This window comes from Colwellia sp. 75C3 (genome assembly GCF_002836255.1).
In the GTDB taxonomy this organism is placed as follows: domain Bacteria; phylum Pseudomonadota; class Gammaproteobacteria; order Enterobacterales; family Alteromonadaceae; genus Colwellia.
Genome location: NZ_PJAU01000032.1, coordinates 403,701 through 461,371, shown reverse-complemented (window position 1 = coordinate 461,371; position 57,671 = coordinate 403,701). Strand labels below are relative to the sequence as shown.

At 38.1% G+C, this 57,671-nt stretch carries 48 protein-coding genes and 1 other RNA gene (2 of these 49 cut by a window edge); 29 read left to right on the top strand and 20 right to left on the bottom strand.

What is annotated here, in order from left to right:
• The 4 genes from CXF85_RS03890 to ffs all read left to right on the top strand — a co-directional run.
• Nucleotides 1-712, top strand: the 3' portion of a protein-coding gene (locus tag CXF85_RS03890) for a fumarylacetoacetate hydrolase family protein (protein ID WP_101227192.1). The gene continues 278 nt to the left of window position 1, outside the view; only the last 712 of its 990 coding nucleotides appear in the window; its start codon lies off the left edge, out of view; it ends in the stop codon at nt 710-712.
• Between the two features lie 144 nt (nt 713-856).
• Nucleotides 857-1,495: a maleylacetoacetate isomerase gene (gene maiA / locus CXF85_RS03885; RefSeq protein WP_101227191.1), complete on the top strand. Its 639-nt coding sequence runs from the start codon at nt 857-859 to the stop codon at nt 1,493-1,495.
• Nucleotides 1,496-1,707: 212 nt separating this feature from the next.
• A complete protein-coding gene (locus CXF85_RS03880) occupies nt 1,708-2,640 on the top strand; it encodes a DUF3014 domain-containing protein (RefSeq protein WP_101227190.1) in 933 nt (310 codons plus the stop codon).
• A gap of 132 nt (nt 2,641-2,772) precedes the next feature.
• Nucleotides 2,773-2,869: signal recognition particle sRNA small type (gene ffs, locus CXF85_RS03875), an RNA gene on the top strand.
• Nucleotides 2,870-2,903: 34 nt separating this feature from the next.
• Here ffs and CXF85_RS03870 read toward each other — a convergent pair.
• Nucleotides 2,904-3,173 (bottom strand): late competence development ComFB family protein, encoded by a 270-nt coding sequence (locus CXF85_RS03870; RefSeq protein ID WP_101227189.1) that lies wholly within the window; start codon nt 3,171-3,173, stop codon nt 2,904-2,906.
• A gap of 106 nt (nt 3,174-3,279) precedes the next feature.
• Nucleotides 3,280-3,963: a primosomal replication protein PriC gene (priC, locus tag CXF85_RS03865; protein ID WP_101227188.1), complete on the bottom strand. Its 684-nt coding sequence runs from the start codon at nt 3,961-3,963 to the stop codon at nt 3,280-3,282.
• A gap of 656 nt (nt 3,964-4,619) precedes the next feature.
• Here priC and CXF85_RS03860 point away from each other — a divergent pair.
• The gene (locus CXF85_RS03860; RefSeq protein ID WP_101227187.1) at nt 4,620-7,472 is read left to right on the top strand and encodes a TonB-dependent receptor domain-containing protein; all 2,853 of its coding nucleotides are present in this window, start codon (nt 4,620-4,622) and stop codon (nt 7,470-7,472) included.
• A gap of 230 nt (nt 7,473-7,702) precedes the next feature.
• On the opposite strand, the gene CXF85_RS03855 is transcribed toward CXF85_RS03860, so the two are convergent.
• Both CXF85_RS03855 and CXF85_RS03850 read right to left on the bottom strand, forming a co-directional pair.
• On the bottom strand, nt 7,703-8,656 hold the full coding sequence (locus tag CXF85_RS03855) for an IS1595 family transposase (RefSeq protein WP_101227186.1): 954 nt from the start codon (nt 8,654-8,656) through the stop codon (nt 7,703-7,705).
• Between the two features lie 388 nt (nt 8,657-9,044).
• Nucleotides 9,045-10,100: a hypothetical protein gene (locus CXF85_RS03850; RefSeq protein ID WP_101227185.1), complete on the bottom strand. Its 1,056-nt coding sequence runs from the start codon at nt 10,098-10,100 to the stop codon at nt 9,045-9,047.
• Between the two features lie 535 nt (nt 10,101-10,635).
• Between CXF85_RS03850 and CXF85_RS03845 the strand changes: the two genes are divergently transcribed.
• The 13 genes from CXF85_RS03845 to CXF85_RS03785 all read left to right on the top strand — a co-directional run bounded on the left by CXF85_RS03845 (nt 10,636) and on the right by CXF85_RS03785 (nt 21,660).
• Nucleotides 10,636-11,415, top strand: a complete 780-nt coding sequence (locus CXF85_RS03845) for a DUF3450 domain-containing protein (protein WP_101227184.1) — start codon at nt 10,636-10,638, stop codon at nt 11,413-11,415.
• Nucleotides 11,415-12,764, top strand: a complete 1,350-nt coding sequence (locus CXF85_RS03840) for a MotA/TolQ/ExbB proton channel family protein (RefSeq protein ID WP_101227183.1) — start codon at nt 11,415-11,417, stop codon at nt 12,762-12,764. The genes CXF85_RS03845 and CXF85_RS03840 overlap by 1 nt, the downstream gene beginning before the upstream one ends.
• Nucleotides 12,764-13,288, top strand: a complete 525-nt coding sequence (locus CXF85_RS03835; protein ID WP_101227182.1) for a MotA/TolQ/ExbB proton channel family protein — start codon at nt 12,764-12,766, stop codon at nt 13,286-13,288. The genes CXF85_RS03840 and CXF85_RS03835 overlap by 1 nt, the downstream gene beginning before the upstream one ends.
• 12 nt (nt 13,289-13,300) lie before the next feature.
• Complete coding sequence (locus CXF85_RS03830; RefSeq protein ID WP_101227181.1) at nt 13,301-13,702, top strand: ExbD/TolR family protein; 402 nt, start codon at nt 13,301-13,303, stop codon at nt 13,700-13,702.
• 3 nt (nt 13,703-13,705) lie between these two features.
• On the top strand, nt 13,706-14,320 hold the full coding sequence (locus tag CXF85_RS03825) for an energy transducer TonB (protein ID WP_101227180.1): 615 nt from the start codon (nt 13,706-13,708) through the stop codon (nt 14,318-14,320).
• A 2-nt stretch (nt 14,321-14,322) separates the two neighbouring features.
• Entirely contained in the window at nt 14,323-15,630 is a 1,308-nt protein-coding gene (locus CXF85_RS03820; RefSeq protein ID WP_101227179.1) for a hypothetical protein, read from the top strand.
• A gap of 337 nt (nt 15,631-15,967) precedes the next feature.
• Complete coding sequence (locus tag CXF85_RS03815) at nt 15,968-16,432, top strand: HvfA family oxazolone/thioamide-modified RiPP metallophore (protein WP_101227178.1); 465 nt, start codon at nt 15,968-15,970, stop codon at nt 16,430-16,432.
• A gap of 152 nt (nt 16,433-16,584) precedes the next feature.
• Complete coding sequence (locus CXF85_RS03810; RefSeq protein WP_101227177.1) at nt 16,585-17,064, top strand: aminoacyl-tRNA deacylase; 480 nt, start codon at nt 16,585-16,587, stop codon at nt 17,062-17,064.
• A gap of 67 nt (nt 17,065-17,131) precedes the next feature.
• Nucleotides 17,132-17,812, top strand: coding sequence for a DUF1456 family protein (locus CXF85_RS23370; protein WP_101227176.1), 681 nt, complete (start codon nt 17,132-17,134; stop codon nt 17,810-17,812).
• A gap of 150 nt (nt 17,813-17,962) precedes the next feature.
• Nucleotides 17,963-18,358 carry a response regulator gene (locus CXF85_RS03800; protein WP_101227175.1) on the top strand — a complete coding sequence of 132 codons (396 nt, stop codon included), beginning with the start codon at nt 17,963-17,965 and terminating at the stop codon, nt 18,356-18,358.
• A gap of 114 nt (nt 18,359-18,472) precedes the next feature.
• Nucleotides 18,473-19,018 (top strand): adenine phosphoribosyltransferase, encoded by a 546-nt coding sequence (gene apt, locus CXF85_RS03795; RefSeq protein ID WP_101227174.1) that lies wholly within the window; start codon nt 18,473-18,475, stop codon nt 19,016-19,018.
• 28 nt (nt 19,019-19,046) lie between these two features.
• Nucleotides 19,047-21,200, top strand: a complete 2,154-nt coding sequence (gene dnaX, locus CXF85_RS03790; protein ID WP_101227173.1) for a DNA polymerase III subunit gamma/tau — start codon at nt 19,047-19,049, stop codon at nt 21,198-21,200.
• A gap of 130 nt (nt 21,201-21,330) precedes the next feature.
• Nucleotides 21,331-21,660 carry a YbaB/EbfC family nucleoid-associated protein gene (locus CXF85_RS03785; RefSeq protein ID WP_198555490.1) on the top strand — a complete coding sequence of 110 codons (330 nt, stop codon included), beginning with the start codon at nt 21,331-21,333 and terminating at the stop codon, nt 21,658-21,660.
• Nucleotides 21,661-21,745: 85 nt separating this feature from the next.
• Here the strand turns inward: CXF85_RS03785 and CXF85_RS03780 are convergent, their stop codons facing one another.
• The 4 genes from CXF85_RS03780 to CXF85_RS03765 form a co-directional block, all read right to left on the bottom strand.
• Complete coding sequence (locus CXF85_RS03780; RefSeq protein ID WP_101227171.1) at nt 21,746-22,735, bottom strand: glucokinase; 990 nt, start codon at nt 22,733-22,735, stop codon at nt 21,746-21,748.
• Nucleotides 22,736-22,793: 58 nt separating this feature from the next.
• The gene (locus CXF85_RS03775; protein WP_101227170.1) at nt 22,794-23,795 is read right to left on the bottom strand and encodes a LacI family DNA-binding transcriptional regulator; all 1,002 of its coding nucleotides are present in this window, start codon (nt 23,793-23,795) and stop codon (nt 22,794-22,796) included.
• Nucleotides 23,796-23,959: 164 nt separating this feature from the next.
• Nucleotides 23,960-25,495: an MFS transporter gene (locus CXF85_RS03770; RefSeq protein ID WP_101227169.1), complete on the bottom strand. Its 1,536-nt coding sequence runs from the start codon at nt 25,493-25,495 to the stop codon at nt 23,960-23,962.
• 33 nt (nt 25,496-25,528) lie between these two features.
• Nucleotides 25,529-26,860: a GH1 family beta-glucosidase gene (locus CXF85_RS03765; protein ID WP_101227168.1), complete on the bottom strand. Its 1,332-nt coding sequence runs from the start codon at nt 26,858-26,860 to the stop codon at nt 25,529-25,531.
• A gap of 321 nt (nt 26,861-27,181) precedes the next feature.
• Between CXF85_RS03765 and CXF85_RS03760 the strand changes: the two genes are divergently transcribed.
• The 3 genes from CXF85_RS03760 to CXF85_RS03750 all read left to right on the top strand — a co-directional run bounded on the left by CXF85_RS03760 (nt 27,182) and on the right by CXF85_RS03750 (nt 32,153).
• Nucleotides 27,182-28,453 carry a sugar MFS transporter gene (locus CXF85_RS03760; protein WP_101227167.1) on the top strand — a complete coding sequence of 424 codons (1,272 nt, stop codon included), beginning with the start codon at nt 27,182-27,184 and terminating at the stop codon, nt 28,451-28,453.
• 154 nt (nt 28,454-28,607) lie between these two features.
• The gene (locus CXF85_RS03755; protein ID WP_442871860.1) at nt 28,608-31,154 is read left to right on the top strand and encodes a glycoside hydrolase family 3 protein; all 2,547 of its coding nucleotides are present in this window, start codon (nt 28,608-28,610) and stop codon (nt 31,152-31,154) included.
• Between the two features lie 120 nt (nt 31,155-31,274).
• Nucleotides 31,275-32,153 (top strand): transporter substrate-binding domain-containing protein, encoded by an 879-nt coding sequence (locus CXF85_RS03750; RefSeq protein ID WP_101227165.1) that lies wholly within the window; start codon nt 31,275-31,277, stop codon nt 32,151-32,153.
• A 39-nt stretch (nt 32,154-32,192) separates the two neighbouring features.
• On the opposite strand, the gene CXF85_RS03745 is transcribed toward CXF85_RS03750, so the two are convergent.
• The 7 genes from CXF85_RS03745 to CXF85_RS03715 all read right to left on the bottom strand — a co-directional run bounded on the left by CXF85_RS03745 (nt 32,193) and on the right by CXF85_RS03715 (nt 41,819).
• A complete protein-coding gene (locus CXF85_RS03745; RefSeq protein ID WP_101227164.1) occupies nt 32,193-32,744 on the bottom strand; it encodes a hypothetical protein in 552 nt (183 codons plus the stop codon).
• Nucleotides 32,745-32,792: 48 nt separating this feature from the next.
• The gene (locus CXF85_RS03740) at nt 32,793-33,602 is read right to left on the bottom strand and encodes a polysaccharide deacetylase family protein (protein ID WP_232771063.1); all 810 of its coding nucleotides are present in this window, start codon (nt 33,600-33,602) and stop codon (nt 32,793-32,795) included.
• A complete protein-coding gene (locus CXF85_RS03735; RefSeq protein WP_101227163.1) occupies nt 33,602-35,083 on the bottom strand; it encodes a tryptophan halogenase family protein in 1,482 nt (493 codons plus the stop codon). Before CXF85_RS03735 ends, CXF85_RS03740 begins: the two co-directional genes overlap by 1 nt.
• A gap of 55 nt (nt 35,084-35,138) precedes the next feature.
• A complete protein-coding gene (locus tag CXF85_RS03730; RefSeq protein WP_101227162.1) occupies nt 35,139-36,143 on the bottom strand; it encodes a cupin-like domain-containing protein in 1,005 nt (334 codons plus the stop codon).
• Between the two features lie 55 nt (nt 36,144-36,198).
• Nucleotides 36,199-36,927: a SapC family protein gene (locus CXF85_RS03725; protein WP_101227161.1), complete on the bottom strand. Its 729-nt coding sequence runs from the start codon at nt 36,925-36,927 to the stop codon at nt 36,199-36,201.
• 54 nt (nt 36,928-36,981) lie between these two features.
• A complete protein-coding gene (locus CXF85_RS03720) occupies nt 36,982-38,550 on the bottom strand; it encodes a tryptophan halogenase family protein (RefSeq protein WP_101227160.1) in 1,569 nt (522 codons plus the stop codon).
• A gap of 257 nt (nt 38,551-38,807) precedes the next feature.
• Nucleotides 38,808-41,819, bottom strand: coding sequence for a TonB-dependent receptor (locus CXF85_RS03715; protein WP_101227159.1), 3,012 nt, complete (start codon nt 41,817-41,819; stop codon nt 38,808-38,810).
• A gap of 435 nt (nt 41,820-42,254) precedes the next feature.
• On the opposite strand from CXF85_RS03715, the gene CXF85_RS03710 reads away from it, so the two are divergent.
• The 7 genes from CXF85_RS03710 to recR all read left to right on the top strand — a co-directional run bounded on the left by CXF85_RS03710 (nt 42,255) and on the right by recR (nt 51,569).
• Complete coding sequence (locus CXF85_RS03710) at nt 42,255-43,754, top strand: MFS transporter (RefSeq protein WP_232771062.1); 1,500 nt, start codon at nt 42,255-42,257, stop codon at nt 43,752-43,754.
• A complete protein-coding gene (locus tag CXF85_RS03705) occupies nt 43,747-46,230 on the top strand; it encodes a GH36-type glycosyl hydrolase domain-containing protein (RefSeq protein ID WP_101227158.1) in 2,484 nt (827 codons plus the stop codon). Before CXF85_RS03710 ends, CXF85_RS03705 begins: the two co-directional genes overlap by 8 nt.
• Nucleotides 46,223-46,762: a gluconokinase gene (locus CXF85_RS03700; protein WP_232771061.1), complete on the top strand. Its 540-nt coding sequence runs from the start codon at nt 46,223-46,225 to the stop codon at nt 46,760-46,762. The genes CXF85_RS03705 and CXF85_RS03700 overlap by 8 nt, the downstream gene beginning before the upstream one ends.
• Nucleotides 46,763-46,804: 42 nt before the next feature.
• A complete protein-coding gene (locus CXF85_RS03695) occupies nt 46,805-47,578 on the top strand; it encodes a sugar-binding protein (RefSeq protein WP_101227157.1) in 774 nt (257 codons plus the stop codon).
• 113 nt (nt 47,579-47,691) lie between these two features.
• Entirely contained in the window at nt 47,692-47,856 is a 165-nt protein-coding gene (locus CXF85_RS23390) for a tryptophan 7-halogenase (RefSeq protein WP_157829019.1), read from the top strand.
• A 245-nt stretch (nt 47,857-48,101) separates the two neighbouring features.
• Complete coding sequence (locus tag CXF85_RS03690) at nt 48,102-50,702, top strand: glycoside hydrolase family 3 C-terminal domain-containing protein (protein ID WP_198555477.1); 2,601 nt, start codon at nt 48,102-48,104, stop codon at nt 50,700-50,702.
• Nucleotides 50,703-50,963: 261 nt separating this feature from the next.
• Nucleotides 50,964-51,569 (top strand): recombination mediator RecR, encoded by a 606-nt coding sequence (gene recR, locus CXF85_RS03685; protein ID WP_101227155.1) that lies wholly within the window; start codon nt 50,964-50,966, stop codon nt 51,567-51,569.
• A 70-nt stretch (nt 51,570-51,639) separates the two neighbouring features.
• Here recR and CXF85_RS03680 read toward each other — a convergent pair whose 3' ends face one another.
• From CXF85_RS03680 to CXF85_RS03670, 3 genes are all read right to left on the bottom strand, one after another.
• The gene (locus tag CXF85_RS03680) at nt 51,640-52,038 is read right to left on the bottom strand and encodes a stress response translation initiation inhibitor YciH (RefSeq protein WP_101227154.1); all 399 of its coding nucleotides are present in this window, start codon (nt 52,036-52,038) and stop codon (nt 51,640-51,642) included.
• A gap of 171 nt (nt 52,039-52,209) precedes the next feature.
• On the bottom strand, nt 52,210-53,136 hold the full coding sequence (locus CXF85_RS03675; RefSeq protein WP_101227153.1) for an electron transfer flavoprotein subunit alpha/FixB family protein: 927 nt from the start codon (nt 53,134-53,136) through the stop codon (nt 52,210-52,212).
• Nucleotides 53,133-53,885, bottom strand: coding sequence for an electron transfer flavoprotein subunit beta/FixA family protein (locus CXF85_RS03670; RefSeq protein WP_101227152.1), 753 nt, complete (start codon nt 53,883-53,885; stop codon nt 53,133-53,135). Before CXF85_RS03670 ends, CXF85_RS03675 begins: the two co-directional genes overlap by 4 nt.
• A 258-nt stretch (nt 53,886-54,143) precedes the next feature.
• Between CXF85_RS03670 and CXF85_RS03665 the strand changes: the two genes are divergently transcribed.
• Nucleotides 54,144-55,805 carry an electron transfer flavoprotein-ubiquinone oxidoreductase gene (locus tag CXF85_RS03665; RefSeq protein WP_101227151.1) on the top strand — a complete coding sequence of 554 codons (1,662 nt, stop codon included), beginning with the start codon at nt 54,144-54,146 and terminating at the stop codon, nt 55,803-55,805.
• A 143-nt stretch (nt 55,806-55,948) separates the two neighbouring features.
• Here CXF85_RS03665 and CXF85_RS03660 read toward each other — a convergent pair whose 3' ends face one another.
• Nucleotides 55,949-56,755: a YggN family protein gene (locus CXF85_RS03660; protein WP_101227150.1), complete on the bottom strand. Its 807-nt coding sequence runs from the start codon at nt 56,753-56,755 to the stop codon at nt 55,949-55,951.
• Nucleotides 56,756-56,760: 5 nt separating this feature from the next.
• A protein-coding gene (locus tag CXF85_RS03655) for a DUF342 domain-containing protein (protein ID WP_101227149.1) crosses the window boundary here: on the bottom strand, nt 56,761-57,671 show its 3' portion. It continues 778 nt past the right edge of the window; the window shows 911 of its 1,689 coding nt (coding positions 779-1,689); the start codon falls outside the window, past its right edge; it ends in the stop codon at nt 56,761-56,763.

Genomic DNA, 57,671 nt, shown 5'->3' with positions numbered 1-57,671 from the left:
ATTAGTGCGTAAAGCAAGAAATGCTGAAATGCCGGCAACATTCTGGACTGATCCATTAATGTATCAAGGTGGATCAGACGCATTTATTGGCCCACGTGATGATATTTCAATTGCGAGTGAAGAATACGGTATCGATTTTGAGTCTGAAGTCGCCGTGATCACCGATGATGTTCCTATGGGCGCATCGGCTGAACAAGCCGCAAGTCACATCAAATTATTAATGCTAGTAAATGATGTTTCACTACGTAATCTTATTCCGGGTGAATTAGCGAAAGGTTTTGGTTTTTTTGCCTCTAAACCTTCAAGCGCATTTTCTCCGGTAGCAGTAACGCCAGATGAACTAGGTGATGCTTGGGATGGTAAAAAATTACATTTACCATTAACCACTCATTTAAATGAAGCACTGTTTGGCCAACCAAACTGTGGTGTAGACATGACTTTTGATTTTCCAACAATTGTTGCACATGCGGCAAAAACACGCCCACTATCAGCGGGTTGTGTTATTGGCTCTGGTACCATTTCAAACTACGATCGCTCTGCAGGCTCAAGCTGTTTAGCTGAAATTCGTATGTTAGAGATTATTGCCGATGGTAAGCCAAGTACACCATTTATGAGTTTTGGTGATACCGTGCGCATTGAAATGTTTGATAGCGAAGGTTCAAGTATTTTTGGCTCTATTGACCAAAAAGTGGTTGAGTATAAAGCACTGTAATTTTTAAGCAGTGATGATTTTTTAAATCTGCTTTAAAGTAAATATAAACAAATGCTAATTATCAGCACCAGAGCTAACTATAATCGTTAACTTGGTCAGGTAATTAGCATTTTTTTTAGATCATAATTATATTAAGGAAATACGATGAAACTATATGGTTATTGGCGCTCTACAGCGGCATATCGCGTAAGAATTGCACTGCATTTAAAGGACATTGCCTTTGAGTCAATCTCAGTGCACCTTGTTAAAAATGGTGGAGAGCAACATAGTGATGAATATAGTGAACTCAATCCTAATAACTTGGTACCTACGCTAGTTGATGGTGACTTCTCATTAAACCAATCGTTAGCTATTATTGATTATTTAGAACTACGTAATCCTGAAAAAGCTTTATATCCACAAGATATAAAAAGTAGGGCTAAAGTACAGGCGTTAGCATTAGATGTAGCCTGTGAAATTCACCCACTCAATAACTTACGGGTTCAACAATACTTAGCTAGTTCATTATCTGTTACTAATGAAGCTAAACAAGGGTGGGTAGAGCATTGGATGAATGTTGGTTTCATGGCCATAGAAAGACAGTTAACTACCTGTGCCGGGCAATATTGTTTTGCAGACACCATAACATTAGCTGATATTTGTTTAGTGGCCCAAGTTTATAATGCTCATCGATTTAACGTTGATATGAGTGCTTATCCATTAATCAACAAAGTAGTCAACAATTGTAATCAGTTACCTGCCTTTATTAAAGCCTTACCGGAAAATCAACCGGACGCACAGTAAGCGAATTTAAGCTGTTAGGTTGCTTTAAAAATAAAGTTATTAAATAGCCTTCCTCAGAATAGTAGGCTATTTTTAAGTTACACCCCTTAAAATAAAAAATCACATAAAAAATGGCTACGAGAACAAGAAAAAACGTTTTGGTACTTGCATCCCAAGGAAAAAAGCGTTGCAATAATACCTAATCAGCATTTAACAAAAATAATTTGGATAGCATGGATAATTCAGAACCTACACAGCAAATAGAGCAGGGCAATAGTAAAAATAATTCAGGCCCGCTTATTATTTTTATCGTTACTTTCATATTAGTTGCAGTGGCTTTATGGCAATTTTCAGGAGGCAAAACTGAAAAACGTACTATGGACTCAAGTGAGTTATTAAAAGATAAGCCTGTGGTGCCAGTATCTCTCTCCACGAAAAATCAGGAAGAAGATAAAGACCTTAATGAATTACCGCAGATAGACCCTATTATCGAAGTTGTTACGCCAGTAGTCGAAGACATAGTCATAGAGCAGGAAATTGCTATTGTCTTACCTGCATTAGATGAAAGTGATGACTGGATACAAGAAAAACTTCCTGAGTTGACTTGGCGAAATGAATTATTGTCTTTACTCATAACTGAAGATATTATTCGACGTTTTGTGGTCTTTACCGATAACTTTGCTCAGGGTTTATTAGCTTATGAACATAGTGTTTTCATTCAACCTAAAGTGAAGTTCTCTGTTGATGAGCAGTCAATTAATGTTGATGGTGAGCAGAATGTATGGCAATGGGATAGTGAAACAAGTAAACGTTTCGACTTATATGTCGACTTGTTGCGTTCTGTTGACAGTACGACATTGGTTAATTGGTATGTTGATATCAAACCACTAATTGATGAAGCTTATCTTGAGTTGGGTTACGAAGAAGATTTTACTTATACATTGCAAGATGCAATAACTAGAGTACTTGATATGGAGCTACCTAAATCTGCAATGGATGTAACCCGAAGCAGTGTTATGTATAAATATCAGGATGCTCAATTGGAAGCACTAGACGATAGTGACAAACTTATGTTGCGTATAGGCAAAGAAAATCTATTAATTATTAAATCGGTATTATTAGAAATTAACGAAAAACTCACGATACGTGTAAAGGATAATGGTTAATACCTCTAATAAGATTAAAAAAACAACAAGTAGTCATTTTTTACTAACTTGTGCTTGCATCTACTAATATGATTAGCGATAATTCGCGGCGCTTTAAGAGCTAACTCGTTTTTAAAGCTTCTATGGTGACCCTTTCGGTCCCCTCGCAATGATACTCTGTGAACTCGGCCAGATCCGGAAGGAAGCAACCGCAGCAGACGACTCATGTGCCGAGGTGTGGCTGTTTGGGTTGCCACCCAATACTTCCTCCTATACGTCCTAATTTAGTTATCTATTCGAATTACATCCATAAATTCTAGTGCCTTTGCAATCGCTTTCTTTACCTTGTTTTCCATGTCAAAACGTTCTGATGGCGGTAAATAAAATGCCATATCGACCTCATGTCGAATATAACGTGTTGGCAATTGGTTTAAAACCACACAAGTTAAATCAGCAATAAAATCAGCATCATACTTATCGTCAAACTTTCCCATAACAAAGTGTTGCATAACTAATTTTTCATAATAGTTATGAATATCATCTGAAATTTTCATAAAACCTCTTTTTAAAATAATTGAATGTTAAGTGCTCAAGTTAGCGTATACAAAGAGTAACCTGAGTTAAAACAAAATGCGAATTTATAAGCTGATGATTTTGTTGCTATCTGAGGTTACCTTTCTCTGCTTGCTCTATATTCCGCTCAATTGAAGATATAGCTTTTCGACACCTACCTAAGCGTTGATGTAAAGCAAGTACTTCCAGTGAAAGTTTATCTGTATTAGCACTCTTAGACCGAGTACGTTGCTGCTCACGCTCAGTGATCATCTCTATAAGCCTTCTTTCAAACTCGTGGTGTTCACTTAACTGTTGATAGAGTTGGTGGCTTGACAATAAAACTGATTTTGCCATTTTATTATAGGTATCATTTTGCTTTAATTGAGCTGCTTGGGCTGATTTAATTCTTACTTTTTTTCTAGCGTCAAAGCTTGCTTGGGCTGCTTGATGCATAGCAGGATTAGCTTGGATAGCATTCATTAAAGCAGTAATTTGCTGCTCTATGTGCAGAAGGGATGACTTGGCAAATTCAGCTTTATTAGCGTTGCTGCCACTTAGTCGATATAAACGAGAAAATTCGCTCAGCCGCTTTTTTACTTCGTCAACATATAAGGAAATTTTATCACTTTCAGTCGTAAATAAATGTCGTGAGAAAAGATCGTTATTTTCAATAAGGCGATGAGATTTATGTTTGCTGTTTAATTGGTCAGTTTTTTTTGCTTGTACACTTAAATGATCAATAAGGGTTGATAAACGGCTAATAGCAATTTCGTGTGGATTTTTTAGCATATATGAAGTGATGAAATGATGATGTTATAGGAATTGTAATCATACCGTAGTTCGTATCAAAGCAAAAATAGTATCAATATCGTAAGTAAATAGGCAAATATTGAAAGGTTTTAAATTTGTCATATATGGAAAAGTGTCCTTTTGTAATTAAAGATTTACAAATTGTGTCGTTGGTGTTGTATGTCTTTGTTTTTAATTGTGTTTATGTGTCCCGTTGTCTTTGGTTGTTTATTGTACAGTGTTGGTTGGTAAATTACCTGCGTGCTATATCTCATTGTATTTGTTTGATTTGTTTGTTTTGTTGCGTAAGTGTAAATGTGTCTATGATGTTTTTTTACAAAAAAAACTCAAAAAAATATAAAATTAAAATTCAAAGTTGTTTTTTGTTTTTTAAGTCTTTGTTATCAGGGTGTTATGGTTATTTATGTGTGTTGTTTTATCAAACCCAAAGTGTGTCTAAGTGTGTCAAAATGTTAAAGATATTACTATTTCGTTGCATTTGGTGTTGACGATTCCTGTTATTCCCGTTTACTATCTTAACCGACAGATCAGGTATAAGACTTGATAAAAGATTAACGAGGCAACATAGCCTTGGTCTTTTAAAATAAAAACAAACAAATAAACAACCAATCACCTATGTGATCCAGGGAGTAAACATGTATAACAATAGTAAAGTAGCTAAAGCCATTCGTGTAGCAATGATGTTCGGCGCAGGCGCTGCTGCAGCAATTTCAGCTCCAACTTTTGCCGCTGAAGAAGGCGTAGAAGAAGTTGAGCGCATCCAGGTAACTGGTTCTCGTTTAAAACGTACTGATATGGAATCGGCTAGCCCCATTACAGTTGTAACTGCCGAGCAATTGAAAGTGCAAGGTATTCAAGATGTAGGTCAATTCTTACAAAGCAGTGCTGTTATGTCTGGTTCGCCAGCTATGACGACAACTAACAATGGCGGTAATGGAGGTACTTTTGTTGAGCTTCGTGGGTTAGGTTCATCTCGTACCTTAGTACTTGTAAACGGTCGTCGTCAGGTAAGCTCTGATTTTCAAAGTATCCCTGCTTCAATGATACAACGTATTGAAATACTTAAAGATGGTGCTTCTGCAACTTATGGTGCAGATGCTGTTGCTGGTGTTGTTAACATCATAACTCGTCGTGATTTTGAAGGTGTCGAGTTTAACTTTCAACAATCAGGTTCTTTCAACGTAGGTGAGAACAATCAAACCAGTACAAGTTTAGTTATGGGTAAAGCATTTGACGGTGGTCATCTCGTATTTGGTGTTGATTATGTTAAGCAAGATGCCGTTTATCAAGGTGATGTTACTGATGTAGATTTCTTTAACCATCCATGGCAGGTATGGGGTCAAGAAGAAGAAGAAAACTTTGCAAAATATGGCATGGTTCCTCCAGGTAGCCCAAATGCTAGTGTTGAAAACTTTGGTAGTGGCTCGGTTCCTTGTGGCCAGTTCTACATGGAAAGTCGCCCTAATCAAATAAATAACACTTGTGATGGCGGAATCGCATCATTAGCAGATATGCGTGACTTTGTTAACCCTGATGATACTTATAATTATGCCCCTGTTAACTATTTACAAACACCGTATGAAAAATTAAACTTTTTCGTAGAAGGTAGTTTTGAGCTTAACGATAACGTAGCTTTCTACACAGAAACACGTCTGAATCACCGTACTTCTCGACAAGAATTAGCTGCGGTTCCATATGATACTCGATATGATCCAGCTTACAAAGGTACTTTACCTGATGGTAGTGCCTTTAATGGTGTTTCAAAAGATAACTTTTATAACCCGTTTGGTGAAGATGTTACACGTTCACGTCGCCGTATGTTAGAAGGCGGTCGTAGTTTTGAGCAAGATATTACACGTATCCAACAAGTTATTGGTATGGAAGGTCAGATTGGTGACAATTGGTCATACGACTTAAACTATAACTATGGTTATAGTCAAACAGCTAGTACTGATTTTGGCCAGCTTTTTGGTCCCAACTTAGCTAAAGCTATGGGGCCATCGTTCAAAAATGATGATGGTGATATTGTTTGTGGTACTGCTGAAGCACCAATTGCTGGTTGTGTTTCTATGAACGTATTTGGTGGTCCAGGTTCAGTTAGTAAAGAGATGCTTGAGTATGTTACTGCACCATTAGTTGATGCAAGTAACTATACATTACAAACGTTGACTGGTTTTATTGGCGGTGACGTATTTGAATTACCAGCGGGTGCTATTGCTGGCGGTATTGGTTTTGAATATCGTAAAGAAGAACTTGAGCAGCAAGTTGACTCAGGTAAATTCATGGGTGAGGTTACGGGTAATAAGTCAAAAGGTGTTAGTGGTGACTTCGATGTAATTAGTCTATTTACGGAAATTCGTATTCCGGTACTATCTGATTTACCAGGTGTGGAAAGTTTAGAAATCCCAATTGGTGTTCGTTACGATGATTTTAGCAACTTTGGTAGCTCCACTACTTATCAATTAGGTCTTGAATGGAACGTAATGGATGGTCTTCTTGTACGAGGTACTTACGGTACTGTATTTAGAGCGCCAAGCATCAATTCACTATTTAGCCCTATGAGTGATTCATTCCCATCAGCTGTCGATCCATGTAACTCAACTGCTTGGGGAAATCTAACAAGTACACAACAGGGTAACTGTATGGCCGACGGTGTGCCAAGCGGCGGTTCAGCTAACTTAGATGGACAGCAACTTGCACAAGTAGGTGGTAACCCAGATCTTCAACCTGAAGAAGGTGATACATTTACCGTTGGTCTTGCATATTCTCCTGAGTTTATTGACGGTCTAGGTATGACTCTAGATTACTGGTCAATTGAACTTGAGAAAGTACATGATAGTATTGGTGCATCTGATTCACTTCAAGGTTGTTACTTAGGTGGTGTTGCGGGACTTTGTGAAAACATTGAACGTACTAATGGTGAACTTAGTCTTATCAGTGCACAAACTCAAAACTTAAGTGCTATGACTGCTAAAGGTATCGATTTTGAAGCAAGTTATAACTTTGAAGCACTAGGTGGTGATTTCCACTCTATTTTATCTTGGACTCACTTCTTAGAGCGTGAAAATCAAGTATATAACGGTAATGATTTCGTATTCGAAATGCAAGATCTTACCGGTGAATTCGAAAATGATACTAGCTATGCAGCGGATAAAATTAACTTTACTCTAGCTTATAGCATTGATGACTTGACGATTTCATATGTTATGAATTATATCGGTGATATGACATACGATGAGTTAACTTACGATGTATACTGGAGAGAAGCTGATGCTCCAGATTATGTTTATGACATTGAAGCTATGTTTTACCATGATATTTCTGCTTCTTATACTTTAGATACTGGTACAACGTTTGCTGCTGGTGTAACTAACTTAACAGATGAGAAACCACCGTATATTGAGACTGGTGCAAATGGTAATACTGATGAAAGTAACTACCGCTTATTCGGTCGTAGTTGGTTTTTACGCTTCACTCAAAAATTCTAAGCCGAATTGTTGAGGTAAGCTAAACTACCGTTTAACTTTATTGAACGTATTAAAAGGTAATTGTCTCGGCAATTACCTTTTTTATTGCAAGCTAGTTAAAACCTTTTAAGTTAACAATAGCTATTAGCCCTTTTTTATTAATGGTATATTTAATACGTATTTAAGCTGTTTAGGGCCTTAAAATATTTTTAATTATTCTACTATTTACAGGTAAATAGCCTTAAATAAGGCTATGTCTGAATTAGCTGTTGCGGTTTTCGTCTAACAGCTTCAAAGAATAAAATATCAGGTCTTATCGCTTGGTAGCGCTCTAATACTCTTCTCCACCCTAAGTAATTAGCCAAATACTTAGTTGCTACTCCATGAAACCTTCTCATCCACTCTTTTAGTCTGCTATCAAAAGCATTGACGTTTTGAATATGAAATGCACCGCGTGCTCTGGGTCCTTTGCTCGGAATAACTTCATGTTTTATCCCTGTCGCTTTACAAAAAGAGCTGTATACCGCAGCTCCGTCTGTGCAAAGAACTGAGTCTTTATCGACGAGAGGTGCCAAAACCGCTTTGACATGCGCGGCATCAACTTTTTCTAAAATCACTGTAACGGTAGATTTATGACGATCTCTTACGACTAATACAGGAATTTGATCATCACTGGTTCCTCTTGTTTTCCCTACACCACCACGTTTTCTTGCTGGACGTGATAAATGACGTTGCCCTTTAAAGGATTCTAAAAAGAAAGTTTCATCGGCTTCAACTATTCCTTCTTCATGTAAAGCTTGGTGTGACTTTATCATGGTCAAAAACCGATGACGCCAAAGGAAAGCGGTATTCTTATCAATATTACATAATACCGCAGCCTTCCTAATACTCAGACCATCAATGAGAGCTTGAGCGTAAACCAACCATTTGTCGGGTTGACGAAGTCTAGCAAGGGGCGTTTTAGTTAACGGGTTAGATGTTTTAAGACAAGCTGCACATCGATAACGCGGCAACCCGTGACTTGAGCCCCAAGGTTTTAATTGCGTACCGAGGCAGTGAGGACACTTCTGTAATGTGAACTGTGTTGTTAATACTTCCTCAGTTGATGTCTCGCTTTTTGCGAGAGCCTGATGAAGTCGCTGTCGTTGGCTAGGGGATAATAAAATAAGAGTCTGTAAAATAGGCGTAAATTGTTGTTCATTCATGAGTGACACCTTGGAAGTTGTTCACACATAAATTAAGTATGGCACTTTCACAACAACTTACTCAGACATAGCCTTAAATAAGGTAAGCTGTTAGTTAATAGTAGTAGCTGTTTCTTATCTGATTTATCTAGATTGTAGCTCTGCTCTAGCGTTTAATTGGTATCGACCTTAAACAGCAAGGGCGGTACATTGAAACTCATACATAGAAAGATCTGCATATAATGGGTAATAGCCATAACAGCTTATTTAAATAACAGATTGCTTTTAAATTAGTCCTACAGTAATAAAGAAAGGACAACAAATATTGATGAGCAGGAGATTGCTCAGACGATACTTGCTGTAGCTTGCCAGAGTGAAGTGTATGAATGTTTACTAGCTCTATTGCATATTAAAATACGCGAGGAACTTTTGCTAGATAATCTTCAATTTGGCTAACATCAAAGTACATTTTACTCCATTGTAATGCTTCATTAATCTCATGTTTATTTTTTCTTGCAAGCTCTTGATCTTCTTGTTTTTTTTCTTTTGCAGTGTAAGAGCTACTACTCTTGGAATGCTTGCCCATAATTGAATCCAACCTGTTCCTTTGGTCACTGGGCAAATCACCATAGTTGAAGAATTTACATAAATTACTAATAGCATCTTGAGGGCGAGCTAAGAATTCTTCTGCATTAATAAAAAGGCATCGTTGTAAATACTGCTTACTCCATTGTTGCTCAATTAACTTAAACTGGCTGTACCAAATAACAATGCAGGCTTGTAGTAATGGCAGTTTTTCGATCTCTTCTAAAGTTAAATTTGGGTGTCCACCAGTATCTCGAGTAAATATTTTTGCCAACAAGGGCATCTTACTCTGCGTCTCAGATGTTTTCTTTATATTTGATATAAGAAAGTCATTTAGGGAGCTGTAAATCATTACCGCACGAGAGTTAATGGATTGAGACATGAGCTCATCGACAATATTGTTTGCCAGATTCGTCGGTTTAATGACAATTCTTTGCTCACCGTAAGATTTTCTTAGTAGATGATAAATTGTATAACTCAATATTTTCCAGTCTTTGTCATTAAGCTCATTGGTCATATTATTTCGTCGTTTTAGATCGGCTAATCGACGTAATATCCACGGTTCTTTGGCGACAAAAACATCAGGTAAAAAATCAAAGCAGCGGGCGAGTAACGTAGAGCAACAGAAGCTAGTATGAAATATAAAGCAGGGAGACGCACGTGGTACATCATTTTTTTGTAGCGCATTGAATAGGGGCATTATTTCTGAAATATAATTGTTTCCCGAGGCATGAATGATTCTTTCATCCAAAAAAGTGCTATCAGAGTAGGTTAATTCTGTTACCTCCTTAAATAAAAGTTTCATTGATGGTGTTTCTAAATCGTAAACCAAAAAGTCAGGAGATGAGATTAATTTATCTATTGTTATTTTGCTGTCCATCAATAGCTCCAAGTAGCCTAAATAAAGAGGATAATGTTATCACGAATAATAAGTTAGGTTAAATAATCAACACTATAAAATAGATCTATTTAGTTTTAATCTGTCTTGGCTGTATCTTAGGAAATACTAAATAGAGGTACTTTAATTCGTTTTATTGAGGATTTAGTACTAAAAAATTTGACTTACTACGAAGATGTTAGTAAAACATACTTCTACAAAATTTTTGTCCCTTAAATTAGGATTTTTAATTCATCTAGATTTAAGTAATTTTGTAAATATGAAAATATATTTTTTTATTAGTCTATTGCTTGTTGTAATTCAATAACTCTTACGTTGTCGAAATTACATCTTAAGATAGCTTAATAAAAAAACACATAACATCGTCTTTTAAAGTCTCACCTTGACAGGGAAGCTGTCATTTGGGATTATTGATAAGTTGTATTCATAAAAAGTTACATTTAAAAAACGACAGACTTTTATATTTGCGGTAACAAATATTTTGTTATCAAAATTAAAATAGCAATGGTTGGGAACTATGTCCAAAGTAAGTAAGAAAAGCCTCATCGCCACCGCGATAGTTGGCGTACTAGCACTAGCAGGTAGTAATATCGCTGCTGCTGATGCATTAACAGACCTTCAAAACACTGAAGCGAAAATCTTCAAGCAATCAAAAAAATCACAAGTTAAAATCAATAGCATTTACGAACAAACTCAAGATCTTCTTGGTGAGTATCGTAATACTGTTGATGAAGCTGACGTATTACGTGGTTATAACGATCATGTTCAACGTATGGTTGATGATCAAAAAGCTAATGTTGTTTCATTACAAAAGCAAATTGATAGCATTGATGAAATCAAACAAGGCCTTGTACCATTAATGTACAAGATGATAGATACCCTTGAAACATTCGTTAAGTTAGATGTTCCGATGAACATTGAGCGCCGTCAAGAACGTGTTGCTAACCTACGTGACGTAATGAACGATTCAAATGTAACAACATCTGAACAATTTCGTTTAATACTTGAAGCGTATGAGATTGAATCAAGTTACGGTACCATTTTTGATGCTTACCAAGGCGAGATTGATTTAGGCGGTCGTACACTTACTGCTGATTTCGTACACATGGGGCGTATTGCTTTGGTTGCACAATCACTTGATGCTAAGCATTCTTGGTTATGGAACAACGATACACGCGCATGGGAAGAGTTAGGTGATGAGTATTTAAAACCTATTACAGATGCTATTCGTATGGCACGTAAGCAACTTCCAGCAGACCTAACTAAATTACCAGTATTTGCAGCAGGAGCAAAATAATGAAAAAACTTATTAATTTTGTATTGCTAGCAGCGTCTATGACGACTGGTTTTGTAGCAACGACTCAAGCGAATCAATTAGATGATTTACTTAAGCAAGTAAAAGCTGACCGTGTATCAGAAGCTAAACTTGACAAAAAACGTGAAGCTGAATTTTTATCTGCTCGCGCTGATAAAAGTGCTTTACTAACTAAAGCGACAAAAGAATTAGCAAACCAAAACGCTCGTAACAAACGTTTAACTAAAGAATATGCTGCTAATGAAATTACTTTAGCACAGAAATCTGTTGAATTAGATAATGCGACGGGTACTTTAGGTGAAATGTTCGGTGTTTCTCGTGCAGCAGCAGCTAGTGCCTTTGGTCAAATTAGTACTTCACTAGTAAGTGCTGAGTTTCCTAATCGTGGTGAAACGCTTAACCGCATCGCTAACGCAAAAGAAATCCCAAGTATTTCTGATTTAGAAGAGTTATGGTTTGCTTTACAAACTGAAATGACTGAATCAGGTAAAATCTCACAGTTTAGTGTTGATGTTACTAACCTAGATGGTACTAAATCTACTGAAACGATTACTCGTATTGGTACATTTAACCTAGTATCTGCTAACGGTTACTTAACTTACAACGATGAAGTGGGTCAAGTTCAACCTTTACCTAAGCAACCAGATGGTTATATCAGTGGAACTGCATCTGATTTCTTTGGTCTTAACTCAGGTTATAGCGCTGTTTACCTAGATCCTTCTCAGGGTGGTATTCTATCTTTAGAAACACGTAAGAAGACTGTTGAACAATTCTTCCACGAAGGTAAAGAAGTTGGTTATGCCATTACGGTATTATTCATTATTGGTTGTATCATTGCACTTGAACGTTTAATCGTTTTAGGCGGCATGAGCTCTAAAATTAAAGCTCAAGAGAAAAATCTTGATAAGCCAAATGAAAACAACCCTCTAGGTCGTTTACTTAAAGTATTCTACGATAACCAATCAGTAGATGCTGAAACGTTAGAACTAAAACTTGATGAAGCTATTCTTCGTGAAACGCCAAAAGTTGACCGTGGTGTTAACCTAATCAAAATGTTTGCTGCTATTGCCCCACTAATGGGTCTATTAGGTACAGTAATCGGTATGATTATGACTTTCCAAACAATCATGTTGTTTGGTACCGGTGACCCGAAAATTATGGCGGGTAACATCTCTCTTGCACTTGTAACTACTGCATTAGGTTTGATCTGTGCATTACCACTTATCTTAATCCACTCAATTGTTGCTGGTAAAAGTAAGTCTGTATTACAAAAATTAGACGAGCAAAGCGCTGGTTTAATTGCTGCTATCGCAGAGAAGGGGTCTAAATAATGTTATTCCTGATAGAGCTTTGGGAATCTGTCAGGGGTTTTATTGCGACAGGTGGTAACGTACTTTATGTTGTTGCCTTCGCACTCTTATTGATGTGGGTTCTAATGATAAATCGCTATTGGTTTTTATCAACAACCTACCCAACTATGAGAGATGATATCATCGCTCGTTGGGATGCACGCCAAGATACTACATCTTGGTATGCACATCGAATTAGAGAGACTTGGATCTCCGAAGCAGACGAGTTACTTGAAAAGCATATGATAACCATTAGAACATTAGTGGCAATGTGTCCTCTTATCGGCTTACTGGGAACAGTAACAGGTATGATCGGCGTATTTGAAGTTATGGCTGAACAAGGTACTGGTAATCCGCGTCTAATGGCCTCTGGTATATCGCAAGCAACTATTCCGACTATGGCCGGTATGGTAGCTGCATTATCCGGTGTGTTTTTTAGTTCAAGATTAGACGCTAAAGTTAAACTAGCAAAGGCTAAACTGGTTGACAGTTTACCTCACCACTAGAGAGATATTTTCATGGCACGTAAACGTATTCGTGAAGACGAAGAAGCAGTGATTGATATGACACCGATGCTTGACATCGTCTTTATCATGCTGATCTTCTTCATCGTAACCACTTCATTTGTAAAAGAAGCTGGTATTGAAGTAAATAAACCTAAAGCGGCTAATCAATCTAAGCAAAAAAATGCCAATATCTTTGTTGCAATAAAAGATAATGGTGAAATTTGGTTAGATAAAGGTCGAGTTGATATTGAACGTGTTGGCGCAAGAATTGAAAAATTACTTGCTGAACAACCTACCGATGTTGTAATCATTCAAGCTGACAAAGATGCCAAACACGGTATCGTTGTTAAAGTAATGGATGCAATTAAAGAGGCTGGTATAGATCGTATTTCTATCGCGGCTGCGAAGGGGTAATATATGGTTCGCTTTTTAGTATCAATACTACTAGGCGCTGTAGTAACCTTTGGCTTATTTGCTTTTATGGCTTTTCTTGTTTCTAGCGGTGATAGAAATAAAGAAGAGCAACTAGAGAATATTATCGTAGAAGTAAATACTACGCCGCCAAAGTCTGCAGCAGAACAGCGTCGACGAGTACCGCCGCCGCCGCCTCCGCCACCCAAAGCGCCGCCTAAGCAGCAAGCGCCAGAGCCTGAATCTAGCAACAATACTGGAGGATTAAACTTCAATATGCCGGGTGTTCAAATGTCTGGTGCATCAACGGGCTTGAGTGCTCCTGGTGCTGGTATGGGACGTGACGGCGATGCGACACCAATAGTTCGTATCGAGCCTAAGTACCCAATACAGGCAGCTCGAGATGGTAAAGAAGGTTATGTTATTCTTTCTTTCTCTATCAACAAAATTGGTGGTGTTGAGGATGTTAAAGTTATAGAAGCTAAACCTAAGCGTGTGTTTGATAAAGAAGCAAAACGCGCACTTAGAAAGTGGAAATACAAGCCGAAAGTTGTTGAAGGTCAAACCCTGATACAAACAGGTTTAACAGTTCAACTTGACTTCAAAATGGGAGGCGATTAATTATGTTTAATAAATTAGTGTTTAAAAACTTAAAACTTAAAAAATTATCAACTTCTCTTGTTGTTGTTGCCTCGTTACTTGTTGCGCAAGCTCCTTTTGCAAATTATGCCGAAGCAGCTGGTGCCGAACAGGCTGAAAAAAAGAAACGTCCTACGCAACTAGTTGGTCCTCGTGTTGGTAAAAAGGTCCAGAAAGCTTTTGAGCTTTATAGTGGTGATGATGAGACACCTTCTGACTTAAAAGGTGCTCTTGCTGTATTATTGGACATCGATGCATCTAAAGCCTACGACCAAGCCTATGTGGCTCGCATGATTGCTATTATGTATGCGCAATTAGGTGACAATGAGCAAAAGACTATTGATTATCTTAAAAAAGCTATTGAACCTGATTTGCTTAATGAAGGTGATCAAAGTGAGTCTTTAAAGTTATTGGGTGACATGCAAATGATGACCAAAGACTATAAAGGCGCGCTGAAAGCTTATGCTGACTGGATGGATTTTTCCGGAAAGAGTGATGGTCAAACTTATATCAAAATTGGGCAAGCGTATTACTCGTTAAAACAATTAGATAAAGTTATTGAACCAGCGGATAAAGCTATTGCAGCTTTTGGCGATAAGCCAAATCAAAACCCATACGTCTTAAAACTTACTTCTTACTATGAACGTAAGATGTATAAAGAAGCTGTTAAGGTTTTAGAAACTGTAATTCAAATTTTCCCTGAAAATAAGCAGTGGTGGACACAATTACCATCGTTTTATTTATTAGATGAGAATTATGAAAAAGCAACGCAAACACTTGATCTAGCTTATAAACTGGGTCACTTGAATAAAGAAAGCCAAATTAAGATGTTAGCCAATTTATACTCTCAAAGTGAAGCGCCTTATAAAGCCGCTATGCTATTAGAGAAACATATTGCTTCCGGTCTAGTTAAGCGTGACGATAAAAATATCGCCACTTTAGCGAATGCTTGGCACTCTGCACAACATATTGATAAAGCAGCAAGTTATTATGGTGAGTTAGCCAAAATGACAACAAATGCCAAGCATTATCGTAAGCAAGGTATGTTGTTAAAACAAGATGAGCAATTTGCGAAAGCTGTTGTTGCTTTGAATAAAGCGATTGAACTTGGTGCTTCTAATCAAGGCCGAATTCATATGAGTATTGCTGAATCGTACTTCTATCTAGAAAAGTACAAGAAAGCATTCGCGGCTATTCAAAAAGCAATGAAAGATCCTAGTACGCGTAGATCTGCCAAGGGTTGGAAAAGCTTTATTGTTGATACGGCTAAAAGAAAAAACGTTACTATTTAATGTAAGCTGATTTAGCTAATTTAATTATGTAATAAAAAACCAGCATGCCTTTTAAAGGGATGCTGGTTTTTTTTGTCTAAATTTCGGATTGTTGAAATTTTTATTACCCATTGCAGGTCTATGTTTAATGATATATAACTAAATCTCTATAACACCTATAAAAGTAAGTTTCTCTGTCTCAATGAGAATTAAAAGGCTTATAAGTCAAGTGTTAGTGAAGGCAATGGAACTTCCATAACGACACTAATAACGTAGATTATAAGCCTTTTGAGCTCACTTTTATGAGTGTTTATAATGAGATGATTTTAATAATAAGCATAAACAAAGGAAATACATCATGAATATAGTTAAGAAATCAACAATCGCTGCGGTAATGAGCTTACTCGCTTTTAGCCTTTTCACTAGTAATATAGCTAAAGCAGAATCGAATCCTTTTGCATCGAATGAATTAGTTACTATTGTATCTGACCATGCAGATGGAAAATGTGGCGAAGGTAAAATGAAAGACGCCAAAAAAGGTAAGTGTGGTGAAGGAAAATGTGGCGAAGGCAAAATGAAAGACGCCAAAAAAGGTAAGTGCGGAGAAGGGAAATGTGGCGAAGGTAAAATGAAAGACGCCAAAAAAGGTAAATGCGGAGAAGGGAAATGTGGCGAAGGCAAAATGAAGGCTGCTAAAAAAGGTAAATGTGGTGAAGGAAAATGCGGCGAAGGCAAAATGAAAGCTGCTAAAAAAGGTAAGTGCGGCGAAGGTAAATGTGGTGAAGGTAAGTCGAAAGAAAAGAGCAAGAAATGTGGTGGTTAGTAGGCTAATTTTCTTTAGATAGTGAACAATAAACGGGCTAATGCCCGTTTTTTATTATAAAAAAAGCGACTTTAACTTTCTCAAACCCTCTATTAAGTAAATTGATATAAAGGACTATACTTAATTAAGCTAAAAAATAGTCAGAGGTTTATATGAACGCTTCAACTAGACTTACTCGATACCTTAATGAAAAGAATATTCCATACCAAGCAGTTGAACACTTCCACAGCAATAGTTCAGTTGGTACAGCAATAACCGCTAGTATCTCATTAAAACAAATTGCCAAAGCTGTTTTACTGAAAAACCATGAAGATAAAAAGTTGATGGCCATATTGCCAGCTAGTGATAAGTTAAGCCTATCAGTAGTGAATGATAAGCTGCATGGTAGCTTTAAATTAATAAAAGAACGTGAGCTATACCAACTATTTTCAGATTGTAATCAGGGGGCAATACCCCCAGCACCGGTTGCATATCATCTAACAATGATTTGTGAAAAAAAGCTAGATCGACTTTCAAAGGTTTATCTCGAATCCGGTGATCATGAAACTTTGTTATGCGTGACTCAAGATGATTTTAAAACGTTAATGACATCAGGTAAACATCTCCATTTTAGCCATGAAGTATTTCACTAACATATATGTAAGCAAATTGTCTTAGCGTGTATAATAGCTATATTGTACTTATGGATTGGATATTACCGTGAATAATAATGATGTTTTACGCAAGTTGCGTTATACCTTTAATTTTAATGATAAACAAATGGTAGCGATCTTTGCTTCGGCAGGTGAAATCGTTAGCCGTGAGCAAGTCAGTGCCTGGCTGAAAAAAGACGACGATAGTGACTTCGTCTCCTTATTTGATACCAAATTAGCTTTGTTTTTAAATGGTTTCATAAATGAAAAACGTGGTAAAAAACCTGGTCCTCTAGCAATACCAGAAAAGCGTTTAACAAATAATATCATTTTGACAAAGCTAAAAATTGCACTAAACCTACAAGCTGAACAAATAATTTCATTATTAGAAGAAGTTGATTTTAGAATCAGTAAGCCTGAATTGAGTGCTTTTTCACGTAAAGTTGATCACCAACACTATCGTGAATGTAAAGATCAAGTATTACGGAATCTTTTGCACGCAATTGATAAAACTTACCATGTTGAAAGAACGGGTAAAATAGTTAATCCTTCTACTTCTAATTCAAAAGTATCTAGCACTAATTCTAAACCGAGTAATGACAAAAAGGTCTATGCTAAGAAAAAAGCAACTAAACCTGAACCTTCATCACCATGGGTTGAAGGCGCGAGACCTAATGCCAGTAATGTCTATGTTAATCCAAATAGCACTACGGCACCCAAACGCCAACGTCTAAAACTATCAAAGTAACTTATATTGGCACGGAAATTATACATTAGTGCTATGTTCTCGTTACATTAAAATTATTATGTTTAGTAATTGATCTAAGAAAACCCTATATACTCAAATAATTATAGGGTAAGATCCGCTCAAATTAGCTCTTAGTATTAAAAATTTTATATGAATATATTAGTTGTTGATGATAATAAAGCTGTTCAAGAAAAGCTTGCAGCGCTTATCATTTCACAAGGACACAATGTAGATTTAGCCATTAACGGTTTAGATGCATTAGGAAAAGCTCAACAAGGAAACTATCAGCTATTTGTCATCGATCATTTAATGCCGTTGATGAATGGTGTACAGCTAACGAAAAACCTTAAAGGTAATCAACTATCTTCACAAGTTCCTGTGATCTTTATGACCACACAAGGAATTCATACACTGAAAAACTTAGTGGAGTTCAGCCTTTTCGACAAGGTAATTGATAAGCCGATTAACGAAGCGGACTTCCTTACAATTCTGTCTGAATTTACCTCTGCTGTTTTTGAGGATGAAACACTTCAAGTTATTGCATAATATTGGTATAAGCTACCTTTTATCCCTATAAAAGTGACCTGAATTGCTTTATGCTTTGATTATCTATTTATTAATATAATAGAAAACCATCTCAAGGTTTTCTTATTCGAAATCATGAATAATACACAACAGCAGCAACTGGTTAATGCAATACAAACGATTCCAGATTATCCAGTTAAAGGCGTCATGTTCCGTGATGTCACCAGCCTATTAGAAGACGCACAAGCTTTTGCTTTAACGATTGAGTTATTAGCCGAGACTTATAGAAATAAAGGTTTTACCAAAGTAGTTGGCACAGAAGCTCGTGGCTTCATTTTTGGTGCACCTTTAGCGTTAGCCTTAAATATCGGCTTTATTCCTGTAAGAAAACCAGGAAAACTACCTAGAGATACTTACGCCCAAGCTTATCAATTAGAATATGGTGAAGATGTTTTAGAGATTCATCAAGATTCATTAACCTCTGAAGATAAAGTTCTAATTATTGATGATTTATTAGCAACGGGTGGCACCATTGAGGCGACAACGAAATTAATCCGTCGTTTAGGTGCGCAAGTACAAGATGCTGGTTTTGTTATTTCTTTGCCTGATTTAGGCGGAGAAAAGCGTCTAGCTGCACTAAATATTACGCCTTATTCATTAATTCAATACCAAGGCGAATAGTTTATCCAAGGATCTAAAGTAATTTAATATGAGTTATCAAGTTTTAGCAAGAAAATGGCGTCCAAAGAACTTCCAACAATTGATGGGACAAGAGCATGTCGTCACGGTTCTTGCGAATGCCTTATCTCAAAAGCGTCTACATCATGCTTATCTTTTTACCGGTACGCGTGGTGTTGGTAAAACCACTATTGCCCGAATTTTCGCCAAGAGTTTAAATTGTGAGATTGGTATAACAGATAAACCTTGCGGCGTATGTGATGCCTGTATAGATATCGACCAAGGACGTTTCGTTGATCTACTCGAAATCGATGCAGCCTCTAAAACGAAAGTTGATGATACTCGTGAAATTCTTGATAATGTTCAATACGCGCCAAGTAGAGGTCGATTTAAAGTTTATCTGATAGATGAGGTCCATATGCTATCTCGTCATAGCTTTAATGCCTTACTTAAAACCCTTGAAGAGCCACCAGAGCACGTTAAATTTATTTTAGCGACTACAGATCCACAAAAATTACCTATTACCGTATTATCACGCTGTTTACAGTTTCATTTAAAAGCTCTGACCGTAAAACAGATTGAAGAAAAACTTGTAGATATTTTATCTCAAGAGCAAGTAAGCCACGAGCAAGGCTGCTTAACTTTGTTAGCTAAAGCAGCTCGCGGTAGTATGCGAGATTCACTGAGTTTAACTGACCAAGCTATTGCTCAGGGGCAAGGAAATATTAGCTTAACTAATATTCAGCAGATGCTCGGTGGTATAGATCAAAACTGGGTTTACCAGGTGGTGATTGCTCTACTAAAGCAAGACAGCCAAGCGCTAATGGCTTTATCTCAAGAAATAGCCTCTTATGCACCAAGTTATAGCCGATTATTTGCCGAATTAATTCAGTTGTTTCATCAAATAGCCTTGATGAAAATAGTTGAACAGCATTTTGATTTACCTGCGGACTTATTAGTTTTATTAAAAAAATTCAGTAAAGCTATGTCTGCTGAAGATGTTCAACTTTATTATCAAATAAGCCTCAATGGTCGAAAAGATTTACCTTACGCTTTTGATGAGCAAGCAGCTTTTGATATGACCTTATTGCGATTGTTTGCTTTTAAACCCATGCAAAAATCTCAGCTTGTTAATCAGTCTGTAGGTAATAGTGAACAGACTAATGTCGTTAGCTTCGATGAAGTCAATTTTAGTAAACCGGCAGAAGTAACTTCAAGTAATGAAGTTCTAGATACAGCGCCAGTTGAAGAGCTCGTTAGCACAATAGTTTCAGATACTAATGCTGAAGTTGAAGTGATTACTCCTAATGCGCCTGTTACTATGGATGATACTCAACAAACAGAGTTAAATGAGCAAATGCTTGCCATTGAGCAACAAGCAGCGGAACTAAACCTTAGTAATACTGAGCCGTTAAACCAAGCTCCAACAGCGCAAACTACTGCTTCGAATGTTGTGACTGCAGAACATCTACCATCGGTCAAAAGTGATACGGTACAGCAAATAAAACCTCCCCTTGTGTCAAATGAACAAGCAGGGCAACTTAGTAGCCATAGTCCTGTAGCCTCAGTACTAGCAACCCGAAATATGTTGCGCAGTCGAAAGAAAGAGTTGGAGAAGCAAACAAAAAAGCCCCGTGACGCAGCTCTGCGTCAACCTGATAAGGCCGAAAGTAGTAAAGATAGTGCTAACTCCTCAGTTGAAACGCAAGTGGCACCACCTGAGCCCTTGGTTATGGCACCTGAGCCGGTAGTACCATTTCACCAAGATAATATTGATCCTACTAAAATTATCAAAGCTAATCAGGTAGATAAATGGGCGCATATGATTGACTCTATGCAACTTACTGCACGTATTAGGCAACTAGCGATACATGCAACAATTAGTGAAGAGTCCACCGATGATAACTTGATACTTCAGTTAAATCAGGCAACTCGACATTTATATACAGAAGTAGCTCAACAATTATTGCAGGATTCTATTTGTGAGTTCTTATCAAAACAGATCACAGTTACGCTTAATATTGTTGATGAAACTGTCGCAGACCCTTATCAAATTCAAGGTCAAATAAATGATAAGCGTCTTGTGTATGCCAAAACACTAATAAAAGAAGATGCTATTGTGATTGCATTACAAGAAACTTTCCAAGCAAATTTGGATGAAGATACTATTTCACCACGCCAGTAGCAAAATAGTTTGTAACAGCTTTACCCTCAGTAGAATAATTGCCATGAGTTAATGTTCAAAGTTTGGTTACTTTAGGGTAAAATGACAGAATAATTTAAAAAATAGTTAACCTAATAATATTGGAGAAAAGATTATGATGAAAGGCGGAATGGGCAACTTAATGAAACAAGCCCAACAAATGCAAGCAAAGATGGCTAAAGCGCAAGAAGAATTAGCTGATATGGAAGTTGTTGGTGAAGCTGGTGCAGGTATGGTGAAAGTAACGATGACAGGTAGTCATAGTGTTCGTCGTGTTGAGCTTGATGAAAGCTTAATGAGTGATGACAAAGACATGATTGAAGATTTACTTGCTGCAGCGGTAAATGATGCTGTACGTCGTGTTGAAGAGCAAAATAAAGATAAAATGGGTGCACTTACTGGCGGTATGCAATTACCACCAGGGATGAAAATGCCGTTTTAAGCTACTTTAAAAAAAGTACTTAATAATAAAAAGCTCAAGATATTCTTGAGCTTTTTTTTTGTGTAACGCTTTTTGTAGTTAGCTATTAGCAAATCTGATTAAGGTAAGCTGCAGCACCCATTAAGCCTGGTTGGCTTTCTGTTATAATATAAGTGGGTGTTTGTTTGTTTATATGAGACATACGACCTTTAGTTTCAAATCTTTCCCTAAACTCACTGTTTTTCACATACTCGATAAATCTCGGCACTATGCCACCAGCGATATATACTCCACCAAGTGACCCCGTAGTTAGTGCTAAATTACCGGCAAAACTACCTAAAACTTTACAGAACTGTGACAGTGCTTGTTGGCATATAGGACACGTTCCAGCTATTGCTTGAGTACTAATATCTTTCGCGGATAATTTAGTTAACTCAGTGTTAGTGCTTGTTTCGGTATTGATAACAACTAAAGCTTGGTATATTTGTTCTAAACCATAACCAGAAAGCAGTTGCTCATAAGAAAGACGTTTTTTAGTCATTTTTAACTGTTGAAATATTTTTACATCGAGTTCATCAACAGGTGCAAAATCAGTATGACCACCTTCGCCACCCAAACAGTGCCAGTGATTGTTAATGTTAACTAAATTAGCAACGCCAAGACCAGTGCCCGGTCCACATACCGCAATAGGTTGTTTATCTACAGTTTCTCCTTGGCCAATCTTTACCTTTTGCTGATCATTTAGCAGTGGAATGGCCATGGCAATGGCTGTGTAATCATTTATTAGCGTTAAGCTATTTAATTTTAGCTCTTCTTTAAGCTGCTTTTGTGAAAACTTCCATGGTAAGTTTGTCATTGATATTGAGTCAGTATCTACAGGACAAGCTATGGCTAAACAAGCATTAACCTTGGCATTAAGTAACGATTTCTCCTTCAAATAGTGATGAATTACATGACTTAAATGTGGGAAATCTTGGCACTGATAGGTTTCAATTTCGTTGATATTATTGTTCTTATCAGTGATTGCTAACCTGATATTAGTGCCACCAATATCAGCCACTAAATTAACTATTTGAGTATCTTGTGAGTTCATCATCATCTTCTCTATTACTTATCGTTCAATGGGAATATATTAAATTTGACTAGCCGTTGCGTTAGGTTTTGCCAATAACAGAATCTCTGGTTATCAGTGTTGGTTCAAAAGAATGGGTAATGGCTATATCCTTTTGTTGGTAATTATTTTTTAGCACTAACTTTGCCGCCATATGGCCCATTAAATTTACCGGGTTGTCTATGGTGGTTAATTTAGGGTAGGTATGTTTCGCAAAAATAATATTATCAAAGCCTATTATTGATAGATCATTTGGCAAGGAGAATCCATGTTCTCTAGCATAAGTTATAGCACCAGAAGCCATTTCATCATTGGCACAAACTAAGGCACTGTAAGCCTGTTTATTTTTGATAAAGTGCTTTAAACCATCACTGCCGCCAGTTTCTGTAAAGTCACCTTCGAAATATAGCCCGTCATTAAAAGCAATGTTATTTTCTGCTAGAGCACGTTTATGACCCGCTAAACGATCTTTTGCATCGCCTTTAAATTGTGGTCCGGCAATATAAGCAATATTTGAGTGTCCTTGTTCTATAACTGACTGGGTGGCTAGAAAGCCACCTAATTCATTATTTAGACTAATACAATTATCACTAATTTCTTCAACGTAACGACTCATTAAATAAATAGGTGTGCTGCCTTTACATAGCTCAATAAGATATTCATCACTTACCGCTTCAACGTGTAAGATAATAGCATCGCAATTTCGACTAATTAGAAACTCAATACCATCCTTTTCTTTATCTTCTTCACTGTGACCAGTGGTTATAATGACATGTTTACCCGCAGCTCTTAATTCAGACTCAATGCCTGCCATCATTTGACCAAAGAAAGCACCATGTAGTTCAGAGACTAATATACCAACACTATTACTTCTGTTAGAAGCAAGGGATTGCGCAATAGAGTTAGGACGATAACCAAGCTCAGCCATTGCGTCCAAAACCTTTTGGCGTGTTTTATCGCTAACGCGTGAATTTTTATTTATCACACGAGAAACGGTTGCTAATGAAACCCCTGCCAGTGTTGAAACTTCGTATATTGTCGCCATGTTATTCCTAAGTAGAGCAATCTAGTTGTAAAAATATATTGAATTGTAACCGCAAAATTCTAGCATGTTTTACCAATAGATTAACTAGAAGCCGTGTTAATTCTGCTTGATAGATAATCTATTAAACATACCGATGTATGTTTAACTTAATGCAGCCAATACACTTAAACGCTGACTAAATTAGCTCTACGTTGTATCAGTTCATCACCAATTTGTTGGTTTTCTTTGCTTGTTAATGGGTAGAAAATCATTAATGCCGCACCTGCAAAAGCAAAGGCTGCCGGTATCCAACTCATCAGTAATTGCATGCCGGGTAGTGATGCTTCTACCGTCGCTTTGTCCATGCCATCGTAGCCATAACCAGCAAGCACAACCAATACCAATGCTCCGGCAAAGCCACCGCCCGTTTTTTGAACAAATGTGCCTGCAGAATAAATAAGTCCCGTAGCGCGACGACCATTTTTCCATTCAGAGTAATCTGCAGAATCACCTAACATGGTAAAGAATAATGTTGGCATCATAGCGGCAAAAAATTCAGCACTACAACCTAATATGAAAATAGCCTGGATGTTGCCTTTAGGTACCCAATAGAAGCAAGCCGTAAGTAAGCCACTGAGAATAAGTGAAACAATAAATAGCTTACGTTTCCCTAATTTACTTGATAGGTACCCAGTTGCTAAAGCACCTAAAATTGATACCACTAATAAAGCAATGAAGTATTTCCCTGCCATGAGTTCATCGCCTACTTGGTATTTAAAGTAATAGGCAATAGTGCCGTACTTTATACCGTTAAACATCATGGTTAAAAAGCCCATACCAAGTAATATTAACCAAGGTTTATTTGTCAGTAAGTCAACCATGTCACGTTGTGTACCACTCATGTCATCAGGAGATTTTTTGATTAACCCTTTAATAAGTACCCACATAGATGCCATGACCACAATAAAAAATAGGCCACTATAAATGTCGCGATAATAGAAGAATAAAGTAACCGACAGTAACGGTAAAATAATAAACGGTAAGTTCTTAAGTAAATCACCCAACTCTGCTTTTAAACTTGTTGATTCGTCTATTTCGGGGATAATACGCTCTTTGGTACTGGCAAAAGTAATAACCATTAAAACAATTAAAATAGCAGCAAATAAGTACATGGAATATTGATAACCCATGGCATCATTGCCATCACCAAAATAGGCGACTAAATCAGGTAAAAATCCCATCACTAACAAACCACCAGCAAAGGCACCTGCGAAACGGAAACCAGATAAACTGGTACGTTCGGTATCGCTTGGTGTCATTACACCCATCAAAGCCGAATAGGGCACGTTATTAAGTGTATAGGCAAGAGTTAAACCAATATAAGTGACATAAGCGTAAATAAGCTTGCCGGTATAACTTAAATCAGGGGTGGTAAAAGCTAACACCATAAAGAGCGCTAAAAAGGGAGTTGACCATAATATCCAAGGGCGAAATTTCCCCCATCGCGTATTGGTCCTGTCAGCTATCATTCCCATGATGATATCAGTGACGCCATCGGATAAACGAACGACTAAAAAAAGCATGGCAGCAGCGGCAGCAGTTAAACCAAATGTATCGGTATAAAATACAGCTAAGTAAGCTAGAGCGCCACGCCACACAAGGTTTGCGGCGGCATCGCCCATTGCATAACCTACTTTTTCATAAAACGGTAATTTAGTCATTTTGGTTCCAATCGCTTAGATTAATACTAATTTTTATCTATTGGTTATTAATGCTTTATAAGCAAGTCCACTGGCTTTAATCGTTCTTACTTGGGTATCATAATCAACATAAACGATACCAAAGCGTTTTAAGTAACCTTCTGCCCATTCAAAATTGTCCATTAAACTCCAAGCAAAATAACCATTCACTTGTACACCTTGCACAATTGCATCATTAACTGCATTCAGGTGGTTGTGGTAATAATCTATACGATCTAAATCATTAACAACACCATCAACCAGTTTATCAGCCATTGCGGCACCATTTTCGGTGATATAAATGGGAGGAAGTATATACTTGTCATTGAGTGATACTAATAACTCAGTAAACGCTTTTGGATAAATCTCCCAGCCAATATCGGTACGTGGCGCAGGAGGATCAATTTGCAAAAAGTGTTCATCGACATCGGCACGGTAAATGGCTCGGGTATAAAAATTCACCCCTAAAAAATCAATGTGATGTGAAATGATAGCCATATCACCTTCAAGAATTTCGGGATGATTTTCTTTAGGAAGTTCAGCCATTATTTCAGGATAATCACCGTCAAATAAAGGTTTAATATACCACTGGTTGAAATAATCATCGGCAAATGAAGTTGCTTTTATATCGGCTTCTGAATCAGACTCTGGGTAGCAAGGAGTAAAGTTGAGCACGATACCATTTTGGCTACTGGGGCTGTTCTTTGCTAATACTTGCATTGCTAAACCATGGGCAAGTAATAAATGATGTGCGGCTTTCTTGCCAAACTCTTTACCAACAATGCCCGGTGCATGAACACCTGCTTCGTAACCTAAAAAGGCACTACAAAAAGGTTCATTTAGTGTTGCATAGGCATAAACCCTATCACCAAAAGCTTTTGAAATGAGGCCTGCATAGTGTTGAAATTTATAAGCTGTTTCTCTATTTAACCAGCCACCTTTATCTTCAAGGTGTTGAGGTAAGTCCCAATGATAAAGGGTGACAAACGCTTTAATATCCTTAGATTTCAATGTATCTAAAATATTTAGATAATAATCAACACCAGCCTGATTTAACTCACCAGATTCGGTTATTACACGTGGCCATGAAATAGATAATCGATAAGCATCAACCCCCAATGAATCAATTAGCTCAACGTCGTCTTGCCACAGATTAAAATGATCACACGCCACTTCACCATTTGAGCCATCAATAATTTTATTGGGTGTATTACAAAAAGTATCCCAAATGCATGGAAGTCTTGCGTCTTTGCCACCCTCAATTTGAAATGAAGCTGTTGCTACACCATAGATGAAATCTTTTGATAACATTTTAGATTGGGCGGGTAGAGTAAGTTTGACAGTCATGAATGAGTTACCTATTTCTGTAAGCCAAGTTAACTTGGCGATTATCTGTATTTTATTTTTATGTAGCGTTTATAAAAAGGTTGATAAAAGTATCTGGATGTTCTTTAATGTAACCATGTAAGCGCTTACATTTAGGTTAGAGCTTTCTATGACTTAGGTCAACCACTTTCACTTAGTTTTAAATTAAATATAATTAAGTTATTGAAAGTTAGTGTTTAATTAGTCATGGAGAAGTGTTTTCTAATTAATTTAGTCGTCAGTTTCTTGCTCAGACTATATTGCGTAAATAACTAATAATAAATAAACTTTAAGAGGTAAATCATGTCAATGCAGTCAAATTCAGGTACTTTCGAACAAGTGGGTGAGATGCAACCAGCTAATAATTATACGTTTGCATTAACGTCACTAACGTCATTATTTTTTATGTGGGGCTTCATTACTTGTTTAAACGACATTTTAATTCCGCACTTAAAAGGTGTGTTTAATTTATCTTATGCTCAAGCCATGTTAGTACAGTTTTGTTTCTTTGGTGCCTATTTCATCGTGTCACTACCTGCAGGCGCACTTGTTAAAAAATTAGGCTATCAAAAAGGAATTGTCTTGGGGTTAGTAATAGCTGCCACAGGTTGTTTATGCTTTTATCCTGCAGCAAGTATGCACAGCTACCCTGTATTTTTGATGGCATTATTTATTCTTGCCAGTGGCATTACCTTACTACAAGTATCCGCTAACCCTTATGTTAGTTTGCTGGGTGATGCAAAAACAGCTTCATCTCGTTTAACCATGACACAAGCTTTTAATGCATTGGGTACAACCGTAGCACCATTCTTTGGTGCTTATTTGATCTTAAATGAAGCTGCGGGTGCTATTTCTGAACAAGCATCTGCAGAATCTGTACAAATGCCTTACGTTTTACTTGCGGCTATGTTGTTAGGACTTGCTGCCGTTTTTGCTTGGTTAAAATTACCTAACTTATCTGTATCTGATGATAGTGCTGAAGAAAAAAACGTTACGGAAATTGAAGGCAGTGCATGGCAATATCGCCATTTGGTTTTAGGCGCAGTGGGGATTTTTGTTTATGTTGGTGCTGAAGTATCAATTGGTAGTTTGTTAGTTAGCTTTTTAGCTGAACCTACTATTGCCGGGTTAGAAGAATCTAAAGCTGCAAAATATATCGCTTATTATTTTGGTGGCGCTATGGTCGGTCGTTTTATTGGCGCGGCTGTTATGCAAAAAATTGCAGGCGGTAAAGCGTTATTGTTCAACGCGAGTGTCGCTATTGTATTAATTTTAACCGCTGTATTCACTTCAGGTACGGTTGCTATGGTAGCCATTTTATTAGTTGGTTTATGTAATTCAATTATGTTTCCAACGATATTTAGTTTAGCGATTAACGGCCTTGGTAAACATACCAGTCAAGGCTCAGGCATTTTATGTTTAGCTATTGTTGGTGGCGCCATTATCCCACTTATGCAAGGGTTTTTAGTGGATAGTGTTGGTATACAACCTGCACTTTTATTACCTATTGTTTGTTATGTTTTTATTGCTTATTACGGGCTTTCAGGCAGCAAAGTAAAATCGACAGCCAAATAACTGCGGGTTATCAGAAGTACCCTCGTTAATATTTATAAGAAGTTAACAGTAAAAAGTTAGCTATAAAAAGTAACGATATAAATTAACGATTAATAACCATAATCAATAAAAAAGAAGTAACACTATGATAAAAAATAAATCAATTAAGACCAGTATGCTTTATCTGGCGATGTCGTCACTCATTGTGGGTTGTAATGCTCAAAAACAAGCCTCTTCGGTAACAGCTAAGGCGACCGTTGAATCAGTATCACAACCAGCAGCTTCATCGAATATTGATATCTGGCCAGTACTTGATCTTGCGGTAAAGCCGGATAGCGATATTGAAGCTAAAGTGGCGTCATTATTAGCCACTATGACGCTTGAACAAAAAGTCGCGCAAATGATCCAACCTGAAATACGCGATATTACTGTTGAAGATATGCGTAAATATGGCTTTGGTTCCTATTTAAATGGTGGTGGCGCTTTTCCTAACAATGATAAACATGCAACACCCGCTGATTGGATAAAATTAGCTGAGGCTATGTATCAAGCATCAGTTGATGATAGTTTGGATGGAAATAGCATTCCTACTATTTGGGGCACCGACGCAGTGCATGGCCATAACAATGTTATAGGTGCCACTTTGTTTCCACATAACATTGGTTTAGGTGCTGCAAATAACCCTGTACTTATTGAGAAAATTGCTGCTGTTACTGCCATTGAAGTGATGGTTACCGGCATCGATTGGGTATTTGCACCTACAGTTGCTGTTGTTCGTGATGATCGCTGGGGCAGAACTTATGAAGGCTATTCAGAAGACCCAGAGATAGTCCGTGCGTATTCAGCGGCTATTGTAAAAGGTTTGCAAGGACATGCCGATAAAGATTTCTTAGGTGATTCACGCGTGATATCCACTATCAAACACTTTTTAGGTGATGGTGGTACTGAGGGCGGAGATGATCAAGGTAATAACCTTTCTTCAGAACAGGAATTATTTGATATTCATGCCCAAGGTTATGTTGGTGGCTTAGAGGCTGGTGCGCAATCGGTAATGGCATCATTTAACAGTTGGCATGGTGAAAAATTACATGGCAATAAATATTTACTAACCAACGTATTAAAAGAAAAAATGGGCTTTGATGGTTTTGTCGTTGGTGATTGGAATGGTCATGGCCAAATTCCAGGCTGTACAAACGAAAGCTGTAGTCAAAGCGTAAATGCTGGCCTGGATATATTCATGGTACCGACCGATGCTTGGAAACCTTTGTATGAGAATACTATTGGTCAAGTTAAGTCGGGTGAAATTAAAATGTCACGTATTGATGATGCAGTCAGCCGTATTTTACGGGTGAAGTTAAGAGCGGGCATCTTTGATAAGCCAAGTCCTGAAAATCGTGCTATATCAGGAAAACTTGAACTCATTGGTGCAGCCGAACATCGCCAAGTTGCCCGTCAAGCAGTACGAGAGTCACTTGTTTTACTTAAAAATAAAAACAATATTTTACCACTCAAACCAAACACTAACATTCTAGTTTCTGGTAGTGGTGCTGACAATATAGGCCAGCAATCTGGTGGTTGGTCGGTAACATGGCAAGGTACTGGCAATGTTAATTCTGACTTCCCGGGTGGTAGCTCTATTTATGATGGCTTTAAGCAAGTCGTAAACAGTGCGGGGGGTAATATTGAATTAGCGGTTGATGGCACTTATACACAAAAACCAGAGGTTGCTATTGTTGTGTTTGGTGAACAACCCTACGCAGAAGGTATAGGCGATATTGACAATCTTGATTATCAACGTGGTAATAAAACTGACTTAGCGTTACTTAAAAAGCTTAAGGCTGAAGGCATTAAAGTTGTTTCGGTATTTATCTCTGGTCGTCCTATGTGGGTTAACGCCGAGCTAAATTCGTCGGATGCATTTGTTGCTGCTTGGTTACCAGGTAGTGAAGGTGTTGGCGTAAGTGATGTCTTATTCACTAAAGCAGATGGTAAAATTAACCATAACTTTAAAGGAAAGCTGTCTTTCTCTTGGCCTAAATCGGCGACACAAGCCGTTGTAAACCGCTTTGATGAAAATTATGCACCTTTATTACCTTATGGCTTTGGTCTGCAATATGGTGATGATAATACGTTACTTGATGATCTGAATGTAGTTGTTGAAAAGTCGGCTAATGCCGAGCAGTCTTTGGTGTTATTTGAACATGCGGTAAAAGCGCCGTGGTCGTTAAATGTTATTTCAGGTGATCAAGCGATTGGTGTATCTAGTTCGGTTGTTGAACTGCCTGGTGTTACGTTAAGAACCATGGATAAAGATGTACAAGAAGATGCTCGAACCTTAAGCTTTACTGGTAAAGAATCTGCTTCAGTGAGATTACAAAGTACTTTTGTTGAAGATTTACGTCAATATATTGAAAACGATTCAGCGTTAACTGTTCTGGTACGTAAAGACCAAGAGTTTAGTGAGTCCGTAATGCTTGAAATGCATTGTGATGAAGCTGATTGTCAAAAATCGGTTGATATCAGCGCAGTAATGAAAGGCTTTACTATCCATGAATGGCAAGAGCTTAGCGTTGATCTTAATTGCTTTGTTAAACAAGGTGTTAATTTTGGTCGAGTTACTGTGCCATTTGGTATCACGACTGCAGGCCAAGGTGTTGTGTCATTTTCAACATTGAAACTGCAAGCTAATAAAGCAAGGAATGCTACGATTAACTGTCAATAAATAATCCACTTTAGTCATGCTATCTTAGTAATGCTATTAAGCAGAACTGGCATCACTCATAACAAATATTGTTCTGAGTTATGTCAGTAATTTTTCCAGCAATTGATGGGCGTTTAAGTAATGCGTAGTTGTTATGTTTTTTTCTTGATCTTGTCTTTTGTCACCGCTAGCGGCGCCTCTCAAGCTAAAGATATTATTTATTATCCTTGGTTCGATGAAGGGCAATTTAAAGAAGACGCGTACTATCTCGCCTTACTTAAACTTGCCCTTGAACGCTCTAAAGAGGAGTTTGGTGAATATCAGCTTAAAAAGTCGGTTCAGCCAATGTATCAAGGTCGCTCACTTGTTGAGATTAAATATAATCGCAGCGTTAATGTTACTTGGACTATGACCTCGAAAGAGCGTGAACAAGCAGTAAACCCAATCAGAATCCCCTTACTAAGAGGTTTAGGTGGTTATCGTATATTTCTAATAAAGGAAGGGCAGCAAGAAAAATTCTCTAAAATTAATACAACAAAACAACTTAAAAGACTCTTTGCGGGACAAGGGTATGATTGGCCAGACTCAACAATTTTAACCGATAATAATTATCGGTTAATTACCGGGCCTGGCCATAAAACTTTATTTAATATGTTACAGCATGGTCGTTTTGATTATATGCCTAGAGCATTGCATGAGGCATGGAATGAAGTAGAAATGTTTAAGGGTTTACAGGTTGAGTCGTCACTCGCATTACATTATCCATCACCGTATTATTTTTTTGTTAGTAATGACAATCCAAAACTGAAAAAGCGTATTGAAGCAGGTCTTAGAAATGCAGAAAAAGAGGGGAGTTTTAAAAAGCTATTTGAAAGTCATCCGGTAACAAAAAATATGTTAGCTTCTGCCAAGTTGGAACAGAGAAAAATATTTAAGCTGAAGAATTCCTTCATGTCATCAGAGACTCAGCAAGTGGTAGACAAAATAGCCTTGTTTCATTCTCCCTCAGTTAACCATTAAGTGAGGTGCTTTAGCGTTTCATCTTACTTACTTACTTACTTACTTACTTTTGTTTTGCTTGATTATCTTGTGCTCAATATCCATTAACAAATCAAGTAAATCAGCCACACCGATAAAGTGGCCAAAACAAGGCTTAGCAAAAAGCGCATTTGTATCACCCTTTTGTTGATGTTCAATAATCGCACCTCGCCATTGTGCTGGGTGAGCAGGCTCTTTGTGATTGAATTGAAAAACATTTAAGTGGGAAGATGCATTGCGAATATGGCGAAAAAATTCAAAAACTTCAGAGCCATCATTATATTGTTTAACCGACTCATAAGCGGTATTAGCCAGCATCATACAACATGAAGCAATATGTTTGCTTTTATTAATCTCTCCTCTGAGGGCTTGCTCTCTGAGCTGGAAAGGGGCTAAGTGCTTAGCTTTGGAATAAGCGCCGGGGAAACTGATAAGTTGATCTGCTGCTTTGTATATTTCGACTTCTTTTTCAAAAATAACAGGACAACCACATAATGATATGGAAAAGCTTGAAACGAGATCGTAAAAATAGAAATCTTTTTTGAATTCATGAGATTGAACTTCTGCTTTCATTTTTTATCCTGATATGGCTCATCACTTGAGCTTGGTACGGTTAAATCATTACTCTTGTTGAAGGGTAATATGTAAACTGATATTGAGAAAGGTATCAATCCAATAATCCGCTTTGTTCTTTGCTAAGAAACTCAGCAGCGCGTTGTGGGCTTTTGAGCTTATACTAAGGTGATCACCGCCAATACCATGAAAGGTAAAGTTCACCATAGTGCCATGGCTTCTAGCCTCTCTAACCAAAGAGATTAATTGTTTTCCAGTGAGGTTTTCTGCGGAAATAACTGAAACACGTTTAATATCAACATCGTCCATGCTTTTAGGTGTTGTTCCCACCTTACTTTTAATACCAACAAATAAAGGGGTTATCGCCTCAAGGTAATCCGCTCCATTGGCTAAGTTGTCTGTACAAGGGACAGTAAATGTTCTTTTACTCTGGTTGTCTAGCTGCTTTAAAATAGTATTGGCTGTTTTTATTTCAGCCACTATTTTCGATACGGATACATTATCTAAATTATTATCTGACGCTACCCAGCCTCGGTTGGGCAGGGACTTTCGGCATGCATGATGAATAGTATGGTTACCTAGCTCATGACCATGTTTAGCTATTTTTTGCCATTCTAGTTTTCGAGTGTTAAAAACAGGGGAGGTTAGTGTTAAATAGAAGCTACCTTTGAAACCATGTTTATCAAGCGCAGGAATGGCATTATCAAGCTGACTATTTAGCGCATCGTCATAGGATAGACTCACAGCAGCTAATGCGTTATTTGGCCATGGATATGGCACATCGGCTGCAAAGGTAGTTGCTGACCAAGTTGATGACCAGAAATGAGCAATAATAAAGCCAGCAACTATTTTCTTCACTATTGGGCCTTACAAAATCTATCGATGAAAGCATTATGCGGCGGTAATTGTTTAACAGTATTATTAACATTGGTTTTAATATGGTCCAGAAAACGCTGTAATTCATCATCACTCATATTATCTACAATGGGGTGATAACTCTCTGGGATCAAACCTTGACCAATCATTACTTGCATCCAAGAATCGTCAAAAAGTTCATTGTTTTTTCTAAATACTCTGCCTGTTTCTTTAAATAATTTAATTCTATGTGCTAACCCTTCAGGGATCGGCATATTACGACAGTGTCGCCAAAACTCAGAGTCGTTTCTGTTGGTTACACTATAATGCAGAATGATAAAATCACGTGTAGTGGCCGTATCAAATTTGGTTTGCAGGTTAAATTCATCAATATCCGTTTGTTTTATGCCATCTTGTGGAAACATTCTCAGCAATCGCACGATAGATTGCTGAATAAGATGAATACTGGTTGATTCTAACGGCTCTAAGAAGCCACTTGATAGGCCAATCGCAATACAGTTCTTATTCCAATGTTTTCGTCGCGTACCTGTACGATATTTTATCACTCTTGGTTCGGTGATTTTCTCGCCAACTAAGTTACTTTCGAGTACGGCTAAGGCTTTTTCATCAGAGACATATTTACTGCAAAATACCATGCCATTACCCACTCTATTTTGCAGTGGAATACGCCATTGCCAACCAAAGTCATGAGCAATAGAACGAGTATAGGGTTTTGCTGCTTCAGTCGATTTAGTTTGTACTGCTATGGCTGAGTCGCAAGGTAACCAGTGCGACCAGTCTTCGAAACCAGTATGTAATGCACCTTCAATAAGTAAAGCGCGTTGGCCTGTACAATCTAAGAATAAATCGCCTTCGATAACCAAACCTGATTCAAGCGTAAGTGAGCTAATATCACCAGAATTTTGATCAATATTAACTTGGTTTATTTTTCCTTCAATGCGCTTCGTACCGTGTTTTTCACTCATCTTACGTAAGAATTGACCATAACGTGTTGCGTCAATATGATAGGCATAATTAAGGCCATTGTTCGGTAGGTGCGCAAATTTTTCATTTGACGCAGTAACTTTTTCAAGACAATAGTCGCCAAATTCTGAGGCTATGCCTTGTTGTCTGCCTTTAGTCCAAAAATGCTGAAATCCTGCCGCCCAACAATCTTTTCCTGTTAGGCCAAAAGCATGTAAATAATCTTGATTAACATCGCGCCATCCTTCAAAGCTTATGCCCAACTTGAAGGTGCCATGGGTCTCTTTAAGAAACTCAGCTTCATTAATATTGAGCAGTTGGTGAAAATATTGCAACGTGGGAATGGTCGCTTCGCCAACACCTATAGTGGCAATATCATCGGACTCTACTAAGGTAATATCTAAGTTTTTGCCTAATAATTTTGATATTGCCGCTGCTGCCATCCAACCAGCCGTTCCGCCGCCAGCAATTACCACTTTTTTTACTTTATTTGTATTCATGGGACTACGACCTTTTCAATAAAATTGTGTCTAAAAGATTGAGTTGATATTACATTCATCGATTTAATTTGTTCAGTAGCATCGATCTAATTTGTCGAGATGACTTATCATTTAATGGGTTTAGGGAACCAAGATGTTGCTCAGGAATGTAAGATAGCGCCTTTGGGTCGTCGTTAAATACATAATGTTTGAACATTTCAAACCATGCTTTTTTTTGGTCAGCAGGCAGACTCTTTATATTTAACAGGGCATGCATCATTGCATCAATCGGTGCACCCATATGCGGACTTGTTGTTTGCCACCAGTAATTTATTAGCAGGTTAAATTGACTTAACCCTTCAACATGATGCCACCACATACTTGGTAAAAATAATGCGTCGCCAGGCTCTAATTCAGCGACTACTGCCTGTTCAATGGCGTCTTTAAACTTTGGGAACTTATCAAAGTCAGGCTTATGGAAGTCGACTAAGCTAATGGCTTGACCTGCGGGAGTATGATCTAGGGGCCCTATATATAAATTACATAACTGCTCGGGTGGAAACAAGGTGAAACGTCTTTTACCCGCGACACAACAGGCGATATTACTTGGCGTATCATGATGGGCAGCAATGCGACTTTGATTGCCTAACCATAAACTCACCAGCGGCTTAAATTGACTGATAGCGGCTAAATCATTTTCTTGTCGAAAGCCGGGCAACAATTTATCGACATGGGTTGAACCAACATAGATAGAGGGGGATTTATTAAGGTGCTGTGATGCTAATAGTTGCGCTAGCACTTGATCAAACTGTGCCGCTTGTTTAGTAAAGTTAAAGTCTGAAAAATCTTCGTTATAAAATAAGCGGCCGTTATTCTCATGTGCACTTACCCCCATACCTACCGTCATACCTTGATAATATTGATTAAGGTAGTGTGAGGCTTGTTCAGAAGATTCTTTAGCGGCTTTAACAACAGGCCAGCTATCAACTAGGCCTGTTAAAATAACCGGCTTATTTGACGTTAGTACACTCTCTGGAATGTCTAACGGTGAACAAGCCGATATATTTTTTACTTTAGGCATCTTGGCAAATATGTCAGTAATATTTATTGCTCCTAAACGACAAGGTTATTTTTCTTTACACCGATACCAACTTATCTTTAAGTTGGATTAAAGCATTAATGTTTTCATGGGATGCAATCACCATATAAATCAACTTAAGCAAGCCTGATTTATTGAGTTCTTCTAGTGTTTCACCTTTTAAGTTCATTAACTTATCTTCATTAATGGTATAAAAGCCAGATAAACGATTATTTGAGCCATTGGTTAATTGAATATCTAAATTGAAAGACTCAAATAAATCTAAGGCTATCATGGTATCCATAAAATGTTTGGTTGAAGGTTTACTTTCATGAATAGCTTTTAGTGTTGAACTTATTTTATTGATATATTCACTGTTTCCTCCATGTGGAAGAAAAATATCTGTACCTTGATTTTTATTGACTCTTGGGTTGTCTAAATCAAGATGAATAACGGTGTTTTCTACAGTTTCACCATTTTCTACCACGGACTGCTGTCCAATTAAGAACGGCTCTCTTTCAATCATTAATGGAATGTAGCTAGCGTGCCATTGTTCATCTCTTAAAAAAAGATTTTCTCTTTCTTCAAAGCCAAGTAGCGCCAAAGCTGTATAGGTATTACTGTTATTATCTTTGTGAAAGAAAATAGGGTAATCGGCTTGTAGCTTACTAAATTCAAACGGATAAACAACGCTATACATAGTGTTATTACCGTATTCTTCAGACTTGTCGGTAATGATTTTAAGATCCTGATGATCAAGGTTATTTAATAAAACGTGATTAGCCATGTAAACTCCGACGGTTAGTGATAAAAATTAGCGATGAAATTAGGCTTTAACGCACTAATTATTTACTTTATTTTGCACTTTATTCTGTAATATATAATCGATTAATTCTCGATTACTCGGTAAACCTGCCAAGTACTTTCGGCACAGTTGTTGATTCTCTTCTATATTTTTTTTACTAATTTGTGAATTGTCATAACGCCTGGTTGTTGCTCTTGTTTGGGTATTAAAACCCATGCCATAAAGAATATATTGATAGCTAGCCGCGGGAAAAATTTCTTCTATCTCGGTAAAGTCGTTATACGTAGGCTCTTGATGTTGCCATAAAGATAATAACTGCTGTAAACGCGCAGGAATCGTCTTGGCTAAGCGATTATCAAGCCAATACTTACTATCACTGCGTTGGCTTAATACGTAATGCAACTTCAAAAACTCAATAATACGCTGCCAACGATAATGAAAGCGTTGATTAAAACGTTCGGCTGTTATTGCCATTATGCTGTGATTAGCAGGTAGTTCTTTGGCAATCATTTTTGCTGATAATTCGACTAAGGCTAACGCGGATGCTTCAAGGGGTTCTAGAAAACCTGCCGCCATACCTACAGCCACACAGTTTTTATGCCAAAATTTTTCTCTATGCCCGGGTGTAAAAGCAATTTTTTTAAAAGTAAGTTCTGCTATTTTTGCGGCACTTAACTCTTTAGCTAGGTAATCTCGTAATGCTTGCTCTGCTGCTTCATCGGATAAATAATCGCTAGCATAGGTATAACCAACCCCTCTTCTGGTGGGTAAGCCAATGTCCCAAATCCAACCAGCTTGTTGGGCTGTTGATAAGGTGTGTGAGGCAATAGGTGCATCGACTGTATTATAAGGAACCTGCACGGCAATAGCGCTATCGTTAAATAAGATGTCTTTTTTATTAAGAAATGGGATCTGGTAATGTTTGCTTAATAAAATAGCATTACTGCCTGAGCAATCGATGAATAAATCAGCTGGAATGTCACTATGACAGCGGGTACTGACACTTTCAATATTACCTTCTATCGCGCCGTTCACTTGTTCAACATGGTCAACGATGTGTTTTACGCCTAAATTATCTATACAGTGTTGTTGCAGTAAAGTAGCAAATTTAGCGGCATTTAAGTGGTAACCATAATTAGCTACAGCGGCAAATTCAGGTGTTTGTTTTTGTTTGGGCGCGCAACCATGATCACATAAATGAGGTTGAAAGCTTACTGCGTGTGCAAAAGGAGTGTGTTGGTCATTCTTCTGCCAATACCCAGCAACATTTGTTTGGCCAAACCCTTGAGGAGCAATAAATGGATGATAGTAGTTATCATTATTTTGTCCATTAACCCAGCCAATGAATTGTGAGCCTTGTTTAAAAGAGGCATCACAGCAGCGGATAAATTCTTTTTCTGAGATACCGATGGTTTGTAGGGTATTACGCATTGTCGGCCAAGTGCCTTCACCTACACCGATAGGCTTAATGTCAGGAGATTCAATTAATGTTAATTCAATGCCTTGTGCTGAATTTGCCTGATGTTCAGCAGCAATAATACCAGCAGTTAACCAACCTGCGGTCCCACCACCAACGATAACAACACTTTTTACGACTTTATTCATAATAATACTTCATTAATTATTTTGAAATTCTAATTTATATTTTATTAATATCAATCAAGTGACTTAAATCATCTTAATACAGCTTGTTTTTTATTGAAAGTTTCGAATTTTAAATTACATTTAAAATATTGTTTTACGTGCTTTTTATTTGTATTTTTCATCAGTGTATCGTTAAATAAAATGAGTAACCGTAAAGTTCACGGTTACTCATTTTTACCCAGAGTAATCAATTACTCCTTGATATAGCTCATACTAATTTAGAACTTATAGCGCATACCAATATTGTAACGAGCACCTGTTTGCTGGATGTTTTTAGTCATTAGAACATGGCGACCATAAGTACGAGTAGTCTCATCCGTAAGGTTTATCGCTTCAGCGAAAACAGTTAAGTTTTCATTGAATTCATACCCTATATTTGCATCCAATTGTCCGTAGGCTTCAGTATAAACTGGGTTAGAACCTTGTCCATCATGAAGAGCAGTTAAGAAATCATCACGCCAGTTATAAGCGAAACGAACTTGGAAGCCAGCTTTATCATAGAAAGCAATAAAGTTAGCAGAATCACTGACCCCTAACAAAGGTGTTACCGCATTTTCTTCAGAGGCGTTGTCATAGTCAACATCACTGTCAACTAAAGTAAAGTTAACAATCGCACCAAAACCAGACTCACCAAATAAATGTTGGGCAGCTACCTCGATACCATTTACTTTATTTGAACCTTGGTTTACCGGTTGAGAGTATTCAACGGCAAGTTGATCATTTTCTGTCGGGTGACCAAATATTTGTGTAGCAGCGCCACCATCAACACCAGGTATTATGTATTGATCTGTAGGGTTGTTAGCTTCTATATATTCACGATGTAGGCCATTATCTGCAATATTGTTACCTGTATTTGCTACCGCGTCATCATAACGACTACCAGAGGCAGGATGAGTTACTACAGCACCGTCTGCACGTTGATAGTTTTCTGTAGTCACTTGAGATCCGATTACGTTATCAACATCTTTTTGGAAAAGGCCCAAAGAGACATAACTTGCTTCGCCGTAATAATACTCAATTGATAAGTCGAGGTTGATTGATTCGACCGGTAACAAACCAGTATTACCGCGATTACCATCGGCAAAGCCGTTAGTACGTACGTTGCCTACTGTTGCACCAGCAGTTAAGTTACCGTAGCCAGCACGTGTTAATGTTTCACTATAAGAAGCTCTAACTATTACGTCTTCAACAACTTCGATATCAAAATCGATGTTAGGTAAAAAGTAGTCGTAACTACCGGTATCTGAAAAGTAAACAGAGTCTGAGCTAAGATTTTTTGCAAATTCGTTATCTGAAACCCAAGAGACTGAATCAATAGCAGGTAACAGTGTGTTTGAGACGATGTCGGTATTTTCATAACGAAGACCAACCGTAATACCTACTGGCATTTCACCAAATTCTAAAGCCATATTAGCTTGAACAAAGGCACTGGTGGTTGTTTCTTTGGTCAGACGATCAGTGGTGTAGTTAGATGGAGCACAGACTTGCGTACCACATGGCCATGCAAGAGAATCATTTGGATCACCATATAATGAACCGATAGAATCAGCCATTGTAACAAAATCCATCGCCCAAAATTCATTGGTCATGTTAGTTTTATCACCAGGCATGTTATCAAAACGATCAATCATAGTGCTTTGGCTGTCTAATAACATCTGGTCGTCAATATCTGCAGGAGTACCTGAGCCACCCCAGTTAGGGCGTTCAGCATTTGCAAAGGCATTTCGGTTATCTACAACGTTATTGCCGATGCCAAAATCAATACTTTCAACAATGCCGGTATCAAAAATATAGGTACCATCAAATTGTATTTGCTCGATTTCTGACATCATGTAACTGTTTCTGAAACTAGTACCCGTATTGGTTACGCCTTCAGGTGTTAAACCAGTTGTACCACTTGGGTAGACCACTTCAACAACAGGGAATTTTGATGAAAAGTCAACTTTAGTTTCAGCACGGCTCCATGTGGCGACTTGAATAGTATTACTGTTACCGTAAATGCTATCTGGTTTAGCTTCTGCACTTGAGCTGTGATAATCAAGATTAAAAGAAAGGTTATCGTTAACAAGGTATTCCAAATTAATACCAATCGATTTGTTTTCGTTTACTTGAGCGCTTTGTTCAACTTGGCTTACTAAATCGGAAGGTCCATCAACATCATGAATGTATAAAGGAGCGGCAACATTTTCACCGTTTGCATCTGTCCACTCTGAACCCATAGGTTCGCCGGCATAATTTAGGCTCATCCAGGCAGAGAATATGTTTTGGTTCAATTCTTGTTCATTTTTTGAATAAGTATAATCAAGTGTCGCAGTAAGGTTTTCAACAGGGCGGTACTGAAGTGTTAATTGGCCATTGGTACGAGTACGTTCTACTTCACTAAAGCCATATAAAACATTATGTGGAACAGCGTAAGTTACCCCATCAGCCGGAGTATTAATTTGAGTGGGCCCATCACCGACAGAACCCCAATCACCTTCGCCACCTGTTTGTGGACGCCAACCATTGTCAACACCTGCACGGGCAGAGCCACTTTGACGGTTTTGATAACTACCGGTAATTGCGACACCAAAGGTATTATCAGCAAAAGTATTACTATATAAACCCGATAGCTCAGGCGTTAAAGCATCACCATCGGTACTTGACGTATCATGAACACCTTTAATACCAAAAGACGCTTGTTGACCACCAAGATTAAGTGGTTTTAATGTACGAAGGTTGATCGTTGCACCAATGCCACCTGTTGCTACCGACGCTCTACCTGTTTTATAAACTTCAACAGCACTAATACCTTCCGATGCTAAGTTACCAAAATCAAAAGAACGAGAGTCAGACGCGCTGGTATCGTTGATATTTGATGACGGCATTTGACGTCCGTTTAAGGTAACTAAGTTATAGTCAGGGCCAAAACCACGTACAGTTACTTTACTACCTTCACCATTATCACGGTCAATAGATACACCACTGATACGTTGTAATGATTCAGCTAAGTTGGTATCGGGAAATTTACCCATGTCTTCAGCTGATATAGCATCAACAACACCGTGTGAATTACGTTTGATATCCATGGATTTAACTAAACTACCGCGAATACCGGTAACCGAAATTACTTCCAGTTCATCTTTGTTGATGTTGGCTTCTTCTGCTGATAGTGCTGGTAGCGCAGTTATTCCTAGTATCAATGACAAACTTGTTGCAATTCTTGTTTTGATGAAGGTTTTCTGAATCATGTTACATCCTTAGTCTCATGGACCATTTTATAATTATCAGTTTAGTGTAAGCGCTTACAAGATGATACAAAAAAAATACAAGATACCCACTCTGTTCAGTAAGATGTAAATAAAATACTATGTAAGCGCTTACATAAAGGTAAGTTAATAATAAAAACAGGTCAATAAGTATTTTAATTTAAATTAAAGTTTATACACTAAACGTACAATAAACCCACAGTGTTTCGTTTTTATTTTATATTGTAAGTTGTTGTTTAAGTTTAGGATTACTTTGCGTTCGCTTGGTTTATCAAAAAATATTATTGATAATAATGTAAATACCAGTATATTTGTAAGCGCTTACATTTTCATCGAGTATGCTAAATAAAGTGTAATCACTAGCTTTGTGTTTTCTTTATGTAAATGTAATTTTAAGTAATGATGGAGGCCATAATAATGATAAAAAATATAAAACAACATCAACAGAATTTAAGCCCTGATTCTGGTATTAGTTCGGGTATTAGTTCTGGTCCTAATGCTGGTCTGAGCTTAGGTGAAAAAGTGGGTTACGCCTGCGGCGATGTCGCTTCAAATTTTTACTGGCGTGTCTTTGATGTATTCCTCTTTATCTTCTATACCGATGTGTTTGGCTTATCAGCAGCTGCCGTCGGTACCATGATGTTAGTGACTCGACTCATTGATGCTTTTTCTGATCCCTTGATGGGAGCAATTGCCGATAGAACCAAAACAAAATTTGGTAAGTTCAGGCCTTATCTACTCTGGGGTATTATTCCTATGATTGCCGCAGGGGTACTTACTTTTACCGTGCCTGATGTCAGTGATGGCAATAAATTAATTTGGGCCTATGGCACTTATATCTTTATGATGTTGGCATACACCTTTATAAATGTGCCTTACGGTGCCTTACTCGGTGTGGTTACGGGGGACAGTCAGCAAAGAACTACCTTAACCAGCTTCCGTTTTATTGGTGCTTTTTCAGGTGGTAGTCTTGTTGCTTATATGACACCTGAGTTGGTAAATTATTTAGGGCAGGGTGATGAAGCTCTGGGTTGGCAGCTTACTATGCTTACTTATGGTTTAGTTGCTGCAGTACTTTTTGTTATTACCTTTTTATCGACCACTGAGCGCATATCCCCACCAGCCAATCAAAAAACACCCGTGATGCAGGATTTAAAAGACTTAGTGCAAAATAAGCCTTGGAAAGTACTGTTTGTTTTAGCGCTGATCATCATGATGACCATCTCATTAAGAGGCAGTACAGGTACTTTCTATTTTAAATATTATGTTGAACGTCCAGATTTAATTGGCAGTTTTGCCATGGCTTACATGATTGCCTTAGCTATTGGCGCAGCGTCTACACCACTATTAACCAAATTTATTGATAAACGTCGCTTGTTAATGATACTGATGACACTTGTCGCGGTACTGTCCGTTCTTTTCTATTTTGTGCCGAGTGATAACATCACTTTGATGTTTTTTTTACAAATCATGATTGGTTTAGCATTGGGGCCAAAATCGCCGTTAGTTTTTTCTATGTATGCAGATACCGCTGATTTTTCAGAGTGGCGAACAGGCAGACGAGCAACGGCAATGATATTTTCTGCTGCAGCGTTTGCGCAAAAACTCGGCGGCGCTTTGGCGGGGGCTATGATTGGCTGGACGCTGGCTTCATTAGGTTACATTGCTAATCAGGTGCAAACGGGTACATCTCAAGAAGGTATAGTATTGTTGATGACTGTAATTCCAGCCTTGTTTGCTGCTATTGCTGTACCGTTAATTTATTTTTATCCGTTAGATGATGAGAAATTGAAAAAGTTACAAGGTGAATTACAAGCACGGGAATCCTCAGCACAGCAAGGGTTAGCGCTGCAAAAAGTAACGAAGCAAGAAAACCCTAATGCGGCTGATGAGCAAGCAGGAGCGGTTAATGCCTAAATTACGGATACCAAAGTTACCTATAGCTAACTTACCTTTGATCTCAATAGATAACGCTGTTGATGGTGGTAGTAAAATAAAGCTAACAAGCCCTACTAAATTACCTAATGCGACCGGATTTTTATGGAATCGGTTCATGATCATGCAAGTGAATTGTCGTGGTTATGTTAATGCACAGTTTATGCAACCCGAGCCAGCTAAATACTCTTACGCGCCAAACATGGAAGCTAAAAGCTTTATTCAGCCAGAGCATAGTTACTTTACTCATCATCCAGGGCGGTTTTTCTACCTAAAAGATGAAGACAGTGGTGAGATAATTTCTCTGCCTTATGAGCCCATGCGAGTTGAATTGGATAAGTTCTCTTTTGAACTCGGTAATAGTGATATTACTTGGTCAATTGAGCACAGTGATCTGCAGATAACCATTAAAGTTAATTTAACTAAAGATGACTTAGTTGAATGCTGGTTCTTTTCCGTGCTTAATCTAACTGAAACGGTGAGAAATATTAGCATCTACCCATATTTTACCATTGGTTATATGTCGTGGATGAATCAGTCAGCAACCTATAGCGAGACGTTAAATGCTATTGTCGCTGATTCGGTAACACCCTATCAAAAAGTAGAAGATTATTTTAAAAATCAGCAGCTAAAAGATAAAACTTTTTTCCTTAGTGATGCCCGCCCTACGGCTTGGCATGCAAATCAAAAAGTGTTTGAAGGAGAGGGCGGTTTGCATCAGCCGGATGCTTTAAAGGATGAGTTATTAGGAAATGTTGAAGCGCGTTATGAGACTCCTGTGGCGATAATGCAGTTTCAACAGCAGTTATTTCCTAGTGAACGTAAAACCTTGCAATTTTTATTTGGTCCGGCAAAAGATGACGCTGAAATAGCAATAATCAAAGAAAAATATTTAGGCCATAAACAACGTAGTCAAGCGGAAAAGTCCTATCGAGATTACATAGCACAAAGCAAAGCGTGCTTAACCATTAATAGTGACTGTGGCAATGACAATGGTACCGTAAATAAAGGCTTTGATGATTTTGTTAATCATTGGCTACCAAGGCAAATGTTTTATCACGGCGATGTGAACCGCTTGAGCACTGATCCTCAAACGCGTAATTATATCCAAGATAATATGGGCATGGCTTTTATTGATAGCGATATCACTCGGCAAGCATATATCTTAGCTATCTCTCAGCAAGCCATTAGTGGAGCAATGCCTGAAGGGGTATTGTTACACGCGGAAGCGGAGCTCAAATATATTAATCAAGTACCTCATGCGGACCATGGTGTGTGGTTGCCTATTTGCCTGTCGGTTTATTTAAATGAAACCGCTGATGTCAGTTTACTCAGTGAAATGATAAGTTTTTCCGATTCAGCCGAAGCGCAATCTTTTGCTTGCCATATCGAGTTAGCTTTGGATTACCTTATTAATGCTACCGATCATCGTGGTTTGAGCTTTATTGAACAAGGCGATTGGTGCGATCCGATGAATATGGTGGGTTACCAAGGCAAAGGCGTTTCTAGCTGGTTATCGTTAGCAACCGCCTACGCAATAACGACCTGGTGCGATCTTTGTGATGAGTACGACATTAATATTAGTCGGCAAAAGTATGATGAATATCGATTTTCTGCCCAAGCAATAAATGCCGCGGTTAATGAACACCTTTGGCATGGCGAGTGGTTTGCGCGTGGAATTACCGATGAAGGACGTGTATTTGGCACAAATAAAGATGAGGAAGGAAAGATATTTCTCAACCCGCAAAGTTGGGCCATGCTTAGTGGTGCGGCAAATGAACATCAGCAACTTGGTATGATAAAGGCCATCTCGAAACAGTTAACCACGCCCCAAGGGGTAATGATGCTGGCGCCAAGCTATACCCGTATGGTGGAAGATATTGGTCGAATTTCCCAAAAGCATCCAGGCGTATCTGAAAATGGCTCTGTTTATAACCATGCGGCAATATTTTATATTTATGCGCTTTATCAAGCAGGGCAAAACAACCTTGCCTTTGAGTTACTCAATAAAATGTTGCCGTCACTTGAAACGGCACAAGTCACGGGGCAATTACCTATCTATGTGCCAAATTATTATCGCGGTGCCTATCATCAATTTCCCAAACAAGCGGGTCGCTCTAGTCACTTATTCAATACGGGCACAATTTCTTGGTTATACCGTTGTTTAGTAGAAGAGCTTTGTGGCTTGAAAGGTTGTGCAAGAGGCTTGCAGATAATGCCAAAACTACCAACAGCTATCAAGCGCCTATCAGGTCAACGGCAATTTAGGCGAGCAATGATTGATTTTACTATCGAACAAAGCAGCGATGTTAGTGCCGTAGAAATTCTTCTCGATAAACAAGGCATAGTAGGTAATGTACTGGAGAATTTGCAAGCAGGGCAACAGTACCAATTGCAAGTGAGGGTTCCGCTTACCTGTGAGGTTAGTCATGCTAATCAAGGTGCGCAGTATGATTAAACCAGTACAGCCATCGCCAAGGCTATTTATTGTTATGGGCGTCAGTGGCACAGGAAAGTCGAGTTTAGCCAAGCAATTAGCTGATGAACTTTCAATAATATTTCTTGATGCCGATGATTTTCATAGTGTCCAAGCCAAAAAGCATATGGCAGAAAATAAACCATTAACCGATGAGATGAGAAAACCTTGGTTAGCCGCTATTTTAACTCATTTGAACAGCCTTTATCAGCAAGGTAAGTCGGTAGCATTGGCATATTCAGGTTTGAAATCGGCACACCGACAGTTGTTTAGAGAATTGTGTTTTCATTGCCACTTTTTCTACCTCATCGCAGATAAAGACGTTATAGCTAAGCGAATTGCTCAACGTGAAAGTCATTTCTTTTCGCCAGATTTGCTTGCTAGTCAATTTGCAGCAATGCAGGCGCCTTTGCTTAGTGAAACCGATGTTAGTGGGATAAATAGTGAACGGCCATTTTTGTTAGTGGCCAATGAAATAAATAAACTTGCTCAATTACTTACCAGAAAAGTATGACCACAAGTAATCAGCAAAAAGTAATCACCAGGAAAGTAAACAATGTCTAACTATGTTAAAACCATCAGCACATTATTAATGCTAGTCGCACTTAATGCTACTGCACTAGAAGCGGTAAAATCACCAGAAAAAATTCAGATTGACGGCTTAGCCGATGAAGCGGGTTGGCGGCTAGCTACATGGCAGCCAATAGATAAACTCATTTTGGGCACACAACCTAGTGCTGAAGATTTTAGTGGACGCTTTAAAATAATGTGGGATGAAGCGCAGTTATATTTATTAGTGGAAATTACCGATGATATTTTATTTGATCAACATGCGGATCCACGTCATCTCTATTGGGATGATGACTGCTTGGAAATATTTATTGATGAAGATGGTTCAGGTGGTAATCATCAGTTTAACTATAATGCTTTTGCCTATCATGTTGCCTTGGATAACCAGTCGGTTGATATCGGCGAAAAAAATGCCGATGGCTCAGATAATTTTGTTTTATTAAATGATCATATTAGTAGTTCATGGCGACGCAGTGAAAAATCCCCTAATAAAGTTATTTGGGAATTGGCGATTCGTGTTTATGACGATAGTTTTTCTCTGAAAACGCCGAGTCAAACAAACAGGAAAAATAAAAAGTCCCAACCAGTAAAATTATCTTTGGGTAAAAAACTCGGTTTTATGCTGGCCTATTGTGATAACGATGGCAGTAAAGAGCGCGAACACTTTATTGGCTCAGTTGATATTAAAGCGGTAAATGGTAATAAGAATTTAGGTTATATCACAGCAGATGTTTTTCAAAAATTAACCTTGATTAAGTAGCTCAACGTAGGTCATACAACATGAAACCGGTACTTTTTGTAAAATAATTCAGAGTTCTGGCGTTATTGCCAAAATATGAAAGTCTCAGATAGCTTACAAGCCAAAATGGACGTATATCAGCTAACGGGCGAATTTTTCGTCAAGACAATAAACTCTTTACTGAAACCTCTTGGTTAGCGGTAATGCATGGTCAAGGGTTAATCCCGAGTGGTTATCATCCGTTAGTTGATGTTTTTCTTGAAGATGAAGTGGAACGCAGAGTGCAACACATCACTTAGTCATTCAAAAATCAAAAATCACTATGCCAATGCCAAAAAACTTTATTGCTAAGTACTGCAAGACATAGCCATAGATGAGTACTTATCTGAGTATTCAGCCAAGTAAATAAATGTTATCAACAAGAATATTTACTTGCTAAAGACATCAGTAAATATTATGTTATAACGACAAAATGAAAGCGCTTACATTTTGTCGTTAATCCCAAAATATGAAGTTAAAAGGTTAGTTAATGAAAGTAATGCTTATGAATACTAAACTAAAAAGTACATTAATAGTTTCCACTGTTTTGGCCTTAAGTACCGGTCTTGGTGCTTGTGTTAATGACAATAAAACTACTCCTGCCAGTAAGGGTGTCAAGCAAGTAGTTACGCAATCAGAAGATCGTCTCAAGACAGTAGAGCAAGATGTCGAAACGTTACTTGCAAAAATGACCTTAGCTGAAAAAGTCTCTTTGGCACATGCCAGTGGTAAGTTCCATGTTAATGCCATTGAACGCGTTGGCATTCCTGAAATGTGGTTGTCTGATGGCCCGCATGGTGTACGCCATCAAATAGAGCGTCATACGTGGGCATCGGCTGGATGGACCGATGATCATTCGACTTATTTACCTCATCTTACTTCAGTTGCCGCTAGTTGGGACCTTGAGATGGCTCGTTTGCACGGTCAGGTGTTGGGTGCTGAAGCACGTGACAGGAAAAAAGACTTTATCTTAGGTCCAGGTGTTAATTTAGCACGCCTACCTTTGTATGGCCGTAACTTTGAATATATGGGCGAAGACCCTATTTTGGCGGCAAAATTAGTGGTGCCGCAGATTAAAGCAATTCAAGCCAATGATGTTGCTGCAACGGTTAAACATTATGCGTTAAACACGCAAGAATTAAACCGAACGGGTGTCAATGCCAAGCCAGATGAACGCACATTAAGAGAAGTCTATTTACCAGCCTTTGAAGCGGCTGTTAAAGAAGGAGGCGTGCTTGGTATGATGGGTTCATACAATGAGTATTTTGGTACTAATGCGAATCAAAGTATGCATTTAGTTATGGATATACTAAAAGGAGAGTGGGGTTATCAAGGTGTGCTCCTTACTGATTGGCATGTTGATATTAATACCTATGATGCCGCAGTGAATGGCTTGGACTTAGAAATGGGTACCAATGTTGATGATTATCAAGACTATTTTTTGGCAAAACCTTTTTTAGAGATGATCCAAGCGGGAAAGATACCAGAATCTGTAGCCGATGAAAAAGCTAGACGTATTTTAAGAGTACAGCACAGCATTGGTATGTATGATGATAATCGTTTTCCAGGCGCTAGAAATACCAAAGCACATCAAGCGGCTGCACGTAAAATTGCTACTGAAGGCGTAGTGTTATTGAAAAATGATACCGTCGGCACCAAAGCTGTTTTGCCATTTGATAAAAAACAACTGAAAAATATACTGGTGCTTGGTCCTAATGCCGATAAAACACATGGCACGGGTGGTGGCTCTTCAGAAGTAAAATCTTTATATGAAGTGACGCCATTACAAGGCTTAAAATCAAAATTTGGTGAAGATGTTAATATTACTGTAATGAGAACTCGCAGTAGTGAATTAGCTGCTATTGCCAGTGATTATGTTGAGAGTCGTCATTGGACCGGTACTCCTGCTTGGAATGTATCCTACTTTAAAAAATCGCCCCGTGAAAATATAACGGATAAAGCTTGGATAGTTGATTCCAAGTTTAAAGCGAAAGACACGAGTATCACTCAGCACATCACTATGACGGCAAAGATCAAGCCGTTAACTACGGGCTTGCATCAATTAAATGTTGAGACCTTAGGTGATTTTCAATTAAAAATTAATAATGACACCGTCATTACTCACCAAGCTAGTGCTGAGCAAGTAAGTACCGCTGAGTTAACCCATGGTATCGAATTAAAGGCGGGTGAGTCTTACTCTTTTGAAATTCAATATGATGGTAATCAACATTTTATTTTAGGTTGGAATGCGCCGGGCGAGCTATTTGCTAGTGAAGCCGAGTATATTGCTGCAGCTAAAGAAGCCGATGCGGTTATCTATTTTGGCGGTTTGAGTCATGGTGATGATAGAGAATCAATTGATAGACCTGATATGAAGCTACCTAACTCACAAGATGAAATTATTAGTAAGTTGATTGCAGCTAATGAGAAAACGGTAGTATTCCTCGTTGCTGGCTCAGCTGTTGAAATGCCTTGGGCAGAGCAAGCTAATGCTATTGTTTGGGGTTGGTATGGCGGTATGGAAGCTGGTCATGCTTTTGCTGATATTTTAACGGGCGATGTTAACCCAAGTGGTAAAATGCCCATTACTTTACCAGTTCGTCTTGAAGATACCGCGCCGATAGCGTTAAATGATTATAACGCTACTGAAAGCTTATACACTGAAGGCGTATTCATCGGTTATCGTTGGTTTGAACAACAAAATATTAAACCTACTTTTGCTTTTGGTCATGGTCTTTCTTATACCCACTTTGCTTTAACTGATATTTCTTTATCAGCATCAAGTATCACAGCGGATGAAACCATTACCGTGACAGTAATGGTTAAGAATACCGGTAAAGTTGCTGGCGCTGAAGTGGTGCAATTATATCTACATGATGTTGAGTCTAGTGTTGATAGACCAGTAAAAGAACTGAAAGGTTTTGCTAAAGTCTTTTTAGCAGCAGGTGAAAGTAAAGAAGTCAGCATTTCACTTAACAAACGTGATTTATCTTTTTGGGATGTTAAAACCAATGATTGGCTTGCTGAAGATGGTGACTTTGAAGTATTGCTTGGCACCTCGCTTGATCAAATCAAACTTAAGGCAAGTTTTAACTACCAAAAGTAAATCTGAGTTCGCTAATGATGTTAGCGATTAACTCTACCGTTGAAAAGATACTCATGCAGCAAGCATTATTTGAAATACAGTGCTGAGTATCTTTACCTTAAACACCTCCAGAAATACTTTATGAGACGCCTTCTTAAACAGCATCTAGAGCACTTTTTACAAGCGTAATTTGACTGAGAATAAATGTTTTTAATAAGCACTACTATTTAGCGGTTAACTTGATTAAAATTACCCTTATATATTGAAACGTAGCTATTGTTTATGAAATTTAGTCCACTTGTACAAGAGTTAATTGATTCACTAAAATGTTTACCAGGTGTTGGCGCAAAGTCGGCGCAACGTATGGCATTTCAACTGCTTGAACGTAATCGTCGTGGTGGTAGTAAACTCGCCCATACCTTAGCAAAAGCGATGACTGATATTGGTCACTGTCAACAATGTCGTAATTTTACCGAAGAAGCTTTATGTGAGATTTGTCAATCGCCCAAACGTAAGATCGCGACTACTTTATGTATCGTGGAATCGCCAGGTGATGTTATTGCTATTGAGCAAACGGGAGAGTTTTCCGGTCGTTACTTTGTTTTGATGGGGCATTTATCTCCCATAGATGGCATAGGTCCGGATGATTTGGGATTAGATATTTTAGCTAGGCAATTTGCTACAGGTCAGTTTAGTGAGGTTATTTTAGCAACTAACCCTACAGTGGAAGGGGAGGCAACAGCACACTTTATTGCCGAGCTTGCTCAGCAGCATCAAGTTAATATCTCTAGAATTGCTCACGGTGTCCCTGTAGGGGGCGAATTAGAGTATGTTGATGGTAATACGTTATCTCATGCTTTATCAGGTAGAAAAAGTTACCTGATTTAGTTTATGGCTAACTTATATAGTGAGCTGTGCAGCTCGCTATATATTTAATACACTGCGGTCGATGGATGAGTTAACCGCCGGTAAACTTAACTTTAAAGCCTGCCTTTTCTAATACCTGTTGTATTACGTCTCGCTTGTCACCTTGAACCTCAATGGTTTCATCAACAACTGATCCACCGCTGCCGCAGGTTTTTTTAAGCTTTTTAGCTAACTCTTTTAATGCTTTATTATCGAGTCCTAAGCCACTAATAACAATAACACCTTTACCCTTTCGACCTTTAGTTTCACGTCGAACTCGAGCAAAACCATCACTTGCTGTTACATTTTTCTCTTTTTTCTGGCTAATGCGACCACTGTCGGTGGAATAAACGAGTGAGTCATCACTTACTGGCGCTGAGTTATCACGCTCAATAGGGGCTTTACCAAAAGCACTGGCTAAATCACTTAAACTAGAAAAACTATTTTTCATATATCACTCAATACTCTTAACTGTCAGTTTAACTATCACTATTAGCTAAACTCGTTACTCAAATTTTAGATAAAATAAAACCACGTCTTATTTTCATAAGCGTGGTTTTATTATACCAACAATACTTTGTGCTTAATACCACACGAAGTATTGTTTACTGTCTGAGCTAAACTAGAGCTTGCTTTCTAACTCTGGTAACGCATCAAATAAGTCAGCCACAATACCGTAATCAGCGACTTGGAATATTGGCGCTTCAGGGTCTTTATTGATAGCAACGATAACTTTTGAATCTTTCATACCTGCTAAATGCTGAATTGCACCACTAATACCTACGGCGATATATAAGTCAGGGGCAACAATTTTACCTGTTTGGCCAACTTGCATGTCGTTAGGAACGAAACCAGCATCAACAGCAGCACGAGATGCGCCAATAGCAGCACCAAGTTTGTCAGCAATACCGTCTAGTAATTTAAAGTTATCGCCATTTTGCATGCCACGACCACCAGAAATCACGACGCTTGCAGCGCCTAAATCAGGACGTGCAGATACCGTTAACTCATCACTTACATGACTTGAGATACCAGCATCTTTTACTGTATCTAAATTAACAATTTCAGCATTGCCATCTGTAGCAACGGCATCAAAGCCTGTGGTACGTACAGTGATAACTTTTTTGCTATCTAAACTTTGTACCGTTGCAATAGCGTTACCGGCATAGATAGGACGAACAAACGTATCACTACTTTCAACGTCAATAATGTCAGAAATTTGCGCAACATCTAATAAAGCAGCAACTCTAGGCATAAAGTTTTTGCCAGTAGTTAAGGCTGTAGCTAAAATATGTTCATAGTCAGCGGCTAATTCAGTCACTAATAAACTAACATTTTCAGCAAGTTGATGTTCATAAACAGCATTGTCAGCGACTAGTACTTTGCTTACGCCATTTACTTTTGATGCAGCATCAACAACATTTTGACAATTAAAACCTGTCACTAATAATGTTATGTCACCACCAATTTTTTGCGCGGCGCCTACTGTTTTTAGTGTCTCAGCTTTTAACGAGCTGTTGTCGTGTTCAGCAATTACTAAAATACTCATGAGATCACCTTGGCTTCATTCTTTAATTTTTCAACTAATTCATCAATACTTTCTACCACTATTCCAGCTTGGCGCTCTGCAGGTGGCGTTACTTTTAATAATTTAGTACGAGCTGTTAAATCAATGCCAAAATCTGCCGCCGGTCTTACTACTAATGGTTTACGTTTAGCTTTCATAATATTAGGTAATGAAGCGTAACGAGGTTCATTTAAGCGTAAATCAGTGGTCACAATAGCTGGTAGATTAAGTGCTACAGTTTGTAAGCCACCGTCTACTTCACGGGTAACATTAACTTTTTCGCCTTCAATTTTTACAACTGAAGCAAAAGTGCCTTGTGGCATGCCTGTTAATGCAGCGAGCATTTGACCTGTTTGGTTATTGTCACTGTCAATAGACTGTTTGCCTAAAATAACCAATTGCGGTTGTTCTTCATCAACAACTTTCTGTAATAATTTCGCTATATTTAGTGCGTCTAAACTTTCATCAGTTTCAATTTGTATGGCGCGATCTGCACCTAACGCTAATGCGGTACGTAATTGCTCTTGGCAAGACTTGTTACCAATAGAAATTGCAATTATCTCTGTTGCGATACCTGCTTCTTTTAAACGAACAGCTTCTTCAACGGCAATTTCACAAAAAGGGTTTATCGCCATTTTTGTATTGGCAAGATCTACATCTGAATGATCAGGTTTTACTCGAACTTTGACGTTATAGTCAATAACTCGTTTTATCGGAACTAGTACTTTCATCGTAGCCTCTGAAAAGGTTTGTTAATTTACAATAATAGCTAAAAGATACCTGTGCTTTACGTAAACGTCAACGTAATCTTGGTGAAAACTTTTAAACTAAGATACAATCTAAATAAATGCTTATAACAGTGTATTGCTTGGACATCTGTTGTAGGATACTATCAAACACTTGTTTGAATATCAAACGCATGTTTGAAATTTAGTATAGACTGTTAAAATATAAATTAAAATATAAATATAATCACACTGGGAGATCTTATGGAACGCGAATCGATGGAATTTGACGTAGTCATTGTTGGAGCAGGGCCTGCAGGTCTATCAACGGCTTGTCGTTTAATGCAATTAGCACAAGAGAAACAGCAAGAGTTAATGGTCTGTGTTGTTGAGAAGGGATCTGAAGTTGGCGCCCATATCCTTTCCGGTGCTGTGTTTGAACCAAGGTCTTTAAATGAATTATTTCCAGATTGGCAAGAGCGTAAAGCGCCGTTAACCACTCAGGTCACCAGTGATGATATTTACCTGTTGAATAGTGAAAATTCAGGTATCAAACTACCTAACTTCGCAGTACCAAAAACTATGCACAATGACGGTAATTATATCGTTAGTATGGGTAATGTTTGTCGTTGGTTAGCTGAACAAGCTGAACAGCTAGGTGTAGAGATTTTCCCCGGCTTCCCAGCACAAAGTGTTATTTATAATGATGACGGCAGTGTCGGTGGTGTCATTACTGGCGATATGGGGCTGGATGCACAAGGCAAAGAAAAAGACGGTTTTATGCCAGGTATGGAATTACGTGCTAAATACACCGTTTTTGCTGAAGGTTGTCGAGGTCATTTAGGCAAAGAGTTAATTGAAAAATTCAAGTTGGATGAGAAAAGTTCTCCACAACATTACGGTTTAGGTTTTAAAGAAATCTGGGATATTGATCCAGCAAAACATCAAGAAGGTTTAGTGGTACATACCGCAGGTTGGCCATTAGATAAAAACACTAACGGTGGTGGTTATCTTTATCATGCGGAAAACAACCAAGTGTTTGTTGGACTCATTGTCGATCTAAGTTATAGCAACCCGCATTTGAGCCCTTTTGATGAATTTCAACGTTATAAGCATCATCCTAAAATTAGTCAGTACCTAGAAGGTGGAAAACGTGTTTCGTATGGCGCACGTGCTATGGCTAAAGGTGGTTTTAATTCTTTACCTAAAATGACTATGCCAGGTGCCTTACTCGTTGGTTGTGACGCGGGTACGATTAACTTTGCCAAGATTAAAGGTAATCACACAGCCATGAAATCGGGCATGATTGCTGCTGAAGCTATCGCCCAAGCATTAATCGGTGGTGAAGCTATTGCTGAAGAGGGTAAGCAAGATTTAACCCAATTCACGCAACTTTATAAAGACTCTTGGTTATATGAAGAGTTATACAATACCCGTAATTTTGGCCCGGCAATGCATAAGTTTGGCACCATGTTAGGTGGCGCTTATAACACACTTGATCAAAACTTCTTTGCTGGTAAATTACCGTTTAACTTTAAAGATGACAGTTTAGACTATGCTCAATTAAAGCCAGCTGCTGAGATGCCGGTCATTAATTACAGCAAGCCTGACAATAAATTAAGCTTTGATAAACTCTCTTCAGTATTTTTGTCAAATACTAACCATGAAGAAGAGCAGCCTTGCCATTTAAAACTTAAAGACGCTGATATTCCAATTAAAGTGAATTTAACTAAATACAATGAACCTGCACAGCTTTATTGCCCTGCTGGCGTGTATGAGGTTGAAAAAACTGAAGAGGGCGATAAGTTTGTCATTAATGCGCAAAATTGTATTCATTGTAAAACTTGTGACATAAAAGATCCTAGTCAAAACATTACTTGGGTAACCCCAGAAGGCACGGGTGGACCAAACTACCCGAATATGTAATATGCGCTAATTCACTTATTTAATGTTGTATTTAAAAAGCCAAGGTATTCTGATGAATACCTTGGCTTTTTTATTTATAGCGGTCAAATAAATTGATCTGTAATAGCTAACTTAGCTACAACGTGTAAGTCTGGAGGGGATGACTAGTTAGAGGTTTCGATAAGGTTATAATCATTTAATGCCGGTATGGCCAGATGAAGCTCTGCTTCAAGCGCATCTAAATGGGTCAGTTCTTGACAAAAAATAGCTGCTTTCTTATCTAATGCCTTCGCTCTTTGTGCTACTTCTAATTCCAAACCTTTACTAAGTGTTGTTAGACGTTTATCAAAAGTGGTTATACGTGTTTCACCACCATATTCATGACTGTTATCCTCAGCTAGAATTGATTGTCCAACCGCCTCTAATATTGTGCCGATAGAGGTTGAGATAATGGTTTCAATTTCTTGTTCAAATTCGCCGGTAAACATTTCATCAAAGTCATTTAAGTCTTGTGGGGCAATATAATAATTATTAGCACTTTGATTAAAGCGTGCGCGTATCCGCCACTTCAGCTCATCAAATTTGGCTTGTACTTTTTGTTGTGAAGCACTATTTTCACCGGTTAAGCTGGCGACCACTTGGTTAACCGCTTTTAACCCAATATCAACACCCTCTATAGCAATAGATACTATTTCAGGTACTTGTCGGCGAATACCACCACTAAAGCTAGATAGTAGTTGCTGTTGCTCACTAGATAAGGAGATTTCTCTGCCTCGAATAAAAAGTTGCTTGGTATTATTTATTTGTACTTTAGTCTTACCTTTATCCACAATTCGGATGTGTTTAGGGTCAATAATGACCCCGTAATTAAGGTTGATAGAGCATTGTTGAGCATATACTTGTTGTGAGAAAGGTATAAGTAGCAGCGCCGAAACGCTATATTTTAGTCGTGATTTTTTAGCTAAAGCCATAGTATTTATGTGTTCACTATCGCATCAATCAGTACTTTTCGCTCTTTGTAGATCATTCTACTCGGACCATACTCACGTCGAGTTCTATCGTTGAAGTCACCGACAATTAACTCAACACCTTGGTAGAGCTTCTCAGTTGCTTCAATGTAAACACTTGTCATATAGTTTTGTAGATCACTTTCAAGCACTTCTTTCTCATTGAGTATTTTACCCATCTCATTAGCATGGTATTGGTAGGTTGGTACTATTTTGGCTAATAACTCAGGTTTTGCTTTTTCTTTTGGTAATTTTTTTAATTTATTGATGGCCGTTTTTAATTCGTTGGTTTTATCAGACTCTACTTTGAGTAGGTCTTCAATTTGGAGGATTTCATCTTTATATTTGAGTATTTTATGTTCAAAGTTAATTATTGTATTACTACCTGCTGTTGCGCCTATCATACCCGCATGAACAGAAGTGCCTGCTTTTGTGTATCCTCCAATGAGTTTTCCGTTCGCTTGCTCACTTTTTCCTATCCACAGTCGGCCATTTATATCTAAAATACTATGCAGTAATTGGTTTTCAATAAGGACATCTTTACCACAAGTGATTTGAGCGTATTGACTATATTTTGCATAAATACTACCTTTTGCACTGATATTCACACTCATGGTTATGTCGGTAATATGTGTTTTTTCAATATCATGTTTTCGGCCAATAATACCACCTGAAATTGTGATGTCGCCACCAGCATCAAGGGTTGCGGACTCAACAAAACCACCAACAGTAATATCACCTGAAGCAGTTACTCTCATACCTTCAGTAACATCGCCTTCAATAATAACACTGCCAGTAAAATTGATATTACCTGTAGAGACCGTGACATCTTTAATCTTATAAATTTCATCAACTTCCATACCGTTATTAATGAGTTTAG

Bases quoted from the DNA above. Each gene is read 5' to 3' on its own strand.
- CXF85_RS03825 (WP_101227180.1), top strand. From the start codon at position 13,706: ATGGTTCGCTTTTTAGTATCAATACTACTAGGCGCTGTAGTAACCTTT.
- CXF85_RS03840 (WP_101227183.1), top strand. From the start codon at position 11,415: ATGAAAAAACTTATTAATTTTGTATTGCTAGCAGCGTCTATGACGACT.
- CXF85_RS03815 (WP_101227178.1), top strand. From the start codon at position 15,968: ATGAATATAGTTAAGAAATCAACAATCGCTGCGGTAATGAGCTTACTC.
- CXF85_RS03670 (WP_101227152.1), bottom strand. From the start codon at position 53,885: ATGAAAGTACTAGTTCCGATAAAACGAGTTATTGACTATAACGTCAAA.
- CXF85_RS03760 (WP_101227167.1), top strand. From the start codon at position 27,182: ATGTCAATGCAGTCAAATTCAGGTACTTTCGAACAAGTGGGTGAGATG.
- CXF85_RS03705 (WP_101227158.1), top strand. From the start codon at position 43,747: ATGCCTAAATTACGGATACCAAAGTTACCTATAGCTAACTTACCTTTG.
- CXF85_RS03835 (WP_101227182.1), top strand. From the start codon at position 12,764: ATGTTATTCCTGATAGAGCTTTGGGAATCTGTCAGGGGTTTTATTGCG.
- CXF85_RS03710 (WP_232771062.1), top strand. From the start codon at position 42,255: ATGATAAAAAATATAAAACAACATCAACAGAATTTAAGCCCTGATTCT.
- CXF85_RS03715 (WP_101227159.1), bottom strand. From the start codon at position 41,819: ATGATTCAGAAAACCTTCATCAAAACAAGAATTGCAACAAGTTTGTCA.
- CXF85_RS03810 (WP_101227177.1), top strand. From the start codon at position 16,585: ATGAACGCTTCAACTAGACTTACTCGATACCTTAATGAAAAGAATATT.
- CXF85_RS03720 (WP_101227160.1), bottom strand. From the start codon at position 38,550: ATGAATAAAGTCGTAAAAAGTGTTGTTATCGTTGGTGGTGGGACCGCA.
- CXF85_RS03665 (WP_101227151.1), top strand. From the start codon at position 54,144: ATGGAACGCGAATCGATGGAATTTGACGTAGTCATTGTTGGAGCAGGG.
- CXF85_RS03725 (WP_101227161.1), bottom strand. From the start codon at position 36,927: ATGGCTAATCACGTTTTATTAAATAACCTTGATCATCAGGATCTTAAA.
- CXF85_RS03695 (WP_101227157.1), top strand. From the start codon at position 46,805: ATGTCTAACTATGTTAAAACCATCAGCACATTATTAATGCTAGTCGCA.
- CXF85_RS03820 (WP_101227179.1), top strand. From the start codon at position 14,323: ATGTTTAATAAATTAGTGTTTAAAAACTTAAAACTTAAAAAATTATCA.
- CXF85_RS03880 (WP_101227190.1), top strand. From the start codon at position 1,708: ATGGATAATTCAGAACCTACACAGCAAATAGAGCAGGGCAATAGTAAA.
- CXF85_RS03735 (WP_101227163.1), bottom strand. From the start codon at position 35,083: ATGAATACAAATAAAGTAAAAAAAGTGGTAATTGCTGGCGGCGGAACG.
- CXF85_RS03750 (WP_101227165.1), top strand. From the start codon at position 31,275: ATGCGTAGTTGTTATGTTTTTTTCTTGATCTTGTCTTTTGTCACCGCT.
- recR (WP_101227155.1), top strand. From the start codon at position 50,964: ATGAAATTTAGTCCACTTGTACAAGAGTTAATTGATTCACTAAAATGT.
- CXF85_RS03745 (WP_101227164.1), bottom strand. From the start codon at position 32,744: ATGAAAGCAGAAGTTCAATCTCATGAATTCAAAAAAGATTTCTATTTT.
- CXF85_RS03775 (WP_101227170.1), bottom strand. From the start codon at position 23,795: ATGGCGACAATATACGAAGTTTCAACACTGGCAGGGGTTTCATTAGCA.
- CXF85_RS03680 (WP_101227154.1), bottom strand. From the start codon at position 52,038: ATGAAAAATAGTTTTTCTAGTTTAAGTGATTTAGCCAGTGCTTTTGGT.
- CXF85_RS03770 (WP_101227169.1), bottom strand. From the start codon at position 25,495: ATGACTAAATTACCGTTTTATGAAAAAGTAGGTTATGCAATGGGCGAT.
- CXF85_RS03660 (WP_101227150.1), bottom strand. From the start codon at position 56,755: ATGGCTTTAGCTAAAAAATCACGACTAAAATATAGCGTTTCGGCGCTG.
- CXF85_RS03765 (WP_101227168.1), bottom strand. From the start codon at position 26,860: ATGACTGTCAAACTTACTCTACCCGCCCAATCTAAAATGTTATCAAAA.
- CXF85_RS03855 (WP_101227186.1), bottom strand. From the start codon at position 8,656: ATGAATGAACAACAATTTACGCCTATTTTACAGACTCTTATTTTATTA.
- CXF85_RS03780 (WP_101227171.1), bottom strand. From the start codon at position 22,735: ATGATGAACTCACAAGATACTCAAATAGTTAATTTAGTGGCTGATATT.
- CXF85_RS03845 (WP_101227184.1), top strand. From the start codon at position 10,636: ATGTCCAAAGTAAGTAAGAAAAGCCTCATCGCCACCGCGATAGTTGGC.
- priC (WP_101227188.1), bottom strand. From the start codon at position 3,963: ATGCTAAAAAATCCACACGAAATTGCTATTAGCCGTTTATCAACCCTT.
- CXF85_RS03830 (WP_101227181.1), top strand. From the start codon at position 13,301: ATGGCACGTAAACGTATTCGTGAAGACGAAGAAGCAGTGATTGATATG.
- apt (WP_101227174.1), top strand. From the start codon at position 18,473: ATGAATAATACACAACAGCAGCAACTGGTTAATGCAATACAAACGATT.
- CXF85_RS03730 (WP_101227162.1), bottom strand. From the start codon at position 36,143: ATGCCTAAAGTAAAAAATATATCGGCTTGTTCACCGTTAGACATTCCA.
- maiA (WP_101227191.1), top strand. From the start codon at position 857: ATGAAACTATATGGTTATTGGCGCTCTACAGCGGCATATCGCGTAAGA.
- CXF85_RS03755 (WP_442871860.1), top strand. From the start codon at position 28,608: ATGCTTTATCTGGCGATGTCGTCACTCATTGTGGGTTGTAATGCTCAA.
- CXF85_RS03675 (WP_101227153.1), bottom strand. From the start codon at position 53,136: ATGAGTATTTTAGTAATTGCTGAACACGACAACAGCTCGTTAAAAGCT.
- CXF85_RS03850 (WP_101227185.1), bottom strand. From the start codon at position 10,100: ATGGACAGCAAAATAACAATAGATAAATTAATCTCATCTCCTGACTTT.
- CXF85_RS03690 (WP_198555477.1), top strand. From the start codon at position 48,102: ATGAATACTAAACTAAAAAGTACATTAATAGTTTCCACTGTTTTGGCC.
- CXF85_RS03800 (WP_101227175.1), top strand. From the start codon at position 17,963: ATGAATATATTAGTTGTTGATGATAATAAAGCTGTTCAAGAAAAGCTT.
- CXF85_RS03860 (WP_101227187.1), top strand. From the start codon at position 4,620: ATGTATAACAATAGTAAAGTAGCTAAAGCCATTCGTGTAGCAATGATG.
- CXF85_RS03700 (WP_232771061.1), top strand. From the start codon at position 46,223: ATGATTAAACCAGTACAGCCATCGCCAAGGCTATTTATTGTTATGGGC.
- dnaX (WP_101227173.1), top strand. From the start codon at position 19,047: ATGAGTTATCAAGTTTTAGCAAGAAAATGGCGTCCAAAGAACTTCCAA.
- CXF85_RS03870 (WP_101227189.1), bottom strand. From the start codon at position 3,173: ATGAAAATTTCAGATGATATTCATAACTATTATGAAAAATTAGTTATG.